We start from the raw sequence: 49,794 nt of genomic DNA on the forward strand, positions 1-49,794 counted from the left end.
CCGCAAAAAATGCCGGGGAATACACCAGATGCAACCAGGCCTTGTCGTTGAAACGGTTGCTGCGCAGGTGGATGGCCAGCGGTGTCGCCTCGTGCTGGTTGGAGACCTTGACCGAGTGTCCCGACGCTTCACCGTAGCGGTAGTCATGGTCGTCCTGTTCGTAGGACACCGACAGCTCGAACAGTTGCGCTCGGTCTTCGCGCAACAGACCCAGCGCGCGGTTCATCTCGCTCAGCGGGTAGCGTTGATGGCGGAAATCCTGTCTCAGGCTATCGCCGATTGCCTTGATCAATTCGCCAAATGACAAAGCCCGGCCAAACCCCATGTGCATTGCACTGACCTGGGTGAACAAGCCCAGAGTGCTTTTGAAGCGGGCACCGGTACGGTTGAGAATCGGCAAGCCGACCACCCACTCGTCACGCTGGGCGGTGCGACTGAAATACACATGCAGTGCCGCCAGCAACACGTGAAACGCCGAGCCACCGAATTGCCGCGCGCAGTCTTTCATGCGCTCGTGCAGCACGGCTGGAAAAGCCTCGACGTGAATGCGACTTGGCGCTGCTTCAGCGTCGAGGGATTCGCGATGACGGGGAGTCAACAAGGGCTCGGGAAGGCTACGGTACTTGTCCAGCCAGTAGCGTTGATCGCGCTCATAGCGAGGTGACTGATGGTAGCGCGCGTCATCTTCGACAAAACCGACATAGGACGGGGCCGTCACGCTCGGACGCTCGCCACGGCACAACGTGCTGTAGATCTCGCCCACCGACTTGAACAGCAGCGCGAAAGCCCAACCATCAATGATCAAGTGGTGGGCCTGGGCTGCCAGCCAGTGGCGATGGCGATCGAGGCGAATCAGGCAGAAACGGAACAGCGGTTGCTCGCTCAACACATAGGCTTGCGCCATTTGCTCTTCAACCAGCGCCCGAGCCGCCGACTGTGGATCGGGGTGCCCACTGAAATCAAACAGCGGCATGGTTACCGGTAGCGCCTGCGCAAACCCTTGCAACGGCAGCCCATCGTGACCAAGGTCCGAGAGCAGAACAATGCGCAACGCATCATTCGCTGCCACCAGAGATTCAACTGCCGCTTGCATCAATGCCGGATCCAGCGGCCCGCTCAGTTCGACGTAACCGCCAATGTTGTACAGCGGCGAATCTCCACGGCTCAGTTGGTCCAGCCAGATATCCCGCTGGGCGGCAGTCAGCGCAAAAGTCTCGAAAGGCACGGACGGATCGTCCGCCACGTTGGCAGAAGTAGGCTGCATAAGATCCTTCTCATGTGATTTTGCCGGTATTCAAGCATCGGCCCCGGCGCCGACATGACACCTGAAACCCGGACAATCACTACGCTCGAACGCGCGATTGTAGGTTTGCTGGCGTGGTTATCGCAGGCACTGTCGAAAAAACCGGAGAGGAAATACTGAAAAGCTTGTAGGAAAAAAACCACATACCAGCGCCGCCATTTGCCCGAGCGCTGCCGATCAGAATTTACCATCGCCCGGTTTTCCGGGGCTTGAGTGTGACTGAACAGTCACTCTTGCCGTTACGCCGGTGTTCAACACCGTCAGAACCCCGGCGCCAACAATCAGAAATAGTGGCACTTTGTGTCCCTGTTTTCCCCTACAGACGTAGGACAAATCCATAGGCTTAAATCCCGCTCCAGATCATGTTCAAGGAGAAATGACTGCGTGGGCGGCTTTTACAGAGACGGCAGACGATTCAGTGATGGCTCTGAACCAGGGATGAAGGATATGAATCTGACCGGCAGTATTCGTAATATGGAAAACCCGCATTTCTATTGGCAACTGGGAGAGCTGATTGCAAGCACCGGCGATGATCACTTCGCCACGAACATGTTCCAGTTGGTCGACACGCTGGTGCCGGTCAACCGGGTAGATCTCAGTGAGTGGACGCTGGATGAGCGTCAGGCGAGCGTGGTCGATATCAAACCGTTGGGCAGCGCCGGTCTGGCACAGACGTGTACGCCCGCCGATCCGCTGGACAGTCCCGATGATCATCCGTTGCTGCAAAAAATGATCGAGATGAATGATTCGCTGTTGATTCAACTCAGAGCCTCGCTACAACCTCGTCACCCGCAACACAGCGCTCATCAATGCAATCTGGTGTCGCGCACGTCCAATCGCCGCTGCGTCATTTCTTTTTACCGACCGAGCACTCAACGGGTGTTTTCCCTGCCTGAACTATCGTTTCTCAAGCGCCTGTCCGACACCTTGCTGCCACTGATCGAACGCCACGCGCAGATCAGCCGGCAACTCCTCGCCAGACAACCCCGCCAGCCCTTGGCCGAACTGGATCAGGCACCGTTGGCGCAGGTGTTCGATGAACGCCTGGCGATCAGCGACATCGCCCTGTCGGTGCGCGAAAAAGAAGTCTGTCTGGGCCTGTTGACCGGCGGCACCGTGCCGCAAATGGCGGAAAAGCTGCGGGTCAAAACCAGCTCGATCGAGACCTATCTCAAACGCGCCACGGCCAAACTCGGGGTCAGTGGTCGCCATGGTCTGGCGAAATGGATGGCCGGAGCCTGAGCACAACGCTCTTTTAATGCATGAGGCAGTTCGATGTTGACGTTGCGACTTTCCCTGCTGTCCATGGCGATGCTGATGGGCGGTTGTTCCTTGATTCCCGAGTACCAGCGCCCCGCTTCACCCATCGCCGCGCAGTATCCAACAGCCACGCAGCCAGCCACGAGCAGCGAGGACTGGCGCACGCTGTTCACTGATCCGGCGCTGCAACAGTTGATCGAAAGCGCGCTGGTCAACAACCGCGACCTGCGCGTGGCAGCCCTGAACGTCGAAGCCTTTCAGGCGCAATACCGCATTCAGCGCGCCGACCTGCTGCCGGCGGTGTCGGCCAGCGCGAATGAACTGCGCCAACGCATGCCGCCGAGCGTGACCCAAGGCAAAGCGCTGATCAATTCGACGTACTCGGTCAACCTCGGCATCAGCGCCTATGAGCTGGACTTCTTCGGTCGCGTACGCAGCCTCAGCGAACAGGCGCTGCAGACCTGGCTCTCGACTGAAGAAGCACGACGCAGTGCCGAGCTGAGTCTGGTGGCCAACGTCGCCAACGCCTACCTGACCTGGCGCGCCGATCAGGAGCTGCTGGAGCTGACCCGCGACACCCTCGTCGCCGATGAACAGAGCCTGCATCTGACCACCCGCAACCGCGAGGCCGGCAAATCGTCGGCGCTGGAACAGGCGCAAGCGAAGACCAGCGTCGACAGCTCACGGGCCAATCTGGCGCGTTATCAGCGTCAGGTCGCGCAGGATTTGAACAGCCTGACCTTGCTGGTCGGCGCACCCGTGCCGGACGCCCTGCCCGCCCGTCCGCTGGCCAGTGATCTGGTGCAGCAACTGCCCGCCGGGTTGCCTTCGGATCTGCTGCAGCGTCGGCCGGACATCCAGCAGGCCGAGTACAAACTCAAAGCCGCCAACGCCAATATCGGCGCCGCACGGGCGGCGTTTTTCCCCAGTGTCAGCCTGACGGCGAATGCCGGGACATCGAGTCGCGATCTGTCCGGATTGTTCGGCGGCGGCTCTGGCGCCTGGACCTTTCAGCCGCAGATCAGCCTGCCGATCTTCAATGCCGGCAGTCTGCGCGCGAGTCTGGATTATTCGAAGTTGCAGAAAGACGTGGCGGTGGCCGAATACGAAAAGTCGATCCAGACCGCGTTTCAGGAAGTCGCCGACGGGCTCGCGGCGCGCGCCACCTATCAGCAGCAGTTGCAGGCGCAGCGTGATCTGGTCGAGGCCACTCAGACCTACTACAACCTGGCGCAAAACCGTTACAAGAACGGCGTCGACAGCAGCCTGACGTTCCTCGATGCGCAGCGTTCGCTGTTCAGCTCGCAACAGGGTCTGATCACCGACCGTCTCGCGCAGCTGGTCGCCGAGGTCAACCTGTACACCGCGCTGGGCGGTGGCTGGCGGGGAGATGAACCGCGCGTGCAATAAGCACTCGTCACTTTTTCTTACACCTTTTGTCGCCCTATCCCAAACCGCACGGCGATCCGCAGCCGTCGTCTGGTCTCAGTTTGGTATCATGCGCCGCTTTTACGGTTAACCCCCCGCCAGTCCTGCTGACTGACGGGCTGCAAAAGGCGGTATTAGATGACGGCTTTGTTGACTCGCCGCAAGGTGCTTGCGGGAATGGGCGTGCTCGGGCTAGGCCTGCTCGCCGGCTGCGACACCCGCGGCCAACTGTCGTACAAGTACGGCAAGGATCTGAGTAACAAGATCATGGGGCGCACCTTCAAACTGAAGAACACCGACGGCGAAACCATGACGCTGTCGAGCTTTCGCGGCATGATGCCGATGGTCTTCTTCGGCTTCACCCAGTGCCCGGCAGTCTGCCCGACCACCCTGGCCCGCGCGGCGAAAATCAAGAAGCTGATGGGCGCCGATGGCGACCGTTTGCAGGTGATTTTCATCAGCCTCGATCCCGAACGCGATACGCCGGAAATCCTCGACGCCTACATGAAAGCCTTCGACCCGACGTTCGTTGCGCTGTACGGCACGCTCGAGGAAACGGCAGCCACGGCCAAGGAATTCGACGTGTTCTACGAGAAAGTCCCGGCCGGCGACACCTACACCATCTCGCACACCGCCACCAGTTACGTTTACGACTCCAACGGCGGCTTGCGCCTGGGTCTGTCCACCTCGCTTTCGGCAGAACAATGCACGGAAGATTTGCTTACTGTTATGGAGGTTTGCTGATGCAACCTGTTCTGAACCACATCAAACGCGCTGTCATCGGTCTGTCCCTGCTGGGTCTGGCGTTCCAGGTATCTGCGCAGACCACGGTCGATGACGCCTGGGTGCGTGCCACCGTGCCGACCCAATCCGCCAGCGGCGCGTTCATGACCCTCACCGCCGACACCGACAGCAAGTTGCTCAGCGTCGCGACGCCCGTGGCCAAAGACGTGCAGATCCACGAAATGACCATGAAGAACGACGTCATGAGCATGGGCCCGGTGAAGTTCGTCGAGCTGCCGGCCGGCAAAGCCGTCAAGCTTGATCCGAACGGCTACCACGTGATGCTGATGGGCCTGACCGGTCAGCTCAAGGAAGGCGAAAGCGTGCCGCTGACCCTGACCGTGGAAAACGCCAAAGGCGAAAAAGAGACCATCGAAGTCAAAGCGCCGGTTCGCGCGCTGACCAACATGGAAGGTCACGATCACAGCAAAATGCACTGATCTGACTGAGCGGCAATAAAAAAGGGGCGGCCTGATCGATGATCAGACCGCCCCTTTTTTGTTTTTCATCTGTGCCGAATTAACGCTTGCGGGCCAATGCCCTGCGCACACTTTCTCGTGACATCCCCGAGCCGGAACGGGGCACGGCTTCAACGACGGTTGCCTTGGCCAACTGTTCCTTGCGCTTTTCCACCTCACGCCACTGGTAACCGAGATATCCGCCTGCCGCCACAATCCCCAGCCAACCGAACACCGAACTGACGAAGAACCACAGCGCCAGTGTGATCCACACGGTTTTCGAGTTGAACAACTTCAAACTGTCATCGACAGGCAGCGGTTCCTCCGGTTCAACCGCTGCCTGCGTCACCGGTACTCTATGCACCCCATCCAGATCAATGCGCCAAGCGAAGTCCGCCCCGGCCACCGGAATGTCTAGCTGATTGCCTTCAGCACGATGCACCCGAATGTCGCCATCGACTAGCGACGTGGAGCTGAAACTGATCTGGGCTTCATAGTGAATCTCGCCGTTGACCTGGGTCACGACCGTTCGTTTTTGGTCAATGGGGGTGTCGCGCATGTCGATTCCTTGAGCGTTCCACGTCGGACGACGTGCGAAGGGATAATCCGTTGGAGTCGAATGCTACTGAGTGGTTAATACGCTGTCCAGAAAGCGCGCCCCTAAGCTGCAGACCTGCGCGAAAAACCTCCGGCATAAGTCTGTTCGAGGCTAACAGCCGAATGGAAAGCGTGCTTTACATCGGACAAATCTTCGGCGACCATGTAAAGGGTCTTTTACATAGGAAGTGAAGAATGAACCGGTATTACCTCGAATTGGGCGCAGCATTAATCATCTACATGCTGGTGCTGACAGCCTCATTGATTGCCTCGCAATACCTGATGGACGCCCCCATTGTGCTGCGCTCGGCCGTCGCACTGACGCCGATCATTCCGGCGGGACTGATGTGCTGGGCCATCGTGCGCAATATGCGGCGTATGGACGAAATGCATCTGCGCATCCAGTTCGAAGCCCTGGGGTTTGCCTTCGCCGCCTCGGCACTGCTGACCTTCAGCTACGGTTTTCTCGAAAACGTCGGCGCCCCGCACATTCCATGGACGTGTGTGTGGCCGGTGATGGGGCTGATGTGGATTGTCGGCCTGCAAATTGCGCGACGCCGCTACCAATGAAAAATCGTCTCAAGGCATTGCGCGCCGAGCGCAAATGGTCGCAGGTTGATCTGGCGGAGCGCTTGAACGTGTCGCGCCAGACCATCAACGCCATCGAAAACGAACGCTACGATCCGAGTCTGCCATTGGCCTTTCAGATTGCCCGGGCGTTCGAGATGCCGATTGAAAGCATTTTTGATGATGGCGAACCTTGAATGAAAAAAGGGGCAACACACGTTGCCCCCTGTTCTATCAACTCCCCGCGCCGCCATGCGCCTCTTCAAAGAAATAATCCTTCCAACTCTCGGCCTTGTTCTTCAGCACGCCCAGCTCCTGCAATTTCTCGGCGTAGATAAAGGTGCGCTGCGGCACCACGGTGAAATCGATTTCCGGGTCTTTGACGATTTGCTCGACCAGGGCCAGCGGCAGCTTCGACTGTTCGACACGAATGTACGCCTGAGCCGCCGCCGGTTTGTCAGCCTTGATGATCTTCTCGGCCTCGGCCAAAGCGTCGTAAAACGCCTTGTAGGTTTTCGGATTTTCGTCGTGGAATTTTTCCGTGGTGTACAGCACGTTGAATGTCGCCTGGCCGCCGAGCACGTCATAAGAGCTCAGCACTTTGTGCACGTTGGGATTCTGCAGGGCCTGGTACTGGAACGGCGGGCTGGAGAAATGCGAGTTGATTTCCGAGCCGCCGGCAATCAGCGCGGCCGTCGCATCGGGGTGCGGCAGGCTGACTGAGATGTCGTCGAATTTCTTGTACTGCGCGTCACCGAACTCCTTGGCGGTTTCGATCTGCAAGGTGCGCGACTGGAAGCCCACACCGGCGGCAGGCACGGCAATCCGGTCCTTGTCGGTGAAGTCCTTGAGGGTCTTGATGTTCGGATTGTTGGTCAGCAGATAGTTGGGCATCGAGCCCAATGCGGCGATGGCTTTGACGTTCTGTTTGCCTTTGGTGCGATCCCACACGGTGAGCATCGGCGGTACACCGGCAGACACTACATCGAGCGAACCGGTCAGCAGCGCTTCGTTCATCGCGGTGGCGCCGGAAATGCTGTTCCAGTCGACCTTGATGTCGAGGCCCTGCTCCTTGCCGTGTTTTTCGATGAGATTCTGGTCACGCACCACATCGAGAATCAGGTAACCGATGCCGAATTGCTGGGCGATGCTGATCTTGCCTTCAGCCTGAGCGCCGGTGCTGAACAACGCACTCGCGGCCAGAGAAGCGGCCAACAGAGTCAGTGCGGAACGTTTGAACGGTGTGACCATGACAACCTCGCAGCATGGGGTGGTTTGCTGAAAGGTCTGACTTTATCGCTATAAAAAATAGAAATTAAATATCTTTATCGCATATCGATAGCACGGGGACGCCTGGCGGGCAGAAAGCGTCGGGCGACGTCGACAAAAGGCATGACGGTCAGGCTATACAGCGTCAGGTAACGTTCGCGGTCTGCCTCGCCGGTGCCAAAGCGCAACGTCTCTGGTGTCGGGGTGGTGAGGTAAAGCGTGCCAAACATCCAGTCCCAGATCGACAGATTGGTGGCGAAGTTCTTGTTGTGGTGGCGTGGCGCATCGCTGTGATGAATCTGGTGCTGAGCGGGGCTGTTAAGCACATGTTCGATCGTCGGGCCGAACGAGAGCCAGACGTGACTGTGGCGCAGATTGGCCGCCAGGCTGTTGACGATCAACATCAGCCAGGTCACGCCGAACAGGGTGTAGCGGCTGATTTCCCCGCCACAGGCGTACCAGACCACGCCGGCAAACGCCGCGAGCCCGACCGTCATCACCAGTCTTTCCACTACCGTTTCGACGATGTGAATCCGGCTCGCCGTGGCCGGCACCAGCACGGGTGCGGAATGATGAACCTTGTGAAAGCCCCACAGGTAGCGCGAGTGAAAGGCGCGATGAATCCAGTAATGCAGGAAGTCTCTGAGCAGGAACACGCCGAATCCGTAGAGCGATGCAATCCAGAGATGATTCTGCACTTGCTCGCGAGCGCCCCAGAGCTGCGTGAGAAACAGTTGATAGTCGCGGGACCGCAGAATGTAAGGGTCAACCAGGGCCACCAACGGCAGCACCAGCGCCACTTTGAGAACGGCCTTGATGAAGTAGTAGCGGTAATCCAGCCATGCCGAACGATGGCCGAACACGCGCCGGCCGCCAATGAATTGCCAAACGGTGTGCGCTTCGGTCAGCTGGCGCGACTTTCTAAAGCGGAACAGTGCGTAGGCAATGCTGAACGAAGCACAAAGAAAAACCACGCCGAGGCGACCATTGAGGTCGAACAGGCCGAAAAATTGGGTGGTGACCGGGGTGATCACCCATCGCTCAAGCTGAGCAAGCAGTTGTGTGAGGACGTCCACGAAGGCCGATCTCCAACAGAGGTCGAGCATTGTAAATCGCAACGTTTCGCAAATGCAGTTTTTACGGATCAAAGGCTCATTCGGGTTGCCTGGTCTGCATACCCATCAAATGTGGGAGCGAGCTTGCTCGCGAAAGCGTCGGCACAGCCAAAAGCTCTGTCGACTGAAGGATCCCCTTCGCGAGCAAGCTCGCTCCCACACTGGATCTTCGTTGGCGGATGATGGGTTAAACAGCCTGAAACAATAAATCCACCCGCAGCAATATCGCCGATTGCCCTGCCACACGAGGCCCGGTCAGGGCCGCAGACATTCCAGCACCTTCAGAAGGCACCGCGCCAGCGCATCAGTTGAGCGTTTAAAAGGGCGATCAGACAGCCCACCCTTGGTATCATCGCGCACACTTTTATGACGTTTTAATGGCTGGAAGGTGTTTTTTTGTGAGCGCTCTTTTTAACCGGTTGCGGCAGCCGTATGCCCGCCTCTTTTCGCTGATCTTGCTGGTGCTGGTTGTGCCTGTGTGCCTGCGTGCGGCACTGGGCTGGTCGGCACCGCTGGGCTATTTGTCGGATCTGGCCCTTGGCAGCCTGTTGGTGGTGTTGCTGCATCGCCGGGCGTGGTGGCTGGCCCTGCCGGTGTTACTGTTCTGGGGATTGCTGGCGGTGGCGACCGCTGAACTGGTCAGCGCCGTCGGTCGTCTGCCGACGCCTTCGGACATTCATTACCTGATCGATCCGCAGTTCGTGGAAAATTCCACCGGTGGCGGAATGGCGCATCCGGCATTGGGCATCACCTTGCTGCTGGCCCTGCTGTTTTGGCTGCTGACTCAGTTTGCCGGCCGTGGCGTGCCGCGTCCGCCCCTGCCCCGCGCGGTCTGGAGCGCACCGTTGGTGCTGTTCGCCGCGCACTGGGGCGCGCAGAATCTGTGGCCGAGCGAAGCGGACCCGTGGCGCCAATACAACCTGCCGCACCAGTTGCTGGCCACCGAGGTCGCCGATCTGCAGATTCGGGGCGAAGAATGGCTGGACGGCGATGTCGAAGAACCCGCGCCGGCCATGGCCGGACTCACCGACGTCGACCTCAACGGGCAGAAACTGCTGGCCGCGTCGGGGCAAGCACGCAACGTGCTGATCATTGCCCTCGAAGGCATTCCCGGCGCTTACATCCGCGCCAACCGTGAGGCCATTGGCAGCCACTATCAGGAAGACCTGATGCCCAACCTCAGCCGCTGGGCCGAGCGCGGCATGAACACCCCGGATTACGTTTTGCATACGCACCAGACCATTCGCGGCCTGTACGCCATGCTTTGCGGTGACTACGACAAACTCAACAACGGCACGCCCAAAGGCGTGGAGATGCTCACCCTCAACGAGCGCAATCAGGCCTGCCTGCCGGCGCAACTGCGTGAACACGGCTTCACCACGCACTATCTGCAAGGTGCCGGGCTGCGCTTCATGGCCAAAGACAAGATCATGCCGCACATCGGTTTCGATGCGACCCATGGTCTGGAATGGTTCAGCAACAGCAACTATCTGGAGTTCCCGTGGGGTAAGGATGACAAGGCGTTTTTCGAAGGTGCGCTGGACTATGTCGGCCAACTGAAGAAGCAGAAAAAGCCGTGGATGCTGACGCTACTGACTGTCGGCACCCATCAGCCCTACTCCGCGCCCGAAGAATACCTCGAGCGTTACGAAACGCCGAAACAGGCCGCCGTTGGTTACCTGGACGATGCCTTGGAACAGTTCCTCGACGGTCTCGAACGTCAGGGCGTTTTGAAAGACACGCTGGTGGTGATCACCTCGGACGAATCCCACGGCATCGACGGTGTGCGACTGGCCTCGTCGTGGGGTTTCAATCTGACCCTGGCGCCGGAGCATGAACAACTGCCACGGCTCAACAAAGGCGTGTATGGCCACGTCGATCTGAGCACCTCGATCCTCGACTACTTCGATCTGCCGGTGCCTTCCGCGTTGAGCGGCCGTTCGCTGTTTCGCGACTACGACAGCGGCCGCGAAATCATGTCGTTCACCAACGGCAAGCTGCGCTATCACAACGGTCAGGGGATCTTCTCCGAGTGCGATATGCCGCGTCGCTGTCGCTATTACGAAAGCGCCGGCTTCATCGCCGAAAGCGCTACTTACAAAGGCAACTACAGCGGCCACCCGGCCCGGCAGATCGCAGCCCGCGCCAACGCCCTCGATCTGTCGCTGCTGCGCACGCCGCTCAATCACCGCTATCAGTTCGGCAGCACCAACGTCATCCCGCTGCAAGCGCAGATCAACGATGACTGGGCCGACAATCTGATTGGCGCGCAGTACCTGGAAATGCCCAAAGGCTCGCACACCCGCGTGCGCCTGACCGTGCGCTCGGTCGATCCGCAGCAGGCCGCGTACATTCAGCTCAAGGCCAAGGAGTTTGAACAGGACGTGCAGATCGGCCTGCCGCAGGAGATGGTGGCAACCGCCGACCAGCCGCTGGAAATGAACTTCAGCTTCGACAACCCGCAAGAGCGCAAAGCGTTTTCTTTCCATTTGCTGGGGTATGGATTGGGTGCGGTTGAAGTGACGGATTTCAGTGTGATCACTGAACTGCCGGGGCAGGATGATCTATTGGATGAGATGCCTGAGGATGACGCACCGCAATCCAGTTGATTCATTCCTATCCATGAGAACACAGGGCGTAGTTACGCCCTGTTTCAATCAGCTAGCTGAAAATATGAAAAGATCCGGTAATTTTTCGATCTTCTTTCAGGATAAATTCCAGCGTTCCCTTGATAGTTTTTTTACTATTGCTCAACTCTACGGTTACCCAGCCCGACTCGACCGGATAAGTTTCCCCCTCAATGTCGACCTCCCATTTTTGCGTCCACTCGCGATCGCCAACACGGATTGTATAGGGGGTATAACTTGGAACGCTTTGAGGAATTGCAAAAATCACCGAATTCAGTTTTTGGGTGAACTGATCCAGACCTAGGGCCCAGAATTCTTGATAGGCAGTGGAAATGAAAAGCACCTGGGTACTTTTGAGGGTCCAACCAGCACCATCTGTAGCATCAAAAGTCCCAGTGGCCTTTGTATTTCCGACTAGCTCTTTCTTCTGCTTCTGTTCTTCGCTGAGCATCGTGTTTATCTCTATGTTGAACGTTGATGAAGTTTCTCGACTTGGATAGTATTTTCAGGCGCGCAAAGCGCCAACTGTCATAAATGACAGTTTTTAAGACACATTCGAAATTACAAAACCCTTGCTTACTTCCAACACCGTTCTTGAGAGAGCCTGCCTATCAGCCCCCAATAGTCGGCCTATTAGCTGACTCTCCAAGTCGGGTCTAGCCTTACTAGTCCGAAGTCGGCACGAGCCGGCCGTAGCAGACCTGATAAGGACCCGAACATGGCAAACGAATCGAAATGCCCGTTCAACCACGCCGCCGGTGGTGGTACGACGAATCGTGACTGGTGGCCGAATCAACTCAACCTGAAAATCCTGAGTCAGCACTCGCCCAAGTCCGATCCGTTGGGCAAGGACTTCGACTATGCCAAAGCCTTCAAGAGCCTCGACTTTCAAGCCCTGAAACAAGACCTCAACGCGCTCATGACCGACTCCCAGGACTGGTGGCCGGCCGACTTTGGCCACTACGGCCCCCTCTTCATCCGCATGGCGTGGCACAGCGCCGGGACCTATCGCACCGCCGATGGCCGTGGTGGCGCCGGCTCCGGCCAGCAACGTTTTGCGCCACTGAACAGTTGGCCGGACAACGTCAGCCTCGATAAGGCTCGCCGCCTGCTGTGGCCGATCAAGCAGAAATACGGACGCAATATTTCCTGGGCCGACCTGATCGTTCTCACCGGGAACGTAGCGCTGGAGTCCATGGGCTTCAAAACCTTCGGTTTCTCCGGTGGCCGCCCCGATGTGTGGGAGCCGGACGAAGATGTCTACTGGGGCTCCGAGCACGAATGGCTCGGGGGTGACAGCCGCTATGGCAAAGACAAGTCCGCCATGCAGGAGCCCGGTGACGGCACGCTGGTCGCCGAGCCGGATTTGCATGGCAAGGAAGAAAGCCGCACCGATCAGGGCGAACGTAATCTGGAAAACCCGCTCGCTGCGGTGCAAATGGGCCTGATTTACGTAAACCCCGAAGGCCCTGAGGGCAATCCGGACCCGGTCGCGTCGGCTCACGATATCCGCGAAACCTTTGGCCGCATGGCCATGAACGATGAAGAGACCGTGGCATTGATCGCGGGCGGTCACGCCTTCGGTAAAACCCACGGCGCCGGCCCTGCCGATAACGTCGGACCGGAGCCGGAAGCGGCCGGCCTCGAAGAACAAGGCCTCGGCTGGCGCAACGCGTTCGGCACCGGCAAGGGTGGCGACACCATCACCAGCGGCCTCGAAGTGACCTGGACCACCACGCCGACGCAGTGGAGCAACAATTATCTGGAGAACCTGTTCGGCTTCGAGTGGGAGCTGAGTAAAAGCCCGGCCGGTGCCCACCAGTGGATTCCGAAAAACGGCGCCGGTGCCGGCACCGTTCCGCATGCCCATGACCCGAGCAAAAAGCTTTCGCCGACCATGCTCACCTCCGACCTGGCGTTGCGCTTCGATCCGGCCTACGAGCAGATCTCGCGGCGCTTCCTCGCCAATCCAGATCAATTGGCTGATGCGTTTGCCCGTGCCTGGTACAAACTGATCCACCGCGACATGGGTCCGCTGTCTCGCTACCTCGGCCCGGAACTGCCGAGCGAAGAACTGCTGTGGCAGGATCCGATTCCTGAGGTCACTCACCCGTTGATCGACGACAGCGACGCGGCTGCGCTGAAAAGCAAAGTACTTGCCTCGGGTTTGTCGGTGTCGCAACTGGTCTCCACCGCCTGGGCGGCACTCTCGACGTTCCGCGGTTCAGACAAGCGTGGCGGCGCCAACGGTGGTCGTCTGCGTCTGGCGCCGCAGAAGTTCTGGCAAGCCAACCAGCCTGAGCAACTGGCCAACGTGCTGCAAACCCTTGAGGGCATTCAGAACGAGTTCAATGGCGGCGGCGCTGGCAAGAAAGTCTCGCTGGCAGACCTGATCGTGTTGGCGGGGAATGCCGGGATCGAACAAGCGGCGAAAAACGCCGGCCATTCGGTCACGGTGCCGTTCTCGCCGGGACGTGCGGACGCCTCGCAAGAGCAAACTGACGTTGACTCATTCGGTTTCCTTGAGCCGATCGCCGATGGTTTCCGCAATTACAGCAAGGGCAAATACACCGTGTCGGCCGAGGCGCTATTGATCGACAAGGCGCAACTGCTGACCCTCACCGCGCCGGAAATGACTGTGTTGCTGGGTGGCTTGCGCGTGTTGAATACCAATGTCGGGCAAACCCGGCATGGTGTGTTCACCTCGCAGACCGAGGCGCTGACCAATGACTTCTTCACTAACCTGCTGGACATGGGCGTGGAGTGGAAACCGACTTCAAGGGATGCGGATGAGTTCGAGGGGCGCGACCGTAACACCGGCAGCGTGAAGTGGACGGCGACGCGGGTTGATCTGGTGTTTGGTTCCAATGCGCAGTTGAGGGCGCTGGCTGAGGTGTATGCCAGTTCGGATGCGAAGGAGCAGTTTGTTAAGGACTTTGTGGCGGCCTGGACGAAGGTCACCAACCTGGACCGGTTTGATCTACGTCAGTAGCACACTACCCCTCGTCGACGAAAACGCCGCTCACTGAGCGGCGTTTGCATAACGATCAGCGAAACTCTTCAGTGTCAGTCGCTCGCTAGATCGTCACTATCCCTGCATCCTGCAAGGCACGCAGCATGACGGCTGCTCCGCATTGGCGGGAGACGGCATCGGGATCATATTTCCCGTCCTGCACAAATTTCCCTTTGGTGTAGTGATTCGAAAAGCTCCACAAGTAAGGAGAATGAATACCCTTAGGGTGATATCCCCAACCGTTGTAACTCTCCCAACGATACAGCGCACTGGCCAGGTCCCAATCCGTCAGACCGCCAAAACGTTGATAGTTGATCGCATCAATGGCGCTGGACTCCCAGTCATTGGGTGGGTTCCACACTGGCGGGCGGCCTCTGGGCACTTGAATTGTCCTGCCGCTCAGAGGATCGCCATTGTGAAGGTGGCCATTGAAGTTGAAGCTTGCTTCCAGCGCATGAACAATCCCGATAAACCACCACGGCGCGCCTGTCTTGGCCGCAACCGACTCATAACACGCACGATACTGCAGTAACTTCTGCCGGTGCCAGGCCACCTCACCTTTGTGTTCCGGGCGAATCTGACAACTGGCGTAGAGCATTTCGTATTCGCTTTTCAGACTTTCGAGCAGCGGCGCAGCTTCCAGTTCGCCCTCCTGAACCGGATCCTGAACGAATCGGTTGTAACGGCTCAACAGATCGCCCTCGCCAGCATCGACAGTGAGGCCCGCCGTTCCTTCCTGAAGATTTACCAACCTTTCCAGTAACGGTCTGCGGTCCGCCAATGCGGCGGCTTCTAACGACAGCGCTTGCAGCTCCGGTGGCTCATCAACGCTTACAACACTGCGTCCATTCGCCAATAGCTCGATGGCGTCCAGATCAGGATTTGCCTTAATGATAAAGGATGCATCGGCTTCGAAACTGGCAGGGTCGAATGCCTCCGCCGGCAGTGGCGCCGACACTTGCTCGAACTCTCCCACCGCCTCGAATCGATCCAGCATGGCTGCCGGCCCGAGAGACCAGCGCGGACCAAATCGATACACGGCGTAATACAGGATTTTGGCTTTGACCTCCTCGACACCACTGCACACTATGCCGTCATAAAACATCTGATGGGTTTGCCTCCATGGGCGTGAACGTTCGTCACAGTAAAAGTCATGGACGATCGAGGCGTTGCGATAAAGCCCTTCAAAAGGCCCGCCAATCAGCGACCAGAACACCCTGGGAATAGACGCGCCATCAACGATGGCATTGGTGGGTACGGGCCATTCGTTACCATTTTCCTGAACGTAACCGAATGGACGCTTCAATTGCATATGCCGCCCATCATCGAGCCACTCAGTCAGGGGTGGGGCATCGGTGTATCGACCGTACCCAAATACGGCTTCGAGCTCTGCATTCCCCTGCCACTGCAGCCCGTCAGGACGCAGAATCGCCACAAGATCCTTGCGTCGGTTGATCGGACGTATCCTGACGGCGGCGCCTTGTTGCCTGGCAATCGCGGCACTGGTTGTCTTGCGCCCGCCCCCGCCGGCTTCGAGCATCTGCGCGACACCCCATGCCAGGGCTACGTGCGTGATTGCATCTTCGGTGCCGAAAAAAACCAGATCGCCCAGATCGGCTTGCTGAGGCTCTACCGGGCGACTTCGACCCTTTGAAAAAAAACGGTAGAGGCCTTCGGCGGTCTGGTCTCCTGAAGGATCCATATTCAGGAGGCGCAATGCCCACTGGACAAATCCCGAGCAATCGTAGGCATCCGGACCTTCAGCCCCCCAGATATAGGGTTTGCCAATTTCTTCGCTGCACCTTTGCCGCCACTGCTCTTTGTTATTCATTGGGAATGGCCTTTTTTCTTGGGTTGCAATTAAAGTGGCAACATCAAAGATAGCCACCTATCAATAAATCGCTTTAACGTTTAATCACCACGATAGAAATAAGAAACAATAGTTGCCCATAAAACCGCGATAAGCGGCCCGACAAAAGCGAAGCCACTAGAAAGTTGTATGGGCGAATTAGGAGGACCCAGTGCCATCAGCCAAATAAGAAATGAGATAGACGAAATCGCGATAGCTATTATTTGCGGTTTACCATTCTGCGTTGTGGCTTGCCATCTAATAGCCGCCGAAAAAAGCAGGCAAACGATAGCCACGCCCCACAACACTTTAATTCTGGAGCCGACCGTCAGCTCTGCCGAGACGCCCGGAACCAAAGCAGCGGCCGCGCCGTAGAGGCCCAGCGCCTCAGCGGGCATCAACTTGGCCAGACGGGTGGCCCACCCGTCTGGCGGCTCTGGCAATGCTCCGCTTTCCAACTCAGATGGAGGGGCGGGAGCACGAACACGAAGTGACATGACTTAACTCCTTTCAAGCCGCTGCTGAATATATTGATGAGCGCCTGAAAGTATTTAGTACAACTCACAGGAAGTTGCTGAAAATTTATCTACTCTTCGTATGTGGTTTTTCCCGTCGACCAAAATACACATAGCGGAGGAACGCGATAATGGAGTCAAACGATGTCCGCCAAAAAGCCTGGCGCCGAAAATTGCAACTCGACAGAACCGTGGCGGGCGGCACGCTGGAAGCCAGCCTGGAATCGGACGCCAACTTTATTGCACTCGATGATCGCATTCGTCTGGCAAAAGAACGCATGCGCCGCATTGTCATCCAGCAGTTCGGCGCAGACCAGGCGCTGCTCGATACCGTGGACAAGATTGAGGTCAGCAGCAAGGAAGCCGCGAGCGTCCTCGCGCAAGACGAGCGCGCGCCTACCGATGATGAATACGCCTCACTTGAAGCTATTGTCTCCTTTGACGGTTCCCGTCCTTCCTTCCTTCTGAAGGAGGACCGTATCGACTTCGATTCTTCCTGGTGCACCAGCCAATGGAGGACCACGCTGAGTCCGTTTCAGGAATCACTCGCTGACTTTGCCGCCTGTGTGGGGCGGGTGGAGATAGGTGAAAGCGGGATCGGTAGCGTCTTTTTGATCTCACCTACCCTGGCAATCACCAATCGCCATGTCGCACAACTTATCGCTCATTTCGACGGGCAGACGATGACCGTGAAAGACCACGTCAATGTCGATTTTGGCCGGGAATACAAGGGACGCCCCAGTTACGATCGCCGCAAGGTCCGCAGCATCGTGTTTGCCGGGGCAGCGCCCATCGCCCAACCCGTCGATCACGGCAAGCTGGACCTGGCCGTACTGGAGTTGTCGAAATCGACACTGTCTGAAGATTTGTCCCAGCGGTTCCTGAAGATCGGCACGCCTGCCTATCCCGTCACCGACGGTATGGTGCTGGCGACAGTCGGTTTCTCTGGCGACTGGAGGCGATTCGCCCCCCAGGTACTGCAATCACAATACGAAACGGTCATCGCCCGGCTGCTGGAGGGGGATAGCGGCTCGAAACGCCTGGCTCCCGGAGAATTCACCGGAATGCTCGACAGCGCGCCCGGCTGGACGTTGACCCATGATGCGACCACGATAAATGGCAACTCCGGCTCCCCGCTCACCCTTATCAAAGGCGCCGGTGCACTTGATGCGATCGGCTTGCACTACGGCGGGACCTGGCAAGGGGCGCGGGCCAATTGGGCGCATCTGCTCGCAGATTGCCTCAGTGCCGAAACCATTCCCGATCAGCGCAGCCTGCGTGAAGCGTTGGTGGCCCGCGACGTTGCCGTATGAACGCAACAGCCATTGCATGGCTTGAATGCAAACCGTAAACGGTAAAACGGTGCGTAAAGATGACCCAAATCACAGATCCAAGATTCGTCGCGCTTGCCGATGCAACGAACGGGGAATGGTCGACCGTTCTGACTGTCTGGAACGAATTTCGCGGGAAGTACAACTATCACCTCCATACCGAGGTGGAGAGCGATCGCCACAGTTTTCTGCGACAGGCATACTGGTTGGCGTATGGCGGCGGGCACTTGCGCGCCTTGCTCAATCGGCTTGCCGAAAGCGGGGTCACCAGCGACTCACTGAATGACGCCGCCGCGCCCCTGCTCGGGACCGGCTTCAATTTTCAGTCTTACGTCAACGGTGAGTGGACACCACAGAACGCGCTCATTGGTGGACGTCGATTGATGCAGGCGTGCGACCATGTTTGCCGTATCGCCATAGATGGCAAGCACCGGGGATCGGGCATCCTTATCCGACCTAATGTAGTGGCTACCGCCGGACACGTGATTGCACGGCTGTTGACTGAAACTGGGCAGTCCACTCCCGACAGCCTCAAACGGTTGGAAATCACTTTCTTTGATGCCGATGACTTGCTCGCAGACGGTGCCGTGCAAACGGCGAAGCCGATCACAGCTTCACTTCATCAACAATGGCTGATCCATTACAGTCCGCCCGCACCGAATGAAAGCGATGAGACGTACGCAATCGATTGTACGGTGGGCATAGCGGCCCCGGATGGCCCTTGGGATCTGGCCCTGGTGCGATTGAGCGCACCGCCGCGCGCCGGGCTGTCCGGACATCGCATGAGACGGGCCTCATTGAGGGAAGAGACGGGCGTGCATATTCTGCACCACCCCGGTAACCCCATGGGAGCACCCATGGGGTTGCTCTGGTCGATAGGAACGGTGACTGATTACTTGGGTGAACCGACGCCCTTGCGCTGGCTCCATAACGCCAATACCGATGGCGGCTCCTCTGGAGCGCCGTGTTTCGACACCGAATGGCGCGTAGTGGCGCTGCACCAAGCGGGGCCGAAGGTCATCACGACGACGCCGCAGAGAAATCGTGCCGTCCCCATCTATGCCTGGGCAGATAGCGTCGATCACCTGTTGAAGGTCAAGGACATTGATCCGACGCCTTATTTGACCCATGCACTGGATGAGAACCGGGTTCGCACCCCGGTGTTCGGGCGCAAACTGCTGCAAGCCCGGGCATGGCGGACCATGACGGATGCGACACAGTCCAATGAGCAACTCTTCGTGATCCAGGGACCGCCACGCTCGGGCAAGACGTTTACCGGTTGCATTCTGGCGGAACTTGCCCAGCAAGCAGGATGCCGGATTACATCACTTGATGTGCGCAATATGCAGACGGACAGCGTGCCGCAGTTCGTACAAAGGATCCTGGGCAGTCTGGGAACATCCTCCAGTGGCGCCGTCCTGGAAACGTCTGGACTGACCACCGTCATTCGCAACTTGCAGAATGAGCTCTTGCCGGGATTGCTTCGGGAAATTGAACAGGCGGCTGCCGACAAACCGTTGTGGATCGTGCTTGATGGACTGGAAATCTGTGACGCCTCGGCAGCCGCGATTTCTCAAGTGGTTGAAGGCCTGATCAGCGGGCTAAAATCCGCCTCTCATCTGAAACTGGTGCTTATCGGATGGAAAGGCACGGTAGACACCAGGTACCTCGAAATACTCTCCAGCGCACCTCAAATCACAGAAATCGTTGAGCATCTCTGGTTAACCCTTGCGCCCCCCGGCTTTGATCCTCCGGAAGGAATGCCGCTGATGCTGAGCTCTTTTATTACTCAGACACTCCGTGCTCAACCGCCCGGCGAACCTTACGCCCGGGCGATCGCGGTAGTCGGCATTGCGGCAACGACCATCCGCAGCCTGCTTGATCCCTATATTCACGCGGCCCCACAAGGTGAAACCGGATGACCTTCTCAACCGACGATATGCAACTTGAGCTGTTAGGGGCAGTATTAAAAAGCGCCTGGAGCAGCCGCTCGCCTTCCGAGCGGAACGCTTTCGCCGAATCGACGGGGGTGTCGCCGGACGCACTCATTGAATCGTCGGAAGTATCAGCCCACGCCACTATCGGACTGAGTGAGCCGATCAGTGTCTGGGCCCGTGAGGCTTTGCAAGAGAAGAGTGATGACGCGTCTTCCGGATCATCCGAGCGACAAGCCACAGCCAGCTATCCACTATTCAAACGAGAATTGGAATCCGACAGCCTACCGACGACCGAATCAACGGTACCTGTGCCTCTGGATGCTGACCTGATTGCCTCGATCGAAAGGGACGCGGCACTCTCCGGCGCCCTGCACCCCCAGGATCTGGTGGCGGGCTACCCTCCCGCATTGAGTCATCAATTGCTCGACCAACTGGCCCCGAGCTTTGATCGTACTCTTGGCGAAAACTCCTGGCTCTGGACGCTGAAGAGCGATCGGCGAACCCAGATTCTGAAAAACCTCGATCCCAGTGAGCTTCAGGCACTGGTGGAGAAGGCCTCAGCAATCGCCACTGACCGGAGCGGCGAAACCCTGCGCCAGACCCTCAGGGGCGACACCTCACCGACCTTGCTGTTGCCCGCCAATGTTGATGCAGACTTGCAAGCGCTGACCTGGGCCCTGCCCGTGAGGCCCAACATCGAGCCGCAGCTCAAAGCCCTGCGACGGGACGCGTATCTGGCATCATTGCTCAGTTCATACGACTACCTGCTCAAGGATGGTTTTTTTGGCCGAAATGCGGAAATCTCCCGGATTCACGCGTTTGCCAGCGCACTCACCACCGAGAGCCGGATTTCCATACTGTCCATCACGGGCGTTGGTGGCTCTGGTAAATCGACATTACTGGCGGCGGCTCTGCGCCCACTGACAATCCGGTCCTTTGAAGACAATTCTGCACCAATGATGGTCTATCTCGACTTCGATCGTCGAGCGTTCCTGATCGGTGCGGAACTGGAACTCTCTTTTGAATTAACGCGCCAGATGGGGCAGATCGTACCCGCCGCCAGTGACGCCTTTGAACAACTTCGCGAGCAGACCGGGCGTGAACGTGTTGAGCGTGGCGAACACTCCAAGGCTTCAGTCGATGCCGGCACTGAAGCCTTTTCGCGGCAGGGCTCTGAGTTCGACTGGCGGGCGAGAGACATCATCGAACTCTATCGCATCGACAAGCGCGCCTTGATTCTCGTGATCGATACGTTTGAGGAGTGGCAGCGTGAAAACTACGACCGCGCTGACGCTGAGGCGCCCTTCAATCGCATTCTGGATTGGCTAAGTTCTGTGCAAAATGAATGGAGTCTCGCCGTTGGCGTCATTATCAGCGGGCGCGCATCGGTTTCATCCAGAGAGCGTGGGATCGTCAATGATTCGATCAAACTCGAACACCTGAATAACAATGAAAGCAGCGCACTCCTCAGATCACTCAACGTACCGGTAAAAGCTGCCAGTCAACTGGCCGCGATCGTTGGCGGCATTCCGCTGTCACTCAAACTGGCGGCCCGTTACTTCAACAATCTGTCAAAAGATGCGCAGGCGTCTTTTCTCGAGGGTGCGAATACTGAACTCAGAGGCGTCAGCAGCATCATCTGCCAAGGCATTCTTTATAAACGCTTCCTCGATCATATCGTTGACCCGCAAGCCAGAAAACTGGCTCACCCAGGGCTCGCACTCCGACAGGTGACGCCTCAACTCATCAAAGATATTTTGGCCATACCCTGTGATTTGGGTGAGCTTTCACTTGAGAGCGCCGACGATATATTTCATAAGCTTTCTCGAGAGGTCTGGCTGGTCGAAATGCGTGATGGGGTGCTTATGCATGTACCCCAGATACGGCGCGTGATGCTTGACATGATGAATGCCGACCCACTTTACAGTGACAAGATCCGCTCCGTTCACGAGGCGGCCGTGCAATGGTATGCCGGCGCTGACCGTTCGGACGAAGACCAAGCCGAGGCGCTGTACCATGCCATTACACTTGCCGGTCCGGACGAGGCAGACCGGCTGGTCAGAACGGCGAGCAGATTATCGCTGGGACGCCTGGTTCACTCTGTGGGTGATTTCAGCCCCGCAAAGCGCGTCCTGATCCTTGATCAACTCAAGCGAAAACTGACCATCGCCGATGCCAGGCTGCTGCCCGAGGTTCGCCGCACGGTATGGATGACGGCGCGCGCAAATGAACAGATCCGGTTGGGTCAGGTGTCGCAGACAATCGACATGTGGAACGAACTCGTCCCCAATCAAACGCCTGGACATTGGTACGCAACCGCCATTTTTCAGTCAGGAAGATGGCATGAGATGAAACCGATCAACGAAGAAACTTTTTCTTCACCCGATCAGTACCTTTCTTATCACTACCTCCTGGCGGGGGTTCTGCGTCGAATCGACCCGGCTCAATCAAGTGCCATGTTGAATGTCCTGGCGCAAGTGATAAACAAACAGGTCGAAGGCTTGAGCAACGCCAACAACCCATTTCTGACCGGTACGATTCTTGAGAATATTTATTTTCAGGCAATCATTGACCCGCAACATCATCTCGAACTGACCCTCAATCACGACACCTCACGCTGGATCGACAAAAGAGAGGAAATCACCAATGCGACTCAATATCTCAGGATCAGCTCACTCAAGGCGATAAACACCGTCCGGCAAGTAGCCGCAGCACCACGGCAAGTGCTGGCGGGAATATTCCAGCCAACACCTGAATTCTTCAACGCCATTGCCCACTCGATACAAAAACTGGGCGGTAACGTTGCCCTGTTCAACAGTTTTGCCCAGGACTTCATTGCCCGGCTTGAAAACCGATTGAGACTGGGGATGATTCTCGGCCAGTTTTCCGACTCGTTTGCAGAAGCGGTACTTGGCTCGTTCAGAAAAGAAATCAGAGGTGAGACACTGGCTCAACTTACCCTCGGGATAGTGAGTGATGACCCTGAGTGGCGCGTCCCCATTCGGCTGGCACTGACCAGCGCCAGCCAATCCTCGTCAGATTTTGCGAAGCTATCGCGTCAACTTTCCCTGGCGCTTGAGCCTTGGGCCCCCATCGAGCTTGTACAAAGCGACAACATGAACCTGACGCCTTCCGCCTTTTGGTTGGGGGCCATCGAATATGTGGACCGGTGTCGTCGCCTGCCCCGCTTCATGGCGAAGTGCGCTCAACATCCTGATGAGCGTTTGCAGCATGTGGCGAAGGCTTATCTGGAATGGGCGCAATGGCGCGATCGGTATGCCGCAAAACAATGAAATCGAGGGCGACAACGGATGCGGGCGTTGGCGTTTCATTGCCCGACAACGATTGATCAACTGACGCGCATCAGTGGGGAGCCAGGTTGCCAGCGCACCCGGCGTGTCAGACGACAGGCTTGTCATCTGACTCGTACTCTTTGCTGACAACCTGCAACGTCGCCAAAAGCCCTTAAGCCAGGCTCTTGCTCACCACCTCATACACATCACTCGACAACTGCCCCGACGCTCGAATCCGCTCCAGCTCAGCCTTCATCAACGCCTGCCGCGCACCGTCGTATTTACGCCAGCGAGTCAGCGGTGCCAATTGACGCGAAGCGATCTGCGGGTTGAAGCCGTTCAGCTCGATTACCAGATCCGCGAGGAAGCGATAACCCGAGCCGTCCGCCGCGTGGAAGTTGATCAGGTTCTGCCCGGCAAACGCGCCGACCAGTGCACGCACCTTGTTCGGGTTCTTGATGTTGAACGCCGGGTGCTGCATCAACGCTTTCACGCGCTCCAGACCGCCTGGCAAAGTGCTGCCGGCCTGCACGCTGAACCACTGATCCATGACCAGCGGATTGTCCTTGAAGTGCTCGGCGAAACTGGCCAGCGCCAAGGCTTTCTGCTCTTCGAACGGCGAGTTGACCAACACCGCCAGCGCGGTCAGGCGCTCGGTCATGTTGTCGGCCGTTTCGAATTGCTCCAGCGCCGCCGCGAGGACTTCCGGCTTGCCGCTGAGCATCAGATACGACAGCGCTATGTTCTGCAGCGCGCGACGGGCGAAATGCTCGGCTTCGGCCACGTACGGGGTTTGCTTCGACAGGTCACGGTTGGCCTGATAACGCAGCCACAGCGCCTCGAACAACCCTTCGGCCAATTGCTTGCGCGCGAACTCACGGGCGATATGAATCGCGTCGACGTCAGCCACTTCGCTGATTTCAGTGAGGTACGCCTCACCCGGCAACGACAGCATCTCGGCGACCATCGCTTGATCCAGCGACTCGTCCGACAGCACCGTGCGCAACGCCGAGACCAGACGCGGGTCGAGCTTCAGGCTCTCGCCCTTCTGCTGCTGGCCAATCAGTTCTTGCAGCACTTGCACCGACAGTTGCTGACCGGCATCCCAACGATTGAAGCCGTCGCTGTCGTGCTGCATCAGGAACATCAGTTGATCGCGGTTGTACGGGAAGCTCAGTTTCACCGGTGCCGAGAAGCCGCGCAGCAGCGATGGCAGTGGCTGTTCAGCGATGTCGATGAAGGTGAAAGTCTGCTCGGCTTCGGTCACCGAAATTACGCGAGTAGTGCCTTGTGCCGATGCTTCGCCAGCCAGACGCAGGGCAATCTCGTTGCCTTTGCTATCCAGCAGGCCCAACTCGACCGGGATCACAAACGGCAGTTTTTCAACTTTGTCCGGGGTTTCCGGGCAGCTCTGGCGGAAGGTCAGGCTGTAGGTTTTTGCGGCAGCGTCGTAAGACTCGCTCACCGCCAGACGTGGCGTGCCAGCCTGGCTGTACCAGCGTTTGAACTGGGTCAGGTCGACGCCGTTGGCATCTTCCATCGCCTTGATGAAGTCGTCGCAGGTGACCGCTTGGCCGTCATGGCGTTCGAAATAAAGATCGCTGCCCTTACGGAAGCCTTCGGCACCGAGCAGGGTGTGGATCATGCCGACCACTTCCGAGCCCTTTTCGTACACGGTCAGGGTGTAAAAGTTGGAGATCTCGATAAAGCTGTCCGGGCGCACGGCGTGAGCCATCGGGCCGGCATCCTCGGCGAACTGGTGGGTACGCAGGTACGCCACATCCTGAATACGCTTGACCGTGGCCGAGTTCATGTCGGCGGAGAAGCCGGAATCACGGAACACCGTGAAGCCTTCTTTTAGCGACAGCTGGAACCAGTCGCGGCAGGTCACGCGATTGCCCGACCAGTTGTGGAAGTATTCGTGGGCGACGATTGCTTCAACGCGCTGATGCGCGGCGTCGGTCGCGGTTTCAGCGCGGGCCAGCACGGCGCTTGAGTTGAAGATGTTGAGGCCTTTGTTCTCCATCGCGCCCATATTGAAGTCGTTGACGGCGACGATCATGAAGATGTCCAGATCGTATTCGCGACCGTAAACCTCTTCGTCCCAGCGCATCGACTTCTTCAGGCTGTTCATCGCGTGCTGGCACTTGTCGATGTTTTCCGGCTCGACGTAAATGCGCAGCGCGACGTTGCGATCGGTCATCGTGGTAAACGTATCTTCAACGCACCACAAATCACCGGCCACCAGCGCAAAGAGGTACGCCGGTTTCATGAACGGGTCTTCCCACGTCGCCCAGTGTCGGCCGTCTTCGCCCGGGCCCGAGGCGATCGGGTTGCCGTTGGAGAGCAGCACCGGGTAGCTGTGCTGTTCGGCGACCACGGTGGTGGTGAACTTGCTCATCACATCCGGACGGTCGAGGTAATAGGTGATCTTGCGGAAACCTTCGGCCTCGCACTGGGTGCAGAACATCGTGCCGGATTTGTACAGGCCTTCCAGCGCGGTATTGGATTCCGGGTGGATCTTGACGCTGGTGTCGACCGTGAAGGTTTCGCTGGTCGGCTGCAGCGTCAGGTGATTTTCGCTGACTTGGTAGTCGCCGTCCGACAGTTCCTGATCGGCCAACGTCACCGAGAGCAATTCCAGCTGCTGGCCATCGAGCACCAGCGGCGGCAGGCCCGGGCCACGCGCCGGGTTGCGGCGCATCACCAACTGCGCGTGCACCAGGCTGTGATCCTCGAACAACTCGAAGGTCAGGTGTGTTTCGTCGATCAGGTACTCGGGCGCCTGATAATCCTTCAGGTAAATCATCTTCGGTTGTTCGGTGCGCATGCTGGCGTCCTTATTGATGCACGGCGAGCTGATAGGCCGTGTACTTGCGAATATTGATCACGCCGGTATCAAAGATCAGGTACTGGCCCTTGATCCCCAACAGCGTGCCTTCGGCAATCGGGTTCTTGTCCAGGTTGAAGCTGACGATTTTCGCCGGGTATTGCTCGATCGGGTAGCGGATTTCCAGCGGTTCGACGTCGGCAATGGTCTGAATCGCCTGTAGGCCGAATCGCTCTTGCAGGCCTTGCAAACCTTCAGCGCAACTGTCGAACAGTTGATCGCGCACTTGTGCCAGATCGACCGCCACCGCATCGCCCTTGAGCAACGCGCGCCAGTTGGTCTTGTCGGCTACCTGACTGCGAAACAGATCCTCGACGAAGCCCGATTGCTGCCGCGTCGAAACGCGCATGATCGGCAACGCCTGACACGCACCCTGATCGATCCAGCGAGTCGGCAGTTGCGTAGCACGAGTGATGCCAACCTTGATGCCCGACGAATTGGACAGGTAAACCACGTGATCGGTCATGCAGAACTGCTCGCCCCACGCTGGATCGCGACAGGTGCCGGCGTCATAGTGGCAGCGCTCCGGGCTCATGATGCACAGGTCGCACTGGGCCAGTTTGGTCATGCACGGATAGCAGTAACCCTGACTGAAACTGGTTTTGGTCTTGCGCCCGCAATGGGTGCAGTGGATCGCCCCGAGGTATTCCAGACGCACCGTAGTGCCGATCAACGGGTTGACCGGCACCTCGACGTCATCCAGACGAAACGCGTATTGCACGTTCGGCCCGTCCAGGCGCGCCGACATTTTGCTGATTGCACCGCGGCCAATCTCGATCAATGGATGGCATCCGACTTGAACAGGATGTTCGGTACTTCGATCGACTTCGATGCACATTCCTGCGGGCCCATGTAACCGGTGCGCTGGTCTTCAGGCAGGTTCTGGATTTCCCAGGCGATCATCGCCTGCAACGACAGCTCGCGCTGCTCGGCGGTGAGCTTGCCACCGTCGGACCACTTGCCGATTTCCACGGCGAGTTTCAGGCTCTCGTAGATGTCCGGGGTAATGTTGTTGATCATGTCGTTAAAAGAGGACATCAGGGTCTCCGTGCTCTTTATCTACTGAAAAATTTAGGCGGCCAGTTTACGGCGGTTATACAAACCGCCCAACAAACCGGTGAAGCATCCGATGAGTAACCCGCCGACGTGGGCGGCGTTGGCGATTTCGCCGAAACCGATCATTGAGATCAGCCCGGACATGCATACCAGCAACCACACCAGCATCATCACCAGCACGCCGCGCGGCAGGCGATAGGCCGGGTTCGGCGCCAGCAGTTGGAAGATCCAGCAGTGCCCGAGCAAACCGTAAAGTACGCCGGACAGGCCGCCGAACAGGGTCGCGCCGCTCCAGGCAAACTGCGCGTAGTTGGACACCAGGCTGAACAGCAGCGTCAGGCCGATCAGGTTGATACTGCCCTGACGCGACTCGATGCGCCGCCCCAGCTCCCAGTACCACATGCCGTTCATGGCCAGGTGGAGGATGCCGAAGTGGATCAGCATCGGCGTGACCAGCCGCCACCACTGCCCCGCCGCCAGGCTGTCGGCCAACGGCGTGAAATGGATGTACTCGCCGACTACCTGAAAATCGAGGAAGGTCAGCCAGCGCAGGGTCTGCAGATTCTCACCGAGGTACGTCAATCCACCAACGATCAGGCATAACAACAGGATGAACCCGGTGGCCTTGGCGTATTTCAGTTGCTCGGCAAAGCTCGGCCGCCTGACGATCGGCGCGACGGGAATGTCCATTTGCTGATCGGGATCGCCAGCCGGGAAGCGTTCGTACAGCGAGCGCACGTCTTCGCTGATTTCCGCCGGTGCCCACAGCACCTGTTCGCCAGCCTCTTCGCTGACGCGATGTGGCACTTGCATGCGTTGCAGCAGTTTGACGAAACCGCTCAAGTCCACCGCCAACGGCAGACGCAATACCGCTACCGCACTCATTGCAGCACCTCCGGCCGCTCGACATCGACCCAGACAAATTTATGCGGATCCAGACGGGTTTCCTGATCCAGACGATAGGCGACCAGTTTGCCGTAGAGCACCGCGCTGTAATCCAGACACGCGAGGTTCGGGCGGATCGGCGCCGGTTTGCCGCTGCGCCAATAGTGGCCGACAAACAGCAATGGCTCGTCGACGCCGTAACGCAGCAGGTTGTTTTTTTCGCTGGAGGTCAGCGGTTTCTGCGCCACCGGTTCTGGCAGCGCATCCGGCTGGAAGACGATATCGCCGTAGGTTTTCGGGTCGTCTTCCCAGAACTTGGTGCGGAAGAACGAACGCACCAGACCATCGCCGCTGGTCATGGTCAGGCCATCCGGCAGGCGCATGTCGGTGCCGCGCAGCAGGCGGTCGAACACGGTGCAGGCAAAACTGCCGGGCACGGCGGACGCCTGAAGAAAGTGTTCATCAATGCAGCCGTTCGCAAATTGCGCACGCAACGGTTCGATCAGGCCGGCGTCCCAACAGGCATGCACCACCCGGAAGCGTCCAGCGTCGACAAACAGCGGCAGCTCATAGAACCAGCGCTGGAAGTCGTGCCAGTCGCCAGGATGATCTTCGAACTGGGTCAGGGTTTCGTGCAGCAGGCGCGCGTGGCGCGGCGTGTGTTCGCGGACGAACTGCTTGCCGCTGCCGGGTGGCGCCGGCGTGCTCCAGCCCAACGCGTTGAATTCGTGATTGCCCATGATGCACAAGGCCTGACCGGCCTCGACCATGTCGTGGACGATGTGCAGCGCCTCGCGGATGCGCGGGCCACGGTCGATGATGTCGCCGACGAACACGGCCATGCGCGATGGATGCCGCCAGACTCCGCCCTGCTTGTGGTAACCGAGGCGGTCAAGCAAGTGTTCGAGGGTCAGGGCGCATCCGTGCACGTCACCAATCAGGTCATAACTGCGCGCGGGATCGAGCATCAGTCGCCTCCACCGCCCAGCTTGCTGCCCCAGCCGAGCTTGGTGCGGCAGACTTCGTAATAGTTGTGGTCGAGCGGGTGAATCAGTCGCAGCTTCTGGGCTTTCTTGCTGACGGTGATGGTGTCGCCCGGCGCGCAGGTGAAATGGTTCTGCCCGTCACAGGAGACTTGCGGGTAAATCTGCATGTTTTTCGACACGACGATTTTCAGCTCACTGTTGCCATCGACCACAATTGGCCTACTGGACAACATATGGGGGTACATCGGCACAATCACAATGGCATCGAGCTTGGGATGCATGATCGGCCCGCCGGCAGACAGTGCGTACGCGGTGGAACCGGTCGGCGTGGCGACGATCAGGCCGTCAGCCTTCTGACTGCAGACGAACTGACCGTCGATGTACAGCTCGAACTCGATCATCCGCGTCGATTTGCCCGGGTGCAGCACCACGTCGTTAAGTGCATCGCCCTGGCCAATGGCCTCGGCGTGGCGGCGAACTTCGGCTTGCAGCAGGAAGCGGTTTTCCACCAGATAGTGGCCGTCGAGCACCTTGGCAACTTCGACTTCCAGCTCATCCGGGCGAATGTCCGTCAGAAAACCGAGGCTGCCACGGTTGATTCCCAGCACCGGAATATTGTGTTTGGCCAGCGCCCGGGCAGCGCCGAGCAGGCTGCCGTCACCGCCGACGACGATGACCATGTCGCAGACTTCACCAAGCATCTTGCGCGACGAGGTTTGCAGGCCGTGGCCCGGCAGGACCTCGGCGATGGTGTCTTCGAGGATCACATGCAGGTGACGATCGAGCAGAAACCGTTTCAGTCGGCGGACGGTATCCAGCACCTGGGAACTGCCCAGGCGACCGATGATGCCGATATTGCGAAATTGCTCCATGGGACCTCTGCGGACAATCGAAAACGCGAAAGACACGATTATGGGCGAAAGCGCCGGTTAGACAAAATCCTTTCAGCCTCAAGGGTGTGCTCGTGTTTACGGCTATGCTCGCAAGATGATCCTATTTCCTGACTTGCTCCAGTTGCCCCACCAGTTGCGCCACCCGGAAGTGCGCGATCTGGCGTGGGTGATCCTCGCCCCGCCGATGCTCGCCACCACGCCATGGCCGCAGCGTCATCCGCTGGCGGGCAGTGACTGGGTGCATGATCCTGAACGTCTTGAGCGCTGGTTGCGTCAGCTTGATCGCGACAGTTATGGCTTGCTGCATTGGTTGTCGCAGGCACGTACGCGGCGGTTGGGCTTGTATTACGAGCGTTTGTGGCAATTTGCGGTTCAACATGCGCCAGGGATCGAATTGATAGCCGCCAACCTGCCAATCCGGCGCGAAGGTCATACCCTCGGCGAGCTGGACATGCTGCTGCGAGACCGCGATGGCGTGCATCACCTGGAACTGGCGATCAAGCTTTACCTCGGTCCGCAGCATGGGGACGGGGGTGATACGGCGCAGTGGCTGGGGCCGGGTTGTCATGATCGGCTGGACCGCAAACTGGCGCACCTGGCCGAGCACCAACTGCCAATCTCCGCGCGCCCGGAAAGCCGTGAAGTGCTGGCGGCGCTGGATATCGAGGTGTTCAGCGCGCAACTGTGGCTGGGCGGTTATTTGTTGTATCCGTGGCCCGGACAGGCTGAATCACCGAGCGGCGCACATCCGCAGCATTTGCGCGGTAGCTGGTTGCATCAGAAGGATTGGCCGGCGTTCGTCGCACAACGTCCGGCGGGACGCTGGCAACCCCTGCCCCGGCATGCCTGGCTGGCGCCGGCGCATTATCCGGCGGATCAGACCTGGTCCTTGGAGCATTTACGGATGTGGCTGGAAGATCTTGAGCCGCTGGCCCCGGCGCAGTTGATGGTGCGCCTGATCGAAAATGCGCGAGGGGAATGGGAAGAGGCGGAGCGGTTGTTTCTGGTGTCTGACCTTTGGCCGAATGTCCCCGGCCAGCCCTGATTTTTTGTGTCGCCTGTACCGGCCCCATCGCTGGCAAGCCAGCTCCCACAGGTTTTGTGGTGTGGCCCAGATAGTGAACACACCACAAAGCTAATGGGAGCTGGCTTTGTGGTGTGACTCAGGTAGTGAGCACACCACAAAGTTAATAGGAGTTGGCTTTGTGGTGTGGCCCAGGTAGTGGGCACACAGAAAATCCCTGTGGGAGCTGGCTTGCCAGCGATTGGGGCCACCTCGGTCTAGAGCGAAAGCCGCAAAGCCAAAGCCGCCAACGTCACCAGCAACACCGGCACCGTCAGCACAATCCCCACCCTGAAGTAATACCCCCAGCCTATGTGAATGCCCTTGCGCTCCAGCACATGCAGCCACAACAACGTGGCCAGACTGCCAATCGGCGTAATCTTCGGCCCCAGGTCACTGCCAATCACGTTGGCATAAATCATCGCTTCCTTGACCACCCCGCTCGCCTGACTGGCATCAATCGACAGCAAACCAATCAACACGGTCGGCAAGTTATTCATGATCGACGACAGCAACGCCGTCAGCACACCGGTGCCCATCGCCGCGCCCCACACACCATGACCGGCGAAGACATCCAGCCAACCGGCCAGATACCCGGTCAGCCCGGCATTGCGCAGGCCGTAGACCACCAGATACATGCCCAGCGAAAAAATCACGATCTGCCACGGCGCTTCTTTCATCACCTTTCGCGTGGAAATCTTGTGGCCGCGGGCGGCAATGCCCAACAACAGCGCGGCGCACACGGCGGAAATCGCACTGATCGGAATGCCCAGCGGCTCCAGCGCAAAACAGCCGATCAGCAGAATCACCAACACCGCCCAACCGGCATAGAACGTGGCTTTATCGTGGATCGCGGTTTCTGGATGTTCCAGTTGCTCAGGATCGTAAGCCGATGGAATGTCACGGCGAAAGAACCACAGCAACATGCCCAGCGTTGCCGCCACACTGACGAAGTTCACCGGCACCATCACCGCCGCGTAGCGGTTGAAGCTGATGTGAAAGAAGTCCGCCGACACGATATTGACCAGGTTCGACACCACCAGCGGCAGGCTTGCGGTATCGGCGATAAAACCTGCGCCCATGACGAATGCCAACGTCGCCGCCGGAGAAAAGCGCAGCGCCAGCAACATCGAAATCACGATTGGCGTGAGGATCAGCGCCGCACCGTCATTGGCAAACAATGCCGACACCAGTGCGCCGAGCAGCACCATAAAGGCAAACAGCTTGCGCCCGCTGCCCCGCCCCCAACGCGCCACGTGCAGCGCGGCCCAATTAAAGAAACCGGCTTCGTCGAGCAGCAGGCTGATGATGATCAGCGCGACGAAGGTGCCGGTGGCGTTCCAAATGATCTGCCACACCAGCGGGATGTCGCTGAGGTGCACGACGCCGAAGATCAGCGCCAATACGGCGCCAAGCGTCGCACTCCAGCCGACGCCGAGGCTTTTGGGTTGCCAGATGACAAGGGTAATGGTCAGCAGGAAAATCAGTGACGCAGCGAGCATCCGCAACAGCCTTAAATTAAGTAGAAGATCTGAACACTAAAACCTGTGGGAGCGAGCTTGCTGGCGAAGGCGGACGGTCAGTCACCCATGATGTGTGGCTGATGGCCCCTTCGCGAGCAAGCTCGCTCCCACAGGATCTCTGTTGTGCCAGGAATTTCGGTGAGCTTACTTTTTGTGTTGCTCTACGAATTGACCATACGCATTGATAAAACTCTGCAGAAAAGGTTTCACCGATTCGCTCAATTTGCCCGCCTCATCAAACGCCGAACCCGCACCGCCCAGGTACGCTTCCGGCTGCTGCATGCACGGCACATTGAGAAACACGAACGACTGGCGCAAGTGCTGATTCGCGCCGAAACCACCAATGGCACCGGGCGACACGCTGATCACCGCCCCCGGTTTGCCGCTCCAGACGGCCTTGCCATAAGGCCGCGAACCAACGTCGATGGCATTCTTCAACGGCGCCGGCACCGAACGGTTGTACTCGGGCGTGACAAAGAGCACCGCGTCGGATGAACCCACTTTTTGCCTGAAAGTGCTGTAGGCTGCCGGCGGTGAATCACCGTCGATGTCTTCGTTATAAAGTGGCAGATCGCCAATTTCGACAATCTCAAGTTTGAGGTTGGCCGGGGCCAGCTCCGCCAGTGCCAGGGCGACTTTACGATTGATCGATGCTTTGCGCAGGCTACCGACCACTACGGCGACGTTGTAGACATTGCTCATGGAAGACTCTCGATGGTCCGTGGGAGGAGCCAGTAGTTATAGATGATTCAGTGACGATTCCACCAGCACACCAGGGGAAATTCCTGCGTGCTGATTATTTTTTTCCTGCAGGAAAACTTACAGGCCTTGATGGCGGTCTACCAAGCCGCAAATCAAGCGTTTTATCTCCAGAGGTTCTAAGCAGATGGCAGCAGTACTCGTCGGTCAGTTCCATGCAAGAGATGCGGAAGGCCGCGTTTATTCCGTGCATGAGTTCCAGGAATCCAACCCGTCGGCAGACGGTTCCACTGGCTCGGAGCCGATTTACAAACTGGCGATTGGTGATCGCGTCAACAAGGTCAGCGAGAACGAGTTTCTCCTGGTCCAGTCAGGTATCACCCTGACGCGTGAACCCGAGCCAACCGTCGCCTCATAACTGGCCGTTATGAGCAGAAGTCATATGCGCAGACTTGGGGTAGGATTCAGCCACTGACCCCACCTGCTGAACATGGACTTCACGCATGCGTTTACGTCATATCGAAGTGATTCAGGCGCTCTTGCAGACCGGTCACCTGGGCACCGCCGCCGAATGGTTGCAGTTGCCGGTGGCCGAGGTCGAAGAGCGTTTGCGCGAAGCCGAGAGTCAGTTGGGGTTCATGTTGTTCGCCAGCGTGCGCGGGCGCCTGCAATCGACGCCCGAGGCGCGGGCGTTGCAGGTCGAAATCGCGCACGTCTATGAAGCGCTGGAGCCAGTGCAGCGTCTGGCCAGCAGCCTCAAACAGTACCTCGCCCCGCCCTTGCGCATCATCGGCACCCCGCCGCTTGCCCAACAATTATTGCCACAAAGTCTCGCGGCCCTGCGCCGACGCTTGCCGGATGCGCCTTGCAGCCTGCTCAGTGCGCCGACCCGCGACATCGTCCGCAGCCTGTTGTTGCGCGAAAGTGATCTGGGCCTAAGCCTGCACGACCCCGAACATCCGGATATCGATTGCCGGCCATTGGCCCAAGGCAAGCTGCAATTGCTCGCGCCTCATGGCTGGCTGCAACCGAAACAGAAATACATTTCCCTGCAGGATCTGGCCGGTCAGGCCATGGTCGGCCTCGAAGGTCAGGACCCGCTGAGCCCGGCGCTGGAACATAAGCTGCAGGCCTTGCGCCCGGCACCGAGCGTCCAGACGCGGGTGCAAACCCATCAGATGATGCGCAGCATGGTCGAGGCCGGCGAAGGCTTGGCCATTGTCGATCCGTTCACCGCACTGGGCGCGCGTTCGGCCGGGCTGGATGTCTGCCCGCTGTCGCCGGCCGTGCCGATCAGCCTTTACGCCCTGACGTTCAAGCACATTGCGCCATCCACGGTGATCCAAACGTTACTGGCGATCATCACGGAACAAGCCGAGGCGATGCTGTCGAGCTGAGCGGATTTTCCAGCGGATTATCAAACAATCGATACCAGAACAGCGCCACTTCGGCGGTGTTCGGATCAATGCCGCGATAACGCAACTGGTCAACGCCACCGATCACGTAGCCGCAACGCTCATACAGTCGACAGGCGCCAAGGTTGTTGTTCTGGGTTTCGAGCATGATCCCCGGCAGCTTTTTCTTGCGGCTCCAGAACTGCGCAACATCCAGCAATGCCTTGGCCACGCCATGCCGGCGGGCCGGCGCATGCACCGCCAGCTCGTCAATATGCGCGAAGCCGTTCCAGTTGGTGCTGATCACCAGATGACCGACCGGCTCGTCGTCGAGATAGGCCATGAAAATCGCGCTGTCGGCGGCGTTGTGGAAACTGCTGAACTCTTCGGGATCGATGCCGTAGCACTTGCGGTACGGCACGATCGGCGTCACCCGCCACTGCTCGACTGGCTGGCCAATCACGGCAGCGCCATAGGCGGCAACCTCGAAACTGAAGTCGCTGCCCCAGATATACGGCGCAAAGCCTTCATCGGCGACCCGCACCGACAGCCCTGGGTATTTCGGATTCATGACCGGTTGCATACTCGGGAAAGTCCTCATTCCTTGACGCAATCGACGGTGTAGTGCCGTCCATTGCCTTCGTCTTCGTGCTGCAATCCATGCACATCCGCGACAAAACCGGGAAAGCTGCTATCGAACGTGCGAGCGAATTTCAGATAATCGATGATCGAGCGGGTTGATTCGGTGAAGCGTTCGCCGGGCATGATCAGCGGAATCCCCGGTGGATACGGCACCAGCATCACTGCAGCAATGCGTCCTTCCAGCTCATCGATCGGCACCGCCTCGACTTCACCGCGCACCAGATGATCGTAGGCGTGGGCAGGTTTCATGGCGATTTCCGGAAGCACGGTGTACATGCGCTTAAGGTGTTTGGCGGTGGCGTTACTGCGATAGCAGGCGTGCAACTGATCGCACAAATCGCGCAGGCCCATGCCGCGATAACGCGCAGTGTCTTCTTGTGCCACACACGGCAGGCAGGTTTCCAGACGCACGTTGGCGTCGTAACTGCGCTTGAATTCGAGCAATTCGGTAAGCAGCGTGCTCCATTTTCCTTTGGTAATGCCCATCGAGAACAGCACCAGAAATGAATACAGGCCTGTCTTCTCCACCACCAGGCCGCGCTCCCAGAGGAATTTGCTGACCACCGCCGCCGGAATGCCCTTATCGCTCAGCGCACCGCCGGCATTGAGCCCCGGCATGACGAGGGTGACCTTGATCGGATCGAGCAACACGTAATCGTCACTGACCTCACCAAAGCCGTGCCACTCGGCATCCGGTTGCAACAACCAGTCCTCAGTCTGCACGCGGTCGATGCCTTCGACACCTGGCGGCTGCCAGATCGAAAACCACCAGTCATCGGCGGCAATGTGCTGACGCAGATTGGCCAGAGCGCGACGAAAACTCAGGGCTTCGTCGAAGGTTTCCTGCAACAGCGAACGTCCGGCCGGGCCTTCCATCATCGCCGACGCTACGTCCAGCGAAGCGATGATGCTGTACTGCGGCGAGGTCGAGATGTGCATCATGAACGCTTCATTGAAACGGTCGCGGTCCAGTTGCCGCGCGCCGCCGTCCTGCACATGAATCATCGACGCCTGACTGAACGCCGCGAGCAGCTTGTGCGTGGAATGCGTGGTGAACACCAGCGGGCTGTCTTCACTGCGCGAAGTGGCCATGCCGTAGCGCCCGGCGAAAAACTCGTGGAACGCCGCGTAGGCGTACCAGGCTTCGTCGAAATGCAGCACCTCGACGCTATTGCCGAGGCTTTGCTTGATCAACTCGGCGTTGTAACAGAGGCCGTCGTAGGTCGAGTTGGTAACCACGGCAAGTTTGACTTTCGGCGCACGGCCCTTGGTCAGCGGGCTGGCATCGATCTTCGCCTGAATCGATTCGCGGCTGAATTCGCTCAAGGGAATTGGGCCGATAATCCCCAGCTCATTGCGCTCCGGACACAGGTACAACGGAATGGCGCCGGTCATGATGATCGCGTGCAACACCGATTTGTGGCAGTTGCGATCAACCAGCACCAGATCGTCGCGCGCGACCATTGAGTGCCAGACAATCTTGTTGGCGGTCGAGGTGCCATTGATCACGAAAAAGGTGTGATCGGCGCCGAAATTACGCGCCGCACGCGCTTCAGCTTCGGCCAGTGGCCCGGTGTGATCGAGCAACGAGCCAAGTTCCGGCACCGACACCGACAAATCCGAACGCAGAGTGTTTTCACCGAAGAACTGGTGAAACGCCTGCCCCACCGGACTCTTGTGATACGCCACACCACCGCCATGGCCGGGGGTGTGCCATGAATAATTGGAATCGGCGGTGTGCTGCACCAGCGCCTTGAAAAACGGCGGCAGCAAACCATCCAGGTACTTGCGCGCCGCCCGTGCAACCTGCCGGGCGAGGAACGGCACGGTGTCTTCGAACAGATAGAGAATGCCGCGCAATTGATTGAGTTCGGCCATGGCATCGGCCGGGGCGTTTTCCAGAGTAACTTGCTCGCCGAGGGCAAAGATCGGCAGATCCGGCGCACGCACCCGCGCCAGGCCGATCAGTTCGGCCATGTTCTGCAACAGATGCGAGTTAGTGCTGGCGTCCTCGGCGGCAATCAGCATGCACGCGAGACCATGGTGGGTCGATGCCACCAACCGCCCCTCGGTGTAGTCGATGGCCGAAACAATATTGAAACCTTCCTGCTCCAACTCCCGGGCGATGCCACGGATACGGTCACCGGCGACCGTGTCGGCCTTGATATCGCGATGGACGATCAACACCGGAAACTTCAAATCTTTGTACATGAGGCTCAGAGTCCCAAGGCGGCAGAATTGAATCGGCCAATGCACTCAGGGTAGAGGGTTGCAGCGAATGTGGCGAGGGTGGCCAGTTGTCAGTATTTCCAGAAACAAAAAGATCGCAGCCTCCGGCAGCTCCTACAGTGGAATGTGATCCCCTGTAGGAGCTGCCGCAGGCTGCGATCTTTTGATCTTTCAGGCTTGAGCGTCGGCCTCGGCGATCTGCGTCCACATCGCCGGGCCGCCGGCAGACTTGGCAATAATTTCCAGCCGCACCAGATGCGCCGCCAATTCATCCTCAGTCGCACGAATGATCCGCGCTGGCTGGCGATCCGCCGGCAAACGACGAATTTCCGTGGCCGAGTTGTCGGCGCCATCGCCGGTGCCATTGCCGTCAGACGCGTTACCCGCCAGCGACAGACTGGTCTGGCCGCCGGTCATGGTCAGGTAGACGTCGGCGAGAATCTCCGAGTCGAGCAAGGCGCCGTGCAACTCACGGCCGGAGTTGTCGACGCCATAACGTTTGCACAACGCATCGAGGCTGTTGCGCTGCCCCGGGTGACGTTCCCGGGCCATCATCAGGGTGTCGAGGATCGAGCAGTGCTGGGTAATGTCAGCGCGATCCTGCTGACCCATCAAGGCGAATTCGTTGTTGATGAAGCCAACGTCGAACGCCGCGTTGTGGATGATCAGCTGCGCGCCTTTGATGAACTCGAAGAATTCATCAGCGACTTCGGCAAAGCGCGGTTTGCCGACCAGGAACTCGTTGGTGATGCCGTGAACGCCGATGGCGCCTTCATCACTTTCGCGATCCGGTTGCAGGTAAACGTGAAAATGCCGGCCTGTCAGGCGTCGGCCGATCAGTTCGACGCAACCGATTTCAATGATCCGGTGACCATCGGTCACCGGCATGCCGGTGGTTTCGGTATCGAGTACAACGGATCTGGTGGCCATCAGTGCTCAGCTCTCAACGGGTCGATCTTGCAAAAAACGCGGATGTTAACACGCTCACGGTTCGCATCGCGCGCCGGCTCGAATGACACCCCATTAACCTGAACACCCCCCCTGTAGGAGCTGCCGCAGGCTGCGATCTTTTGATTTGGTTTTTATAATCAAGATCAAAAAGATCGCAGCCTTCGGCAGCTCCTACAGGGGGTATGTATTGGGAATCAGCTCTGCTTGTAACCGCGCACTTCGTCGACACCACGGTTAGCCAACTGGTCAGCCCGCTCGTTACCGTGATGACCAATGTGCCCGCGCACCCATTTCCAGGTGACCTTGTGGCGGTTGACCTGCTCGTCCAGCTCTTTCCACAGATCAGCGTTTTTCACCGGTTCTTTCGCAGCGGTTTTCCAGCCGCGCTTCTTCCAGTTGACCATCCACTCGTTGATGCCCTTCATCACGTATTGCGAGTCGGTCACCAGCAGCACTTCACACGGACGCTTCAAGGCTTCGAGGCCACGGATCGCGCCGAGCAGTTCCATGCGGTTGTTGGTGGTGTTGGCTTCGCCGCCCCACAGCTCCTTTTCGACGCCCTTGCACACCAGCAAGGCGCCCCAGCCACCCGGGCCGGGGTTGCCCTTGCAGGCGCCGTCGGTGAACAGTTCTACGGTCTCGACGGTCTCGACGCTTTCAACGCTTTCGCTCATGCCACTCTATCCAGAATAAATGCCTGCCTCGCCGATCACGGATCGACGATGGCCCGGGCCGGGAAATACCCGGCCACAAATAAAAGAAGATTTACGGTTCGATGCGGCGGCGGTTGACCTTGGCCATCGGCAGCGGAATCAGCTTGCCCATCGGCTCGCGACGTTCCTGACGCAATGGCCGCAGCCCGACCACTATCTTGCGCGCAACCAATAAGTAGAAGCCGCCACCCGACAGCTGCCAGTCACCGGCCTTGCGTTCCCAGCCGGCCAGTCGGGCCTGCCACTTGGGTGACGCGAGCGGCGGACGATAGCACCCGAAGCGGCGTTTCTCCAGCGCGAAGCCCAGCAGATTGAGCCAGTCGGCGACCCGCGACGGCGAAATGCAGCGCGCCTGGCGCAAAGCGTCGTGGGCGAACACATGACGCAGGCCCCAGGTGCTCCACGGGTTGATGCCGATGATCAGCAGGTGCCCGCCGGGCCGCACGCTGCTCGCCGCCTCACGCAGCAGACCGTGGGGCGACAGGCAGAAATCCAGACCGTGCTGCATCACCACCACATCGGCGGCATGCTCGCTGAGCGGCCAGGCCTGCTCTTCGCAGACGATTTCGACGCCCGGCAACGGCGCGCCCAGGCGTACATTGCGCTGCACTTGCGGCGCCGCCGGCGGGGTCTCGGCGGAGGGCCCGTAATGCACCAGATAGCCGCCAAAAAAGCGGCCCAACTCGTCTTCGAGCATGCGCCGCTCTTCATCGAGCAGAAATTGCCCGAGCGGGCCGGACAGCCATTCACGGGCTGCACCGATCAGGGCCAGCCAGTCAGGATCAGCCTGTGCGAACGCTTTATCACTCATCGCATTCTCCAAAGCGCCAGGAACTACTAAGATGCGCCAATGTTTTCCGCTTGGCGAATTCCGACGATGATACAGATCAGTGCCCTGCCCGCGTTCACCGACAACTACATCTGGTTGTTACAGGATCACCGCACCCAGCGCTGCGCGGTGGTCGATCCGGGCGATGCCGCGCCAGTCCAGGCATGGCTCGAAGCGCATCCAGGCTGGGTGTTGAGCGATATCCTGATCACCCACCACCATCATGATCACGTTGGCGGCGTCGAACGTCTGAAGGCCGCGAGCGGCGCGACCGTTTACGGACCGGCCAGCGAAAACATCCCGGGGCGCGATGTGGCGCTCAAGGACAACGACACGGTCAGCGTGCTCGGCTGGGATTTCGACGTCTATGCGGTGCCCGGTCACACCCTGGGCCACATTGCCTATTACCACCACGGCTTGCTGTTCTGCGGCGACACGCTGTTCGCAGCCGGTTGCGGGCGTTTGTTCGAAGGGACGCCGGAGCAAATGCACCACTCGCTCAGCCGCCTCGCCAATTTGCCCGAAGATACGCTGGTCTACTGCACCCATGAATACACCTTGAGCAATCTGAAGTTTGCCGCCGCGGTCGAGCCGAGCAACCCGGACATTGCCGCCCGTCTGGAAAAAGTCACCCAGCAACGGCAAAACGGCGTGATGACTCTGCCCTCGACCCTGGCCCTGGAAAAGCTCACCAATCCGTTTTTGCGCACCACTGAAACATTAGTTACACAAAAAGTGGACGAACGGGCAGGCGCTCAAAACCGGGCGCCGAGTGAGGTATTTGCGGCTCTGCGGGCCTGGAAAGATAAGTTCTAAGTACCCCGCCCCTTGGTACAAAAATTCTGAATGGTTGACCTAGGGGGGTGCGCTTTCTAGAATCGCCCGACATTTTTGCCCGGAACTTACTTCCAGCCAATGTCGTCATCCATACGTAAGTCCGTCAATTCAGACGCATTGACCCGCCTGGCGCAAGCCATCGCGGTGGCTGTGTCCGCCACGCTGGCGGGCTGTTCCAGCCATGCTCCGCAGACTGAAGCGACCCATACGCCGAACATTGCTGCGCGAGCCAAGCAGAAGCCGATCTGGCTGACCGAAAAGCCCAGCCCACAGGTTCCCCAGGATATCTGGGAACGCATGCGCCAGGGCTTTCAGCTGCAGGAAGGCCTCGGCGTCAACCCGCGCATCGAACAACAGCGCCTGTGGTTCGCCAGTAATCCCTCTTTCCTCGAGAATGCCGGCGAACGCGGCAGTCTCTATATCCATTACATCGTCGAACGCCTCGAAGAACGCAACATGCCGCTGGAACTGGCACTGCTGCCGGTGATTGAAAGCGCCTATAACCCGATGGCCTATTCCCGGGCCGATGCGGTGGGTCTGTGGCAATTCATTCCTTCCACCGGGCGTTACTTCAACCTGCGTCAGACCCGCTTCTACGATGGCCGTCGCGATATCACCGCCTCGACCACCGCAGCGATGGACTACCTGACCCGTCTGCACGACATGTTCAACGGTGACTGGTTGCTGGCCCTGGCGGCGTACAACGCCGGTGAAGGCACGGTCAGCCGTGCCATCGAACGTAACGAAAAGCTTGGCCTGCCAACCGATTACTGGAACCTGCCGCTGCCGGCGGAAACCCAGGCGTACGTGCCGAAGTTGCTGGCACTGTCGCAAGTGGTGCTGGCACCTGAAGCTTACGGCGTGAACCTCAGCCCGATTGCCAACGAACCGTACTTCCAGGTCGTCGAAATCAACCAGCGCATGGATTTGTCCAAGGTCGCTGCGGTGGCCAACATCGACGAAGACGAACTGTTCCAGCTCAACCCGGCGTTCAAGCAACGCACCACCATCGACGGCCCTCAGCATCTGCTGGTGCCGACGTCGAAGGCGCAATTGCTGACCGCCAGTTTGCAGACCATGCGGCCGGACGAGCTGATCAGTCCGCGTTCGCTGAAGCCAGTGTTCGAAGGCGCCGATCCTTCCGAAGTGGCCAAGCTCAAGCGTGCCTATCGCGTGAAGCGTGGCGACAACCTCGGCTCCATTGCCAAGGCCAACAAGGTCGAAGTGAAGGATCTGCAACGCTGGAACAAGCTGACCGGCAAGAACCTCAAGGTTGGCCAGACGTTGGTGATGCAGGACACCACCAAGCGTTCACCGGCTCGCAAGTCCGGCCGGGTCAACACGGTGATTGCGTCCAACAGCAAGAGCAAAGGCAAGGACGACAGCGCGCAGCAGACTCAGTACAAGGTCAAGCGCGGCGATACGCTGTATGTCGTGGCCAAGCGCTTCAACGTTGAGATGCAGCATCTCAAGCGCTGGAATCCGGGTGCGGGTAAAGCGTTGAAGCCGGGGCAGATGCTCACGGTTTATCAGCCGCACTGACAGAAGAGCCCCTGATTTTTCAGGGGCTTTTTTTTGTTTCGGATTTTGTGGCGTGCTTTAGATCGCCCCCCTCACCCCAGCCCTCTCCCCCACGGGGGGGCGAGGGGGAAAGGGAGCCGATCGGGGCTTTTCAAAACGTGCGTTCGACTCGGTATCGCACGTCGGCGCAACTATCCCAAACACCACAGTCAGTCCCCTCTCCCTCCGGGAGAGGGTTAGGGTGAGGGGCTCTTCGCGCAAACGATTAACCGCGCATTAACTCCCATCTTTTTCCTGCCCAGACAAGCTGTTACTGTACGGCCCACAAAGCCCAAGCCGCCTGGATCGGATCTGACTTGAAGCGTCCCCTCCTCCTGCTCCTGATCAGCCTGGCCTTGAGCTCAACCGCAAGCGCGACGATTACCGAAAGTCACGGTTATGCGCAGTTCGGCACGCTCAAGTACCCGGCCAGATTTACCCACTTCGACTGGGTCAACCCGCAAGCGCCCAAGGGCGGTACGTTGCGGGTGATGGCGTTCGGCACCTTCGATACGGTCAACCCGTACACCTTCAAGGGCACGAGCCCGGTGACGACGCCGAATTTCCTCCAGTACGGCATCAACGAGCTGAACGAGCCGTTGATGGTCGGCACCGGTCAGTATTCGCCGTCGGGAGACGAGCCGGCGTCGAGTTATGGCTTGATCGCGCAATCGGTGGAATACAGCGAAGATCGCAGCTGGGTGGTGTTCAACCTGCGTCCCGAGGCGCGTTTTCACGACGGCACGCCAATCACCGCCTACGACGTGGCGTTCTCCTATCGCACGCTGCTCAAGGACGGCCATCCGCTGTACCGCACCGCGCTGCAGGAAGTGCTGCGCGTCGACATTCTCAACAAACAGCGCATCCGCTTCGTGCTCAAGCGCTCGGGCAATCCGCTGTTGATCCTGCGCCTCGGCGAATTGCCGGTGCTGCCGCAGCATTACTGGAAGGACCGCGACTTCAAAGCCACCACCTTCGAATCGCCACTGGGCAGCGGTCCTTACCGCATCACCTCGGTCACGCCGGGCCGCCAGTTGATCTTCGAACGGGTCAAGGATTACTGGGGCAAGGACCTGGCGGTCAATCGCGGCAAGTACAACTTTGATCGTATGGAAGTCGAGTTCTACCGCGACAGCGATGTCGCCTTCGAAGCGTTCAAGGCTGGCGAGTTCGACATCTACATCGAACATCAGGCGAAGAACTGGGCCAACGGCTACAACTTCCCGGCCATACGCCGTGGCGACGTGATCAAGGCGCAGATCCCGCATCAGATCCCGACCCAGAGTCAGGGCCTGTTCATGAACACCCGCCGCGCCACCTTCGCTGATGTGAAGACCCGCGAAGCGCTGGGCCTGATGTTCGACTTCGAGTGGACCAACCGCGCGCTGTTCAGCGATGCCTACAAACGCACCACCAGTTACTACCCCAACAGTGAATTCACCACCTCCGGCCTGCCGGTCGGGCATGAATGGCTGATGCTCAAGCCGTACAAGGAACAACTGCCGGCCAAGTTGTTCACCGAGCCGTTCACGTTGCCGCAAACCGACGGTCGCGGCATCCCCCGGGAAACCATGCGCAAGGCACTGGCGCTGCTCGCCGAGGCCGGCTGGAAACTCAACGGCCAACGCCTGCAAAACGCTGACGGCCAACCGCTGCGATTCGAGCTGTTGCTGGTCAATCCGAACCTTGAGCGCCTCTACCAGCCCTACATCGAGAACCTCAACAGCATCGGCATCGACGCGCGCCTGCGTACCGTGGATCGAGCGCAGTACAAACAGCGCCTCGATCAATTTGATTTCGACATGATCTCGATGACGCTCAACCAGACCTTAAGCCCGGGCCTTGAGCAGTGGCAGTACTTCCACTCCAGTCAGGTGAACGTCAAGGGCAGCAAGAATTACGCAGGCATCGCCAACCCGGTGGTCGATCACCTGCTCGAACAATTGCTCGCCGCGCGCACCCGCGACGAACAGGTCGCCGCCGGCAAGGCGCTCGACCGCGTGCTGCTCTGGCAGCACTACAGCATTCCCAACTGGTACCTCAATTATCACCGTCTGGCCTACCGCAACCGGTTGGCCTTCGTCACCACGCCGCCCTTCACCCTGGGTCTGAGCGCGTGGTGGTTGAAGTCTTCGGAGAAAGATCAATGAAACCGATCCGCGCCCTGCTCGTCCAGGCCAGCGGCTTGCTGTTCGCCGGGCTGGCCTTTGCCGCCCCGCAACACGCCGTGACCCTGTACAACGAGCCGCCGAAATACCCGGCCGATTTCAAACAGTTTGATTACGTAAACCCGGACGCGCCCAAGGGCGGCATTTTCCGTCAGGCCGGTTTTGGTGGCTTTGACAGCCTCAATCCGTTTATCAGCAAAGGCGTGCCAGCCGATGACGTCGGGCAGATCTACGACACCCTGACCAAACACAGCCTCGACGAGCCGTTCACCGAATACGGCCTGATCGCCGGTAAAATCGAAAAGGCCCCGGACAATAGCTGGGTGCGTTTTTACCTGCGCCCCGAAGCACGCTTCCATGACGGTCACCCGGTGCGCGCCGACGACGTGGTGTTCAGCTTCAACACCCTGACCAAAGAAGGTTCGCCACTGTTTCGCGGCTACTACAGCGACGTGTCCGAAGTCATCGCCGAAGACCCGCTGAAAGTGCTGTTCAAGTTCAAACACACCAATAATCGCGAGCTGCCGCTGATCCTCGGCCAATTGCCGGTGCTGCCAAAACACTGGTGGGCCGATCGCGATTTCAGCAAAGGCAATCTGGAAATTCCGCTCGGCAGCGGCCCATACAAGGTCGCCGAAGTGAAGGCCGGGCGTTCGGTGCGTTACGAGCGGGTCAAGGATTACTGGGGCAAAGACCTGCCGGTCAACCGTGGCTTCTACAACTTCGACACGATGACCACTGATTACTACCGCGACAACACCGTCGCACTCGAAGCCTTGAAGGCCGGCCAGTTCGATTACTGGCTGGAAATGACCGCAAAAAACTGGGCTAACGCTTACAACATCCCGGCCGTCACCGAGGGACGCTTGATCAAGGAACAGATCGCCAACAGCAACCCGACCGGCATGCAGGGTTTCGTCTTCAACCTGCGTCGCCCGGTGTTCCAGGACGTGCGCGTGCGTCAGGCGCTCGGTCTGCTGTTCGATTTCGAATGGACCAACAAACAACTGTTCAACGGCGCCTACTTCCGTACCCGCAGCTACTTCGAGAACTCGGAAATGGCCGCCACGGGCCTGCCCGACGTCGATCAGCGGGCGATCCTTGAACCGTTCCGCAGCAAGCTGCCGGCACAGGTGTTCAGCGAAGCCTTCGACAATCCGAAGACCGACGCCAGCGGCATGATCCGCAGCCAACAGCGCGAGGCCTATCAACTGCTGCAAGAGGCCGGCTGGAAGATCGTCGACGATAAAATGGTCGACGCCACGGGCAAACCGGTGGTGATCGAATTTCTATTGGCGCAGACCGAATTCGAAAGGGTTTTGCTGCCGTTCAAGCGCAACCTCAGCGACCTCGGCATCGATCTGGTGATCCGTCGCGTCGACGTTTCGCAGTACATCAACCGCGTGCGTTCGCGGGACTTCGACATGATGGTCGGCAGCTTCCCGCAGTCCAACTCGCCGGGCAACGAGCAGCGCGAATACTGGATGAGCGCCGCTGCCGACAAGGCCAGCAGCCGCAACACCATGGGGCTGAAGGATCCGATCGTCGATCAACTGGTCGAGAACCTGATCAACGCCGACTCGCGCAAAAGCCTGGTGGCCCACGCCCGCGCGCTGGATCGCGTATTGCAATGGGGTTACTACGTGATCCCCAACTGGCACATCAAGACCTGGCGCGTGGCTTACTGGAATCACATCGGTCACCCGAAGGTCTCACCCAAGTACGACATCGGCATCAACACCTGGTGGGTCAAGCCTGACGCTAAACCGGCGGTAGAAGTCGAAACCAAACTGCAAGCCGACCCTGCGGGCACGGAGTAATCAGATGCTGGCGTATATTTTTCGGCGACTGCTGCTGATCATCCCGACCCTGTTCGGCATCTTGCTGATCAACTTCGTGATCATTCAGGCCGCGCCCGGCGGCCCGGTGGAACAGATGATCGCCAAGCTCGAAGGCTTCGAAGGTGCCACCAGCCGGATTGCCGGCGGCGGTGCCGAAGTGTCGGTGGCTGGCTCGTCGTATCGCGGCGCGCAGGGTCTGGACCCGGCGCTGATCAAGGAAATCGAGCACATGTACGGGTTCGACAAGTCGGCCCCGGAACGCCTGTGGATCATGGTCAAGAACTACGCGACGCTGGATTTCGGCGACAGTTTTTTCCGCGACGCCAAGGTCATCGACCTGATCAAGGAAAAGATGCCGGTGTCGATCTCGCTCGGGCTGTGGAGCACGCTGATCATGTACCTGGTGTCGATTCCGCTGGGGATCGCCAAGGCCACGCGGCACGGCAGTCACTTCGATGTATGGACCAGTTCGGCGATCATCGTCGGCTACGCGATCCCGGCGTTCCTCTTTGCGATCCTGCTGATCGTGGTGTTTGCCGGCGGCAGTTATCTCGACTGGCTCCCGTTGCGCGGGCTGACCTCGAACAACTTCGATGAGCTGAGCTTCGGCGGCAAGATCCTCGATTACTTCTGGCACTTGGCGCTGCCAGTGACGGCGCTGGTGATCGGCAACTTCGCGACCATGACCCTGCTGACCAAAAACAGCTTCCTCGACGAGATCAACAAACAGTACGTGGTCACCGCCAAGGCCAAAGGCCTGACCCGCCATCGCGTGCTCTACGGCCACGTGTTCCGCAACGCCATGCTGCTGGTGATTGCCGGTTTCCCGTCGGCGTTCATCGGCATCTTCTTCACAGGTTCCTTGCTGGTGGAAGTGATCTTCTCCCTCGACGGCCTCGGCCTGATGAGTTTCGAAGCGGCGATCAACCGCGATTACCCGGTGGTGTTCGGCACCCTGTTCATCTTCACCCTGCTCGGGCTGGTGGTGAAACTGATCGGCGACCTCACCTACACCCTGGTCGATCCGCGCATCGACTTCGAAAGCCGGGAGCATTGAGATGAACCTGTCCCCTCTCAACCGCCGCCGCTTCGAACTGTTCAAGGCCAACAAGCGTGGCTGGTGGTCGCTGTGGCTGTTTCTGATCCTGTTCGGCGCAAGCCTGGGCGCCGAGCTGATCGCCAACGACAAACCGCTGGTGGTGCATTACGACAACAACTGGTACTTCCCGGCGATCAAGCGCTACCCGGAAACCGCCTTCGGCGGCGAATTCCCGCTGGAAGCCAACTACAAGAGTCCGTATATCCGCGAACTGCTCAAGGCCAAGGATGCCTGGGTGCTGTGGGCGCCGATTCCCTATAGCTACCAAAGCATCAACTACGACCTGAAAGTCCCGGCCCCGGCGCCGCCGTCGGCGGACAACCTGCTGGGCACTGACGATCAGGGCCGCGACGTGCTGGCGCGGGTGATTTACGGCTTCCGCATTTCCGTGCTGTTTGCGCTGACGCTGACCGTGTTGAGTTCGATCATTGGCGTGATTGCCGGCGCGTTGCAGGGCTTTTATGGCGGCTGGGTCGATCTGGCCGGGCAGCGTTTCCTGGAAATCTGGTCGGGGCTGCCGGTGCTGTATCTGCTGATCATTCTCGCCAGTTTCGTCCAGCCGAATTTCTGGTGGCTGCTGGGGATCATGCTGTTGTTCTCGTGGATGAGCCTGGTCGACGTGGTGCGCGCCGAGTTCCTCCGTGGCCGTAACCTCGAATACGTACGCGCCGCACGGGCGCTGGGCATGCAGAACGGCGCGATCATGTTCCGCCATATCCTGCCCAACGCGATGGTCTCGACCATGACGTTCATGCCGTTCATCCTCACCGGCGCCATCGGCACCCTCACCGCGCTCGACTTCCTCGGTTTCGGCTTGCCGGCCGGCAGTCCGTCGCTGGGTGAACTGGTCGCTCAGGGCAAATCCAATTTGCAAGCGCCGTGGCTCGGCATGAGTGCGTTTGCCGTGCTCGCTTTGATGTTGAGTTTGCTGGTGTTTATCGGCGAGTCCGCTCGCGATGCCTTCGACCCGAGGAAGTGAAATGAATCAGGACAATCTGATCGAAGTGCGCGACCTCGCCGTCGAATTCGGTTTCGGCGAGCGCGTGCACCGGGTCGTCGAAGGCGTGAGTTTCGACATCAAGCGTGGCGAAACCCTGGCGTTGGTCGGCGAATCCGGCTCGGGCAAATCGGTGACCGCGCACTCGATCCTGCGTTTGCTGCCCTACCCGATGGCCCGTCATCCGGCCGGCAGCATCAATTACGCCGGGCAAAACCTGCTGGGCCTGAGCGAAAAGACCATCCGCCATATTCGTGGCAACCGCATCGCCATGATCTTTCAGGAGCCGATGACCTCGCTGAACCCGCTGCACTCGATCGAGAAGCAGATCAACGAAGTCCTCGGCATCCACAAGGGCCTGACCGGCAAAGTGGCGACCAAACGCACGCTGGAGCTGCTGGAGATGGTCGGCATTCCCGAGCCGCACAAGCGCCTCAAGGCCCTGCCCCACGAACTGTCCGGCGGTCAGCGTCAACGGGTGATGATCGCCATGGCCCTGGCCAACGAGCCGGAACTGCTGATTGCCGACGAACCGACCACGGCGCTGGACGTGACCGTTCAGCTGAAAATTCTCGATCTGCTCAAGGAATTGCAGGCTCGATTGGGCATGTCGCTGTTACTGATCAGTCACGATTTGAACCTGGTGCGAAGAATTGCGCATCGTGTATGTGTCATGCAGCGCGGTTGCATCGTCGAACAGGCATCGTGCGAAGAGCTGTTCCGTTCGCCGCAGCATCCGTACACTCGGGAATTGCTCGGCGCGGAGCCCAGCGGAGGCCCGGCGAGCAATAAAATCGGCGCGCCGCTGCTGGAGGTCGAGGACCTGAAAGTCTGGTTCCCGATCAAGAAAGGCCTGCTCAAGCGCACGGTGGATCACGTCAAGGCAGTGGACGGCATCAATTTCAGCCTGCCTCAGGGTCAGACCCTGGGGATTGTGGGGGAAAGCGGTTCCGGCAAATCCACGCTGGGTCTGGCGATTTTGCGGCTGATTGGCAGCAAAGGCGCGATCCGCTTTGAAGGCAAACAGCTAGACTGCCTGACGCAGAACGAGGTTCGCCCGTTGCGTCGGGAGATGCAGGTGGTGTTTCAGGACCCGTTTGGCAGCCTTGATCACCTCAGGCGTAAAAGCCAACTGCCCCGCCTCCGGCCCGCCGTCCATACCCACTGGCGTCACGTTGATCAGCATCTGCGGGC

General features: G+C 58.9%; 41 protein-coding genes (1 of these 41 running past the window's edge). 21 read left to right on the forward strand and 20 right to left on the reverse strand.

From position 1 onward, the window contains the following. Positions 1-1,264 carry the start of an amino acid adenylation domain-containing protein gene (locus ACIF4X_RS04730; RefSeq protein WP_397481153.1) on the reverse strand. 5,147 nt of this gene lie to the left of the window's left edge, so the window shows 1,264 of its 6,411 coding nt (coding positions 1-1,264); it begins with the start codon at positions 1,262-1,264; its stop codon lies beyond the left edge, outside the window. Positions 1,265-1,750: 486 nt separating this feature from the next. Between ACIF4X_RS04730 and ACIF4X_RS04735 the strand changes: the two genes are divergently transcribed. The 4 genes from ACIF4X_RS04735 (at position 1,751) to ACIF4X_RS04750 (ending at position 5,214) form a co-directional block, all read left to right on the forward strand. Next, a complete protein-coding gene (locus tag ACIF4X_RS04735; RefSeq protein WP_397481154.1) occupies positions 1,751-2,545 on the forward strand; it encodes a helix-turn-helix transcriptional regulator in 795 nt (264 codons plus the stop codon). 33 nt (positions 2,546-2,578) lie between these two features. Then, the gene (locus tag ACIF4X_RS04740; RefSeq protein WP_397481155.1) at positions 2,579-3,973 is read left to right on the forward strand and encodes an efflux transporter outer membrane subunit; all 1,395 of its coding nucleotides are present in this window, start codon (positions 2,579-2,581) and stop codon (positions 3,971-3,973) included. A gap of 156 nt (positions 3,974-4,129) precedes the next feature. After that, a complete protein-coding gene (locus tag ACIF4X_RS04745; protein WP_008079652.1) occupies positions 4,130-4,735 on the forward strand; it encodes an SCO family protein in 606 nt (201 codons plus the stop codon). Then, the gene (locus tag ACIF4X_RS04750; RefSeq protein WP_397481156.1) at positions 4,735-5,214 is read left to right on the forward strand and encodes a copper chaperone PCu(A)C; all 480 of its coding nucleotides are present in this window, start codon (positions 4,735-4,737) and stop codon (positions 5,212-5,214) included. The genes ACIF4X_RS04745 and ACIF4X_RS04750 overlap by 1 nt, the downstream gene beginning before the upstream one ends. Before the next feature lie 79 nt (positions 5,215-5,293). On the opposite strand, the gene ACIF4X_RS04755 is transcribed toward ACIF4X_RS04750, so the two are convergent. Continuing rightward, on the reverse strand, positions 5,294-5,791 hold the full coding sequence (locus tag ACIF4X_RS04755; protein ID WP_397481157.1) for a hypothetical protein: 498 nt from the start codon (positions 5,789-5,791) through the stop codon (positions 5,294-5,296). 233 nt (positions 5,792-6,024) lie between these two features. Here ACIF4X_RS04755 and ACIF4X_RS04760 point away from each other — a divergent pair, with 233 nt between their 5' ends. Continuing rightward, positions 6,025-6,399 carry a hypothetical protein gene (locus ACIF4X_RS04760; RefSeq protein ID WP_102899169.1) on the forward strand — a complete coding sequence of 125 codons (375 nt, stop codon included), beginning with the start codon at positions 6,025-6,027 and terminating at the stop codon, positions 6,397-6,399. Then, entirely contained in the window at positions 6,396-6,593 is a 198-nt protein-coding gene (locus tag ACIF4X_RS04765) for a helix-turn-helix transcriptional regulator (protein WP_397481158.1), read from the forward strand. Before ACIF4X_RS04760 ends, ACIF4X_RS04765 begins: the two co-directional genes overlap by 4 nt. A 37-nt stretch (positions 6,594-6,630) precedes the next feature. Here the strand turns inward: ACIF4X_RS04765 and ACIF4X_RS04770 are convergent, their stop codons facing one another. Together ACIF4X_RS04770 and ACIF4X_RS04775 are read right to left on the reverse strand one after the other, a co-directional pair. Next, positions 6,631-7,647, reverse strand: coding sequence for an ABC transporter substrate-binding protein (locus ACIF4X_RS04770; RefSeq protein ID WP_397481159.1), 1,017 nt, complete (start codon positions 7,645-7,647; stop codon positions 6,631-6,633). A 74-nt stretch (positions 7,648-7,721) separates the two neighbouring features. Then, entirely contained in the window at positions 7,722-8,741 is a 1,020-nt protein-coding gene (locus tag ACIF4X_RS04775) for a sterol desaturase family protein (RefSeq protein WP_397481160.1), read from the reverse strand. Positions 8,742-9,178: 437 nt separating this feature from the next. Between ACIF4X_RS04775 and ACIF4X_RS04780 the strand changes: the two genes are divergently transcribed. Continuing rightward, complete coding sequence (locus ACIF4X_RS04780; protein WP_397481161.1) at positions 9,179-11,389, forward strand: LTA synthase family protein; 2,211 nt, start codon at positions 9,179-9,181, stop codon at positions 11,387-11,389. A 52-nt stretch (positions 11,390-11,441) separates the two neighbouring features. Here the strand turns inward: ACIF4X_RS04780 and ACIF4X_RS04785 are convergent, their stop codons facing one another. Continuing rightward, entirely contained in the window at positions 11,442-11,858 is a 417-nt protein-coding gene (locus ACIF4X_RS04785) for a hypothetical protein (RefSeq protein WP_397481162.1), read from the reverse strand. Positions 11,859-12,125: 267 nt separating this feature from the next. Here ACIF4X_RS04785 and katG point away from each other — a divergent pair, with 267 nt between their 5' ends. Further along, entirely contained in the window at positions 12,126-14,399 is a 2,274-nt protein-coding gene (gene katG, locus ACIF4X_RS04790; RefSeq protein ID WP_397481163.1) for a catalase/peroxidase HPI, read from the forward strand. Positions 14,400-14,484: 85 nt separating this feature from the next. Here the strand turns inward: katG and ACIF4X_RS04795 are convergent, their stop codons facing one another. Beyond that, positions 14,485-16,251 carry a DUF1353 domain-containing protein gene (locus ACIF4X_RS04795; protein WP_397481164.1) on the reverse strand — a complete coding sequence of 589 codons (1,767 nt, stop codon included), beginning with the start codon at positions 16,249-16,251 and terminating at the stop codon, positions 14,485-14,487. Positions 16,252-16,331: 80 nt separating this feature from the next. After that, complete coding sequence (locus ACIF4X_RS04800; protein ID WP_397481165.1) at positions 16,332-16,766, reverse strand: hypothetical protein; 435 nt, start codon at positions 16,764-16,766, stop codon at positions 16,332-16,334. Between the two features lie 149 nt (positions 16,767-16,915). Here ACIF4X_RS04800 and ACIF4X_RS04805 point away from each other — a divergent pair, with 149 nt between their 5' ends. From ACIF4X_RS04805 to ACIF4X_RS04815, 3 genes are read left to right on the forward strand one after another with little or no spacing between them, the layout of a single operon-like run. Continuing rightward, positions 16,916-18,097, forward strand: a complete 1,182-nt coding sequence (locus ACIF4X_RS04805) for a trypsin-like serine peptidase (protein ID WP_397481166.1) — start codon at positions 16,916-16,918, stop codon at positions 18,095-18,097. 59 nt (positions 18,098-18,156) lie between these two features. Beyond that, the gene (locus ACIF4X_RS04810) at positions 18,157-20,037 is read left to right on the forward strand and encodes a trypsin-like peptidase domain-containing protein (protein WP_397481167.1); all 1,881 of its coding nucleotides are present in this window, start codon (positions 18,157-18,159) and stop codon (positions 20,035-20,037) included. Next, positions 20,034-23,345, forward strand: coding sequence for an ATP-binding protein (locus ACIF4X_RS04815; protein WP_397481168.1), 3,312 nt, complete (start codon positions 20,034-20,036; stop codon positions 23,343-23,345). The genes ACIF4X_RS04810 and ACIF4X_RS04815 overlap by 4 nt, the downstream gene beginning before the upstream one ends. A gap of 172 nt (positions 23,346-23,517) precedes the next feature. On the opposite strand, the gene pepN is transcribed toward ACIF4X_RS04815, so the two are convergent. From pepN to ACIF4X_RS04845, 6 genes are read right to left on the reverse strand one after another with little or no spacing between them, the layout of a single operon-like run. Beyond that, positions 23,518-26,175, reverse strand: coding sequence for an aminopeptidase N (pepN, locus tag ACIF4X_RS04820; RefSeq protein WP_397481169.1), 2,658 nt, complete (start codon positions 26,173-26,175; stop codon positions 23,518-23,520). Between the two features lie 10 nt (positions 26,176-26,185). Then, positions 26,186-27,016 carry a DUF2797 domain-containing protein gene (locus ACIF4X_RS04825; RefSeq protein ID WP_397481170.1) on the reverse strand — a complete coding sequence of 277 codons (831 nt, stop codon included), beginning with the start codon at positions 27,014-27,016 and terminating at the stop codon, positions 26,186-26,188. Then, positions 27,013-27,273, reverse strand: a complete 261-nt coding sequence (locus tag ACIF4X_RS04830; RefSeq protein WP_007919229.1) for a YeaC family protein — start codon at positions 27,271-27,273, stop codon at positions 27,013-27,015. Before ACIF4X_RS04830 ends, ACIF4X_RS04825 begins: the two co-directional genes overlap by 4 nt. A 33-nt stretch (positions 27,274-27,306) precedes the next feature. Then, positions 27,307-28,176 (reverse strand): rhomboid family intramembrane serine protease, encoded by an 870-nt coding sequence (locus tag ACIF4X_RS04835; RefSeq protein WP_397481171.1) that lies wholly within the window; start codon positions 28,174-28,176, stop codon positions 27,307-27,309. After that, positions 28,173-29,144 (reverse strand): metallophosphoesterase, encoded by a 972-nt coding sequence (locus tag ACIF4X_RS04840; RefSeq protein WP_397481172.1) that lies wholly within the window; start codon positions 29,142-29,144, stop codon positions 28,173-28,175. Before ACIF4X_RS04840 ends, ACIF4X_RS04835 begins: the two co-directional genes overlap by 4 nt. Next, positions 29,144-30,034 (reverse strand): NAD(+) kinase, encoded by an 891-nt coding sequence (locus ACIF4X_RS04845; RefSeq protein WP_003224174.1) that lies wholly within the window; start codon positions 30,032-30,034, stop codon positions 29,144-29,146. Before ACIF4X_RS04845 ends, ACIF4X_RS04840 begins: the two co-directional genes overlap by 1 nt. Positions 30,035-30,149: 115 nt before the next feature. Here ACIF4X_RS04845 and ACIF4X_RS04850 point away from each other — a divergent pair, with 115 nt between their 5' ends. After that, positions 30,150-31,100, forward strand: a complete 951-nt coding sequence (locus ACIF4X_RS04850) for a DUF1853 family protein (protein ID WP_397481173.1) — start codon at positions 30,150-30,152, stop codon at positions 31,098-31,100. A 236-nt stretch (positions 31,101-31,336) separates the two neighbouring features. Here ACIF4X_RS04850 and ACIF4X_RS04855 read toward each other — a convergent pair whose 3' ends face one another. Together ACIF4X_RS04855 and ACIF4X_RS04860 are read right to left on the reverse strand one after the other, a co-directional pair. Further along, positions 31,337-32,620 (reverse strand): arsenic transporter, encoded by a 1,284-nt coding sequence (locus ACIF4X_RS04855; protein ID WP_397481174.1) that lies wholly within the window; start codon positions 32,618-32,620, stop codon positions 31,337-31,339. Between the two features lie 165 nt (positions 32,621-32,785). Then, positions 32,786-33,343, reverse strand: a complete 558-nt coding sequence (locus ACIF4X_RS04860) for an NADPH-dependent FMN reductase (protein WP_038366013.1) — start codon at positions 33,341-33,343, stop codon at positions 32,786-32,788. A 184-nt stretch (positions 33,344-33,527) separates the two neighbouring features. Between ACIF4X_RS04860 and ACIF4X_RS04865 the strand changes: the two genes are divergently transcribed. Beyond that, the gene (locus ACIF4X_RS04865; protein ID WP_007910567.1) at positions 33,528-33,758 is read left to right on the forward strand and encodes a hypothetical protein; all 231 of its coding nucleotides are present in this window, start codon (positions 33,528-33,530) and stop codon (positions 33,756-33,758) included. 85 nt (positions 33,759-33,843) lie between these two features. Further along, the gene (locus tag ACIF4X_RS04870) at positions 33,844-34,737 is read left to right on the forward strand and encodes a LysR family transcriptional regulator (RefSeq protein WP_397481175.1); all 894 of its coding nucleotides are present in this window, start codon (positions 33,844-33,846) and stop codon (positions 34,735-34,737) included. Here the strand turns inward: ACIF4X_RS04870 and ACIF4X_RS04875 are convergent. The 5 genes from ACIF4X_RS04875 to ACIF4X_RS04895 all read right to left on the reverse strand — a co-directional run bounded on the left by ACIF4X_RS04875 (position 34,703) and on the right by ACIF4X_RS04895 (position 40,080). After that, positions 34,703-35,317 (reverse strand): GNAT family N-acetyltransferase, encoded by a 615-nt coding sequence (locus tag ACIF4X_RS04875; protein ID WP_322843840.1) that lies wholly within the window; start codon positions 35,315-35,317, stop codon positions 34,703-34,705. The genes ACIF4X_RS04870 and ACIF4X_RS04875 overlap by 35 nt on opposite strands. Positions 35,318-35,331: 14 nt before the next feature. Further along, on the reverse strand, positions 35,332-37,587 hold the full coding sequence (locus tag ACIF4X_RS04880) for an Orn/Lys/Arg decarboxylase N-terminal domain-containing protein (RefSeq protein ID WP_397481176.1): 2,256 nt from the start codon (positions 37,585-37,587) through the stop codon (positions 35,332-35,334). A 189-nt stretch (positions 37,588-37,776) separates the two neighbouring features. Next, positions 37,777-38,535 (reverse strand): DNA polymerase III subunit epsilon, encoded by a 759-nt coding sequence (dnaQ, locus tag ACIF4X_RS04885; RefSeq protein WP_122599561.1) that lies wholly within the window; start codon positions 38,533-38,535, stop codon positions 37,777-37,779. 215 nt (positions 38,536-38,750) lie between these two features. Then, entirely contained in the window at positions 38,751-39,230 is a 480-nt protein-coding gene (gene rnhA, locus ACIF4X_RS04890) for a ribonuclease HI (protein WP_397481177.1), read from the reverse strand. 91 nt (positions 39,231-39,321) lie between these two features. Continuing rightward, positions 39,322-40,080 carry a class I SAM-dependent methyltransferase gene (locus ACIF4X_RS04895; protein WP_007910573.1) on the reverse strand — a complete coding sequence of 253 codons (759 nt, stop codon included), beginning with the start codon at positions 40,078-40,080 and terminating at the stop codon, positions 39,322-39,324. A gap of 66 nt (positions 40,081-40,146) precedes the next feature. Between ACIF4X_RS04895 and gloB the strand changes: the two genes are divergently transcribed. The 7 genes from gloB to ACIF4X_RS04930 form a co-directional block, all read left to right on the forward strand. Further along, positions 40,147-40,914: a hydroxyacylglutathione hydrolase gene (gene gloB, locus ACIF4X_RS04900; protein WP_397481178.1), complete on the forward strand. Its 768-nt coding sequence runs from the start codon at positions 40,147-40,149 to the stop codon at positions 40,912-40,914. 99 nt (positions 40,915-41,013) lie between these two features. Continuing rightward, positions 41,014-42,477, forward strand: coding sequence for a transglycosylase SLT domain-containing protein (locus ACIF4X_RS04905; protein WP_397481179.1), 1,464 nt, complete (start codon positions 41,014-41,016; stop codon positions 42,475-42,477). A 335-nt stretch (positions 42,478-42,812) separates the two neighbouring features. Further along, positions 42,813-44,645, forward strand: coding sequence for an extracellular solute-binding protein (locus ACIF4X_RS04910; RefSeq protein WP_397481180.1), 1,833 nt, complete (start codon positions 42,813-42,815; stop codon positions 44,643-44,645). Further along, positions 44,642-46,483 carry an extracellular solute-binding protein gene (locus ACIF4X_RS04915; protein ID WP_397481181.1) on the forward strand — a complete coding sequence of 614 codons (1,842 nt, stop codon included), beginning with the start codon at positions 44,642-44,644 and terminating at the stop codon, positions 46,481-46,483. Before ACIF4X_RS04910 ends, ACIF4X_RS04915 begins: the two co-directional genes overlap by 4 nt. 4 nt (positions 46,484-46,487) lie before the next feature. Then, complete coding sequence (locus ACIF4X_RS04920; protein WP_397481182.1) at positions 46,488-47,561, forward strand: microcin C ABC transporter permease YejB; 1,074 nt, start codon at positions 46,488-46,490, stop codon at positions 47,559-47,561. A gap of 1 nt (position 47,562) precedes the next feature. Continuing rightward, positions 47,563-48,582 (forward strand): ABC transporter permease, encoded by a 1,020-nt coding sequence (locus ACIF4X_RS04925; protein ID WP_016987120.1) that lies wholly within the window; start codon positions 47,563-47,565, stop codon positions 48,580-48,582. 1 nt (position 48,583) lies between these two features. Then, positions 48,584-49,794: ATP-binding cassette domain-containing protein (locus ACIF4X_RS04930; protein ID WP_397481183.1), on the forward strand; the 1,211-nt coding region annotated here is incomplete at its 3' end.

Origin of the sequence: Pseudomonas sp. NPDC085632, assembly GCF_044541255.1 — a bacterium.
Lineage (GTDB): Bacteria > Pseudomonadota > Gammaproteobacteria > Pseudomonadales > Pseudomonadaceae > Aquipseudomonas.

What these genes read in the sequence shown, in the direction of transcription:
- ACIF4X_RS04735 (WP_397481154.1), top strand. Translation starts at nt 1,751, where the DNA reads ATGAATCTGACCGGCAGTATTCGTAATATGGAAAACCCGCATTTCTAT.
- ACIF4X_RS04740 (WP_397481155.1), top strand. Translation starts at nt 2,579, where the DNA reads ATGTTGACGTTGCGACTTTCCCTGCTGTCCATGGCGATGCTGATGGGC.
- ACIF4X_RS04745 (WP_008079652.1), top strand. Translation starts at nt 4,130, where the DNA reads ATGACGGCTTTGTTGACTCGCCGCAAGGTGCTTGCGGGAATGGGCGTG.
- ACIF4X_RS04750 (WP_397481156.1), top strand. Translation starts at nt 4,735, where the DNA reads ATGCAACCTGTTCTGAACCACATCAAACGCGCTGTCATCGGTCTGTCC.
- ACIF4X_RS04755 (WP_397481157.1), bottom strand. Translation starts at nt 5,791, where the DNA reads ATGCGCGACACCCCCATTGACCAAAAACGAACGGTCGTGACCCAGGTC.
- ACIF4X_RS04760 (WP_102899169.1), top strand. Translation starts at nt 6,025, where the DNA reads ATGAACCGGTATTACCTCGAATTGGGCGCAGCATTAATCATCTACATG.
- ACIF4X_RS04765 (WP_397481158.1), top strand. Translation starts at nt 6,396, where the DNA reads ATGAAAAATCGTCTCAAGGCATTGCGCGCCGAGCGCAAATGGTCGCAG.
- ACIF4X_RS04770 (WP_397481159.1), bottom strand. Translation starts at nt 7,647, where the DNA reads ATGGTCACACCGTTCAAACGTTCCGCACTGACTCTGTTGGCCGCTTCT.
- ACIF4X_RS04785 (WP_397481162.1), bottom strand. Translation starts at nt 11,858, where the DNA reads ATGCTCAGCGAAGAACAGAAGCAGAAGAAAGAGCTAGTCGGAAATACA.
- katG (WP_397481163.1), top strand. Translation starts at nt 12,126, where the DNA reads ATGGCAAACGAATCGAAATGCCCGTTCAACCACGCCGCCGGTGGTGGT.
- ACIF4X_RS04795 (WP_397481164.1), bottom strand. Translation starts at nt 16,251, where the DNA reads ATGAATAACAAAGAGCAGTGGCGGCAAAGGTGCAGCGAAGAAATTGGC.
- ACIF4X_RS04800 (WP_397481165.1), bottom strand. Translation starts at nt 16,766, where the DNA reads ATGTCACTTCGTGTTCGTGCTCCCGCCCCTCCATCTGAGTTGGAAAGC.
- ACIF4X_RS04805 (WP_397481166.1), top strand. Translation starts at nt 16,916, where the DNA reads ATGGAGTCAAACGATGTCCGCCAAAAAGCCTGGCGCCGAAAATTGCAA.
- ACIF4X_RS04810 (WP_397481167.1), top strand. Translation starts at nt 18,157, where the DNA reads ATGACCCAAATCACAGATCCAAGATTCGTCGCGCTTGCCGATGCAACG.
- ACIF4X_RS04815 (WP_397481168.1), top strand. Translation starts at nt 20,034, where the DNA reads ATGACCTTCTCAACCGACGATATGCAACTTGAGCTGTTAGGGGCAGTA.
- pepN (WP_397481169.1), bottom strand. Translation starts at nt 26,175, where the DNA reads ATGCGCACCGAACAACCGAAGATGATTTACCTGAAGGATTATCAGGCG.
- ACIF4X_RS04830 (WP_007919229.1), bottom strand. Translation starts at nt 27,273, where the DNA reads ATGTCCTCTTTTAACGACATGATCAACAACATTACCCCGGACATCTAC.
- ACIF4X_RS04835 (WP_397481171.1), bottom strand. Translation starts at nt 28,176, where the DNA reads ATGAGTGCGGTAGCGGTATTGCGTCTGCCGTTGGCGGTGGACTTGAGC.
- ACIF4X_RS04840 (WP_397481172.1), bottom strand. Translation starts at nt 29,144, where the DNA reads ATGCTCGATCCCGCGCGCAGTTATGACCTGATTGGTGACGTGCACGGA.
- ACIF4X_RS04845 (WP_003224174.1), bottom strand. Translation starts at nt 30,034, where the DNA reads ATGGAGCAATTTCGCAATATCGGCATCATCGGTCGCCTGGGCAGTTCC.
- ACIF4X_RS04850 (WP_397481173.1), top strand. Translation starts at nt 30,150, where the DNA reads ATGATCCTATTTCCTGACTTGCTCCAGTTGCCCCACCAGTTGCGCCAC.
- ACIF4X_RS04855 (WP_397481174.1), bottom strand. Translation starts at nt 32,620, where the DNA reads ATGCTCGCTGCGTCACTGATTTTCCTGCTGACCATTACCCTTGTCATC.
- ACIF4X_RS04860 (WP_038366013.1), bottom strand. Translation starts at nt 33,343, where the DNA reads ATGAGCAATGTCTACAACGTCGCCGTAGTGGTCGGTAGCCTGCGCAAA.
- ACIF4X_RS04865 (WP_007910567.1), top strand. Translation starts at nt 33,528, where the DNA reads ATGGCAGCAGTACTCGTCGGTCAGTTCCATGCAAGAGATGCGGAAGGC.
- ACIF4X_RS04870 (WP_397481175.1), top strand. Translation starts at nt 33,844, where the DNA reads ATGCGTTTACGTCATATCGAAGTGATTCAGGCGCTCTTGCAGACCGGT.
- ACIF4X_RS04875 (WP_322843840.1), bottom strand. Translation starts at nt 35,317, where the DNA reads ATGCAACCGGTCATGAATCCGAAATACCCAGGGCTGTCGGTGCGGGTC.
- ACIF4X_RS04880 (WP_397481176.1), bottom strand. Translation starts at nt 37,587, where the DNA reads ATGTACAAAGATTTGAAGTTTCCGGTGTTGATCGTCCATCGCGATATC.
- dnaQ (WP_122599561.1), bottom strand. Translation starts at nt 38,535, where the DNA reads ATGGCCACCAGATCCGTTGTACTCGATACCGAAACCACCGGCATGCCG.
- rnhA (WP_397481177.1), bottom strand. Translation starts at nt 39,230, where the DNA reads ATGAGCGAAAGCGTTGAAAGCGTCGAGACCGTCGAGACCGTAGAACTG.
- ACIF4X_RS04895 (WP_007910573.1), bottom strand. Translation starts at nt 40,080, where the DNA reads ATGAGTGATAAAGCGTTCGCACAGGCTGATCCTGACTGGCTGGCCCTG.
- gloB (WP_397481178.1), top strand. Translation starts at nt 40,147, where the DNA reads ATGATACAGATCAGTGCCCTGCCCGCGTTCACCGACAACTACATCTGG.
- ACIF4X_RS04905 (WP_397481179.1), top strand. Translation starts at nt 41,014, where the DNA reads ATGTCGTCATCCATACGTAAGTCCGTCAATTCAGACGCATTGACCCGC.
- ACIF4X_RS04915 (WP_397481181.1), top strand. Translation starts at nt 44,642, where the DNA reads ATGAAACCGATCCGCGCCCTGCTCGTCCAGGCCAGCGGCTTGCTGTTC.
- ACIF4X_RS04920 (WP_397481182.1), top strand. Translation starts at nt 46,488, where the DNA reads ATGCTGGCGTATATTTTTCGGCGACTGCTGCTGATCATCCCGACCCTG.
- ACIF4X_RS04925 (WP_016987120.1), top strand. Translation starts at nt 47,563, where the DNA reads ATGAACCTGTCCCCTCTCAACCGCCGCCGCTTCGAACTGTTCAAGGCC.